General features: G+C 42.3%; 40 protein-coding genes and 1 tRNA gene (1 of these 41 running past the window's edge). 14 read left to right on the top strand and 27 right to left on the bottom strand.

Going from position 1 to position 57671, the window contains the following annotated elements; translation table 11 throughout:
• Positions 1 to 365 precede the first annotated feature (365 nt).
• On the top strand, positions 366 to 1448 hold the full coding sequence (psbA, locus tag M595_RS11755) for a photosystem II reaction center subunit D1 (protein WP_023066514.1): 1083 nt from the start codon (positions 366 to 368) through the stop codon (positions 1446 to 1448).
• 193 nt (positions 1449 to 1641) lie between these two features.
• Here psbA and M595_RS11760 read toward each other — a convergent pair whose 3' ends face one another.
• A complete protein-coding gene (locus M595_RS11760; RefSeq protein ID WP_023066491.1) occupies positions 1642 to 4875 on the bottom strand; it encodes a G8 domain-containing protein in 3234 nt (1077 codons plus the stop codon).
• Between the two features lie 1334 nt (positions 4876 to 6209).
• On the opposite strand from M595_RS11760, the gene M595_RS11765 reads away from it, so the two are divergent.
• Positions 6210 to 8006 carry a glycosyl hydrolase family 28-related protein gene (locus tag M595_RS11765; protein ID WP_238987065.1) on the top strand — a complete coding sequence of 599 codons (1797 nt, stop codon included), beginning with the start codon at positions 6210 to 6212 and terminating at the stop codon, positions 8004 to 8006.
• A 91-nt stretch (positions 8007 to 8097) separates the two neighbouring features.
• Here M595_RS11765 and fba read toward each other — a convergent pair whose 3' ends face one another.
• On the bottom strand, positions 8098 to 9177 hold the full coding sequence (gene fba, locus M595_RS11770; RefSeq protein WP_023066460.1) for a class II fructose-bisphosphate aldolase: 1080 nt from the start codon (positions 9175 to 9177) through the stop codon (positions 8098 to 8100).
• A gap of 588 nt (positions 9178 to 9765) precedes the next feature.
• Between fba and M595_RS11780 the strand changes: the two genes are divergently transcribed.
• The 5 genes from M595_RS11780 (at position 9766) to M595_RS11800 (ending at position 14986) form a co-directional block, all read left to right on the top strand.
• Entirely contained in the window at positions 9766 to 11328 is a 1563-nt protein-coding gene (locus M595_RS11780; RefSeq protein WP_023066467.1) for a HEAT repeat domain-containing protein, read from the top strand.
• A gap of 124 nt (positions 11329 to 11452) precedes the next feature.
• Positions 11453 to 11526: transfer RNA gene (locus tag M595_RS11785), tRNA-Asp, on the top strand.
• A 364-nt stretch (positions 11527 to 11890) separates the two neighbouring features.
• On the top strand, positions 11891 to 13333 hold the full coding sequence (gene gltX / locus M595_RS11790; RefSeq protein WP_023066481.1) for a glutamate--tRNA ligase: 1443 nt from the start codon (positions 11891 to 11893) through the stop codon (positions 13331 to 13333).
• Positions 13334 to 13353: 20 nt separating this feature from the next.
• Positions 13354 to 14220 (top strand): CAAD domain-containing protein, encoded by an 867-nt coding sequence (locus tag M595_RS30130; RefSeq protein ID WP_023066466.1) that lies wholly within the window; start codon positions 13354 to 13356, stop codon positions 14218 to 14220.
• 262 nt (positions 14221 to 14482) lie between these two features.
• On the top strand, positions 14483 to 14986 hold the full coding sequence (locus M595_RS11800) for a hypothetical protein (RefSeq protein WP_023066476.1): 504 nt from the start codon (positions 14483 to 14485) through the stop codon (positions 14984 to 14986).
• Between the two features lie 484 nt (positions 14987 to 15470).
• Here the strand turns inward: M595_RS11800 and M595_RS11805 are convergent, their stop codons facing one another.
• The 7 genes from M595_RS11805 to mgtE form a co-directional block, all read right to left on the bottom strand.
• Entirely contained in the window at positions 15471 to 16145 is a 675-nt protein-coding gene (locus M595_RS11805) for a M48 family metallopeptidase (protein WP_238987066.1), read from the bottom strand.
• Between the two features lie 40 nt (positions 16146 to 16185).
• A complete protein-coding gene (locus M595_RS11810; RefSeq protein ID WP_023066515.1) occupies positions 16186 to 19299 on the bottom strand; it encodes a type I restriction endonuclease subunit R in 3114 nt (1037 codons plus the stop codon).
• 91 nt (positions 19300 to 19390) lie between these two features.
• The gene (locus tag M595_RS11815) at positions 19391 to 20638 is read right to left on the bottom strand and encodes a restriction endonuclease subunit S (RefSeq protein WP_023066468.1); all 1248 of its coding nucleotides are present in this window, start codon (positions 20636 to 20638) and stop codon (positions 19391 to 19393) included.
• Between the two features lie 99 nt (positions 20639 to 20737).
• Positions 20738 to 23161, bottom strand: a complete 2424-nt coding sequence (locus M595_RS11820; RefSeq protein WP_040483989.1) for a type I restriction-modification system subunit M — start codon at positions 23159 to 23161, stop codon at positions 20738 to 20740.
• Between the two features lie 113 nt (positions 23162 to 23274).
• Positions 23275 to 23418, bottom strand: a complete 144-nt coding sequence (locus M595_RS31145) for a hypothetical protein (protein WP_023066503.1) — start codon at positions 23416 to 23418, stop codon at positions 23275 to 23277.
• Positions 23419 to 23716: 298 nt separating this feature from the next.
• Positions 23717 to 24394 (bottom strand): hypothetical protein, encoded by a 678-nt coding sequence (locus M595_RS11825; RefSeq protein ID WP_023066459.1) that lies wholly within the window; start codon positions 24392 to 24394, stop codon positions 23717 to 23719.
• Positions 24395 to 24402: 8 nt separating this feature from the next.
• Positions 24403 to 25767, bottom strand: a complete 1365-nt coding sequence (gene mgtE, locus M595_RS11830) for a magnesium transporter (RefSeq protein ID WP_338041649.1) — start codon at positions 25765 to 25767, stop codon at positions 24403 to 24405.
• A gap of 639 nt (positions 25768 to 26406) precedes the next feature.
• Between mgtE and M595_RS11835 the strand changes: the two genes are divergently transcribed.
• Complete coding sequence (locus M595_RS11835) at positions 26407 to 28281, top strand: sensor domain-containing protein (RefSeq protein ID WP_023066501.1); 1875 nt, start codon at positions 26407 to 26409, stop codon at positions 28279 to 28281.
• A gap of 42 nt (positions 28282 to 28323) precedes the next feature.
• Here the strand turns inward: M595_RS11835 and M595_RS11840 are convergent, their stop codons facing one another.
• The gene (locus M595_RS11840; protein ID WP_023066463.1) at positions 28324 to 29748 is read right to left on the bottom strand and encodes an NADP-dependent isocitrate dehydrogenase; all 1425 of its coding nucleotides are present in this window, start codon (positions 29746 to 29748) and stop codon (positions 28324 to 28326) included.
• A gap of 431 nt (positions 29749 to 30179) precedes the next feature.
• Between M595_RS11840 and M595_RS11845 the strand changes: the two genes are divergently transcribed.
• A complete protein-coding gene (locus M595_RS11845) occupies positions 30180 to 30911 on the top strand; it encodes a hypothetical protein (protein WP_238987067.1) in 732 nt (243 codons plus the stop codon).
• Positions 30912 to 31020: 109 nt separating this feature from the next.
• On the opposite strand, the gene M595_RS11850 is transcribed toward M595_RS11845, so the two are convergent.
• The 7 genes from M595_RS11850 to M595_RS11885 all read right to left on the bottom strand — a co-directional run bounded on the left by M595_RS11850 (position 31021) and on the right by M595_RS11885 (position 38548).
• Positions 31021 to 32865, bottom strand: coding sequence for an alpha-amylase family glycosyl hydrolase (locus tag M595_RS11850; protein WP_023066512.1), 1845 nt, complete (start codon positions 32863 to 32865; stop codon positions 31021 to 31023).
• Between the two features lie 503 nt (positions 32866 to 33368).
• Entirely contained in the window at positions 33369 to 34427 is a 1059-nt protein-coding gene (locus M595_RS11860; protein WP_023066508.1) for a M23 family metallopeptidase, read from the bottom strand.
• 142 nt (positions 34428 to 34569) lie between these two features.
• Positions 34570 to 35220 carry a hypothetical protein gene (locus tag M595_RS11865; protein WP_023066485.1) on the bottom strand — a complete coding sequence of 217 codons (651 nt, stop codon included), beginning with the start codon at positions 35218 to 35220 and terminating at the stop codon, positions 34570 to 34572.
• 319 nt (positions 35221 to 35539) lie between these two features.
• Complete coding sequence (yidD, locus tag M595_RS11870; RefSeq protein WP_375339242.1) at positions 35540 to 35785, bottom strand: membrane protein insertion efficiency factor YidD; 246 nt, start codon at positions 35783 to 35785, stop codon at positions 35540 to 35542.
• Positions 35782 to 37002, bottom strand: a complete 1221-nt coding sequence (locus M595_RS11875; protein WP_023066455.1) for a M20 metallopeptidase family protein — start codon at positions 37000 to 37002, stop codon at positions 35782 to 35784. The genes yidD and M595_RS11875 overlap by 4 nt, the downstream gene beginning before the upstream one ends.
• Before the next feature lie 172 nt (positions 37003 to 37174).
• Complete coding sequence (locus M595_RS11880) at positions 37175 to 37453, bottom strand: DUF5132 domain-containing protein (RefSeq protein WP_023066454.1); 279 nt, start codon at positions 37451 to 37453, stop codon at positions 37175 to 37177.
• Positions 37454 to 37501: 48 nt separating this feature from the next.
• Positions 37502 to 38548 carry an HMA2 domain-containing protein gene (locus M595_RS11885; protein ID WP_023066517.1) on the bottom strand — a complete coding sequence of 349 codons (1047 nt, stop codon included), beginning with the start codon at positions 38546 to 38548 and terminating at the stop codon, positions 37502 to 37504.
• A gap of 546 nt (positions 38549 to 39094) precedes the next feature.
• Between M595_RS11885 and M595_RS11890 the strand changes: the two genes are divergently transcribed.
• From M595_RS11890 to M595_RS11900, 3 genes are all read left to right on the top strand, one after another.
• Positions 39095 to 39469: a hypothetical protein gene (locus M595_RS11890; protein ID WP_023066474.1), complete on the top strand. Its 375-nt coding sequence runs from the start codon at positions 39095 to 39097 to the stop codon at positions 39467 to 39469.
• A 126-nt stretch (positions 39470 to 39595) separates the two neighbouring features.
• Positions 39596 to 40321: an acyl carrier protein gene (locus M595_RS11895; protein ID WP_023066522.1), complete on the top strand. Its 726-nt coding sequence runs from the start codon at positions 39596 to 39598 to the stop codon at positions 40319 to 40321.
• 531 nt (positions 40322 to 40852) lie between these two features.
• Positions 40853 to 41176 (top strand): DUF5132 domain-containing protein, encoded by a 324-nt coding sequence (locus M595_RS11900; RefSeq protein ID WP_023066457.1) that lies wholly within the window; start codon positions 40853 to 40855, stop codon positions 41174 to 41176.
• Here the strand turns inward: M595_RS11900 and M595_RS11905 are convergent.
• Genes M595_RS11905 through M595_RS11915 form a run of 3 tightly spaced genes read right to left on the bottom strand, consistent with a single transcriptional unit; the run spans position 41173 to position 44350 of the window.
• Positions 41173 to 41457: a hypothetical protein gene (locus tag M595_RS11905; RefSeq protein ID WP_023066498.1), complete on the bottom strand. Its 285-nt coding sequence runs from the start codon at positions 41455 to 41457 to the stop codon at positions 41173 to 41175. The two genes, M595_RS11900 and M595_RS11905, sit on opposite strands and share 4 nt — an antisense overlap.
• A 51-nt stretch (positions 41458 to 41508) precedes the next feature.
• The gene (locus M595_RS11910) at positions 41509 to 43764 is read right to left on the bottom strand and encodes a heavy metal translocating P-type ATPase (protein ID WP_023066493.1); all 2256 of its coding nucleotides are present in this window, start codon (positions 43762 to 43764) and stop codon (positions 41509 to 41511) included.
• The gene (locus M595_RS11915) at positions 43745 to 44350 is read right to left on the bottom strand and encodes an HMA2 domain-containing protein (protein WP_023066520.1); all 606 of its coding nucleotides are present in this window, start codon (positions 44348 to 44350) and stop codon (positions 43745 to 43747) included. Before M595_RS11915 ends, M595_RS11910 begins: the two co-directional genes overlap by 20 nt.
• A 768-nt stretch (positions 44351 to 45118) precedes the next feature.
• On the opposite strand from M595_RS11915, the gene M595_RS11920 reads away from it, so the two are divergent.
• Positions 45119 to 47833 (top strand): ABC transporter substrate-binding protein, encoded by a 2715-nt coding sequence (locus M595_RS11920; protein ID WP_023066507.1) that lies wholly within the window; start codon positions 45119 to 45121, stop codon positions 47831 to 47833.
• Positions 47834 to 47993: 160 nt separating this feature from the next.
• On the opposite strand, the gene feoB is transcribed toward M595_RS11920, so the two are convergent.
• Together feoB and M595_RS11930 are read right to left on the bottom strand one after the other, a co-directional pair.
• On the bottom strand, positions 47994 to 49832 hold the full coding sequence (gene feoB, locus M595_RS11925; protein WP_040484004.1) for a ferrous iron transport protein B: 1839 nt from the start codon (positions 49830 to 49832) through the stop codon (positions 47994 to 47996).
• Positions 49833 to 49919: 87 nt separating this feature from the next.
• Positions 49920 to 50156 carry a FeoA family protein gene (locus M595_RS11930; protein WP_023066479.1) on the bottom strand — a complete coding sequence of 79 codons (237 nt, stop codon included), beginning with the start codon at positions 50154 to 50156 and terminating at the stop codon, positions 49920 to 49922.
• 739 nt (positions 50157 to 50895) lie between these two features.
• Between M595_RS11930 and M595_RS11935 the strand changes: the two genes are divergently transcribed.
• The gene (locus M595_RS11935; RefSeq protein WP_023066504.1) at positions 50896 to 51909 is read left to right on the top strand and encodes a glycosyltransferase; all 1014 of its coding nucleotides are present in this window, start codon (positions 50896 to 50898) and stop codon (positions 51907 to 51909) included.
• Between the two features lie 161 nt (positions 51910 to 52070).
• Here M595_RS11935 and M595_RS31830 read toward each other — a convergent pair whose 3' ends face one another.
• The 5 genes from M595_RS31830 to M595_RS30630 all read right to left on the bottom strand — a co-directional run.
• The gene (locus M595_RS31830) at positions 52071 to 52811 is read right to left on the bottom strand and encodes an efflux RND transporter permease subunit (protein ID WP_023066482.1); all 741 of its coding nucleotides are present in this window, start codon (positions 52809 to 52811) and stop codon (positions 52071 to 52073) included.
• A 58-nt stretch (positions 52812 to 52869) separates the two neighbouring features.
• A complete protein-coding gene (locus tag M595_RS31835; protein WP_023066477.1) occupies positions 52870 to 53043 on the bottom strand; it encodes a hypothetical protein in 174 nt (57 codons plus the stop codon).
• A 42-nt stretch (positions 53044 to 53085) separates the two neighbouring features.
• Positions 53086 to 54249, bottom strand: a complete 1164-nt coding sequence (locus M595_RS31840; RefSeq protein WP_023066480.1) for an HlyD family secretion protein — start codon at positions 54247 to 54249, stop codon at positions 53086 to 53088.
• Positions 54250 to 54616: 367 nt separating this feature from the next.
• Complete coding sequence (locus tag M595_RS30625; RefSeq protein ID WP_023066462.1) at positions 54617 to 55975, bottom strand: thioester reductase domain-containing protein; 1359 nt, start codon at positions 55973 to 55975, stop codon at positions 54617 to 54619.
• Positions 55976 to 55978: 3 nt separating this feature from the next.
• A protein-coding gene (locus M595_RS30630) for an AMP-binding protein (protein ID WP_238987069.1) crosses the window boundary here: on the bottom strand, positions 55979 to 57671 show its 3' portion. 44 nt of this gene lie beyond the right edge of the window; 1693 of the gene's 1737 nt are visible here — the last part of the coding sequence; its start codon lies off the right edge, out of view — the gene reads right to left on this strand; it ends in the stop codon at positions 55979 to 55981.

Here is a 57671-nt window from a genome sequence, read left to right on the forward strand (position 1 = left end):
TATGGGGAGATGGGGAGATGGGGAGGTAGGGAGATGGGGAGGTAGGGAGGTAGGGAGATGGGGAGATGGGGAGGTAGGGAGATGGGGATATGGGGAGGTAGGGAGGTGGGGAGACAGGAGTTCGGGAGTTTAGAATTACCTTTTGCCTCTTGCCTCTTGCCTATTCCGGTGTTCCCTTTTGCCTACCTAAAACGCTATACTTTTAATAAGCGTGACTTATGTGAAGGTAAACTAAGTTTTATCAAAAATGCTTTACAAAACTACAATTTGTGTGCTTGTCTGGTAAAATCGGGTTCAAGGTAGCTGATTGGCTATCAAACAGGCTAAACAAGCCTTGAAAACTGAAATTTAGCAATTATTTGAGCATGACCACAACACTACAACAGCGCGAAGGCGCTAACCCGTGGGAAAGGTTCTGCAACTGGATCACTTCTACCGACAACCGCATCTATATCGGTTGGTTTGGTGTTTTGATGATCCCGACCTTGCTGACCGCAACGATTTGCTACATTATCGCATTTGTAGCTGCACCTCCGGTGGACATTGACGGTATTCGCGAACCTGTGGCGGGTTCTCTGTTATACGGTAACAATATCATCTCGGGTGCTGTTGTTCCGTCTTCTAATGCGATTGGTTTGCACTTCTACCCCATTTGGGAAGCTGCATCTCTTGATGAGTGGCTCTATAACGGTGGCCCTTACCAGTTGATTATTTTCCACTTCTTTATCGGTATCTGCTGCTACATGGGTCGTCAGTGGGAGTTATCCTACCGTCTGGGGATGCGTCCTTGGATTTGTGTCGCTTACTCCGCCCCTCTGTCTGCTGCAACCGCAGTATTCCTGATTTATCCCATTGGACAAGGTAGCTTCTCTGATGGTATGCCTTTGGGGATTTCTGGAACGTTCAACTTTATGATTGTTTTCCAGGCTGAACACAATATTCTCATGCACCCCTTCCATATGTTAGGTGTTGCAGGTGTGTTCGGAGGCGCTTTATTTAGCGCGATGCACGGAAGTTTGGTAACATCTTCTTTGGTTCGGGAAACCACTGAAACCGAATCTCAAAACTACGGTTATAAATTCGGTCAAGAAGAAGAAACCTACAATATTGTAGCCGCTCACGGTTACTTTGGGAGGCTTATCTTCCAATATGCTTCCTTTAACAATTCTCGCGCACTGCATTTCTTCTTAGGTGCATGGCCTGTAGTTGGGATTTGGTTTACCGCTTTAGGGGTTTCCACTATGGCGTTTAACCTCAACGGTTTCAACTTCAATCAGTCCGTCCTCGACTCTAGCGGTCGTGTGATCAATACTTGGGCTGATGTGATCAACCGTGCCAACTTGGGTATGGAAGTTATGCACGAGCGCAATGCTCATAATTTCCCATTAGACTTAGCCTCTGGTGAGTCTGAGCCTGTTGCACTCGTGGCTCCTTCCATCAATGGCTAATGCCAGTGTTCCATCCGAATAGCTAGTTAATCGGCGCTCTCCCCAGGGAGGGCGTTTTTATTATTGCACAACTTTACAGAACTTTGCAAATGGTGAGATGGGTTAGTTTGAGCGTAATCCATCTGTGCAATAAATTAATAGTACACCCCTTTCGACTTTGCTCTGAGACTAAATTAGAGCTTGCAGATTGAAGTTATACTGCAAAATCCTGACTATCGAGAGAACTTGCAGATACCCCTTCAAGAGTGGCTAAAAGTTGATCGGTTTGCGCCATTTGAATCAAGGTATTGTCACCCGACTGCACAAACTCCAAATGTTCAAAAGTCAGATTTTCAGTTAACTTAATGATGTCTTGACCGTCTACAAAATCTGACACTAACAAACTATCAGAATTGCGATTGAGAATCAATTCATCAGAAGCATCGACATCTGATGTCATAGAACTGTTAGTGGCTTCATCAAAAACTTCACCCGTTAACGGATCAGTTGCAACATCAGAAGGAACAAATTCCAGATAATCTACCCGAGCAAATTCTCCGGCTTGTTTTGTTCCTGTAATTTCAACGACTTCTCCCGGTTCAATAGATATACCTTCAGCAACCGTGCGGGTTAAAAAGTTGTTCTCACTGATGTAATTACTTCCTAACTTTTGGTCGAGCGTCCAACTCTCTAAAGATACGCCATCTAGGTTCACTTCTAGTTGGGCTTTACCATCATTTTCATCAAAATAGCCTACCACAACATCATACTTCCCTGAAGGCCCTTCAAAACGGGTAACGGCTTTACCTGTGTCATTCTGCGAACCTCCTGGCAAACGAATCAGAGAATCATTAGATGCAACTTCGCTAGACTCCAGACGATAAGTATCTAGTTCCATATCTTCTGCTTCTATCCGAATGGCATCTAGGTTGTCTGTTACTCCGTCATCGGGTTCAGAAGTTTCAGAATCATCGGTAGAATCATCTGTAGTTTCCTCAGAAGTGTCAGACTCATCATCATCAGAATCATCTGTAGTTTCATCAAAAGTGTCAGACTCATCATCATCAGAATCATCTGTAGTTTCATCAGAAGTGTCAGACTCATCAGTAGAATCATCTGTGATTTCATCAGAATCAGTATCAGAATCTGAAGTCGTGTCAGTATTGCTAGGTGTTGAATTGAGAAATTGTTGTAAATCATCGTCAACAAAACCCGGTTCAACATTCCCCTCATAAACTCCCAATAACGGCGAATCTCCTAAAATACCACCCAATGTAAACTCATTCCAACTGTCATCGAGAGTTACAACAAAATTGAGTTTTATAAGTTCGCCTGTGACTCGATCTGCAATCAGTTCTTCAACCGTAATAAACTTCGTACCTAAAGCATCCTCATAATGCCCTTCTAAGAGGCGATTTTTGAGACTTCCAAGCTTGAATTTAGCAGAATCATTTCCACTTGGATACTCAATTTCACCAATACTATCTATTTTTGTCCCCAGAATTACTGATTGGCGATCGCTAGCATCCGGCTTAAATACAAAGTCAGCTTGAGGAGAGAGTTCAAGTTTGAGAGTTCCGGGTTTGAGGTCAGCTTGAGTCAGAAGTTGATCTTTTTGTGGGTCAAAATTCTCAAAATCCTCATCATTATTAACTAGCTCTGGATCAATCACCACAAAATTCCAAGGAGCGTTACTGTCAAAAGTGCGGTTTTTGGCGAATGTTATCCCCGTATCAAAACCTTCAGCATAGGCATTGTTAATCACCATATCTTCAGCATTATTCCCAATGCTAATTCCATCCCTGGGCTTAAACTCTGTAGCAATAACGCTAAAGTCATTTAGGGTGTATTTACTGGTGTATTCCAGATGAGTTCCTGTGCGAACTTCCCAAGCCTTGAACCCGTCTAAAACACTGCGAACATCATGTTCTTGTCGAGGGTTGGCTTTGATCACTTCCAGTCCCATTCCCGAAGCAAAGACTTCTCCATTTTTGAAGCCATTAATTTCGGGTTTATCGGGGTCAAGACTAGACTGATAACGAGCAATTTCTGGGTGCGTGAGATTGTCAGCGAGGACATCCATCTGATCGACTCCCCGCAGCATATAAGTCATCCCTCCATGACGCTGACCTGCGGCGATATTATTCTCGTTTTCAACCAACCTTCCCTGAAGCCAGAACGCGGTACCATTGGCAGCAATATCATGGTTTCGGGTACCCCCTTTAGAAATACCGATCCTTCCTTCCGACTTGATCGCAATATTATTCACCCAAGATCCGGTTTCATTCCCCGTTTCGGTGACAAAAGCCGCACCGAAGACATTATAAGCAGCGTTGTCTTCAAGAACAACATGGCTATCGTGGTGAACGTAACCCCAACCCGGAGATCCCCAAACGGCGTTACCGACTGCGATCGCAGGTGGACTGTCGGGTTGATCAACTCCAGTCTTATGAAAGTGAACCGCATAACGACCCCGAACATTTGTGCGAGCGCCATCTTTTGGCTCACCGTTTGCATCTATTATCCGACTGCCGTTATTATCGAGTGCAAAATCATCGAGTAGTTCAGATTTATCAGTACGACCCAATTCGTGAAATTCTGCATAGCGAACATCGACGTTATCGGAGTGCATGAACATCACATGACCCCGTTGGTTTGCGGGTAGTGACTCGGCGTTTTCCGTTTCGATGACAACATTACGAGTGTAGTTAGCGACGGAGGCTTTTAAACTGTCTTGGGGTGTATCATGGTCGTATTCTAAGGGGCGATCAAGAATAATTCGATTCCCTTCTATTCCGGCAATTTTAACTTCTTCATCTTCGGTTCCTTTCCAATCCGTTCGTGTACTCGGAACATAGTTTGTACCTGTTAAAACGAGGGTATCTCCGACTGTCCAATTCAGCGGTTGCTCTGCTAAAACCAGTTCTTGATCACCTGTCATCGCATCTTGAGCGAGTTTCAAGTGAGAGTCTTTTTCTTGGCCGTGAATTGAAATTTTACCGTGAGAAATAATCCCTCGACTCAATTGTTCGGGGTCCCATGTGGTATCAATCGCACCATTATCGGCAATGATAATCCGAGCCGTTTTATTAGCTTGAATGGGATTTGTTTCTGTTCCAATGGTGAGTGTACCTTCTGGTGAAACGACGAAAGTATCAACCTCCATTTTTGTATTTTTATCAGGAGCAAAGTCAAGCTGACCATCTACTCGTAAGGTTTGTAAACTGGCTTCACTTTCTCCGTCATAAGTGACTTGAACTCCATCTGTAATAACGACGTTGGCTTGATTATCAGGAATTTGACCATTTTTCCAAGTGTTTGCATCGAACCATGAACCGTTATTAACGGCGACATGAGTGGCTTTAGAATCTGGAACTAAATCTAATAAAGCCATATGTTCTTTCTGCTTACTGGGATCGTTAGGATGAAATTGATGTTGTTCAGTCATTGTGGAACCTCTACTTGATTTCTGTGAGTAATTAATTTCTGATGTGGTCTCAAAAATTGGTAGAAACTTCCCTGATATTTGAATTGCCAAATCTTTCTAAACATTGCGAGTCTACACAAGTTGTTAAAACAGTGCAAAGTTCGGTCAGTTTTTAGAGGATTGGATAATTTTTGTTTGCTCAATTTCAAACAATTGAGTCAATTGCAGTGCATCGAATTCAAGATTTGTGACTTGAGGCTCGGGCTTCAAGTGTTTCTTTGGTTGTCAAGGCTATCTTGAGTTAAATCGATCAAGATTACACCTTGTATAGCCAGAGAATTACCGTTCCACTCACTCACTAAAACTTTGTCCATCAATCAATTTATCCTGTAGAGACAATATCTCTATATATCAAACGTTTGAAACAGGAAAGATTCGATTTGTTTTTTAAGAACACGCTCATTCTAACCTAATATTTACAGTTTTTACTACTCTTTGTTGTGCCACTTATTCGGCTGTCATATTCGGTTTTTTTGACACAAAAATAGCTGTGACCCCTTAAAAAAAGTCACATTATTTGCTGTTAGTACCTCCATAGGAAATACTTTAAAAAATAACAAAAATCCTAACGAGTGAGTATTAAAGTTTGTTTTCACTCGTGATATGTTTAGATTAATTGTTCATGTTTTTGTAAGCCACAGTGTTTTAGTCGTTCTTCTAGCGAGAAAAACAACAGAGTCTTATTAACAGATTGGACAAATCAAAAAATACTGTACTTTTTCAGAACATAGAGAATAAAACCCCTATAGAGTTTCAGTAGCGACATAGATGGCTTTTACAGAATTCATTCATTAAATTCTGATTTTTTCTCTATTCAAAAAACAGTAAAGTATTCTCGGACTCCAATTAAAGCTTGACAGTCATTAAATCGATTAATGACAAATTTAACAATGTTGAAGCCAAATCGCATAAAAAATTGGTTGTTGGTTTTCATCTTTTAAATCACCTTCTGTGATTGTTAACGACAAATTTTCAGCAACCCCCAACAAGAATTAGTCAGATACCGACTCACTCTCCTGTTGAAACGTTTCTCAGACTTCCTGAAGTCAAGCGATAAACCCGACTCTGAAAGTTCTACCTTCCAACACCCAACCCTAACTACAGACAATTTTATTAACTTCCGGAGAACTAAAATTATCGTGTGACAGTTTGTTATCCGTCACATTTGTCAAAAGTCCCAATTTCCCTAGATTCTGCGTCTTCTCGTCTGATGCTTCCAGCGTTGAGGGAACACTTACAAAAGCGTCATCCGAATCTAAAATATAATTAGGCTGAGTTACAATACCTCAATCTCAATGAATAAACGAAGAACAATTCACTCTCGATGGAAAAAGTTCTGGATAGTTTTTCTGGGAACTGTTGCGATGATTGGATTTGCAGTTTCTAGTTATGCTTTGATTGGAATTTTTACGGTTAAAACCCCTGAATCTACTATTCATTCTCCCTCGATTCAAAATTCGGTTGAAACCGTTGTCTCCTCTAAATCTTCTGAGTCAATCTCTCAAAATCAACCTAAACAAAATAAATCTACACAAAATCAACCTAAACAAAATCAACCCACTCTATTTTCTCAGGCTAATCGTTCGTCAGGTTGTAGCGCTTCCCAGGGTGAACCTATCGATAATGTGATTGCGTCTTTTTACGGAAAAGAAGCTTATCCTTGGAGTAATCAAATTCGTTGGGATTGTGTTTATAATATTAATAACTTTTCGGGTTCAAATTTAATCGATAAATTCAATCAAGCTAGAGATACCGCCGCAGCCAATGGAGGCGGAGTTGTTTACTTCCCGGCTGGAACTTATACATTTACAGATAATATTAAACTCAAAGACGGCGTAATCTTACGGGGTGAAACTCCTTCTGTAAAAGATGCAAAATCGGCTAATTATTCTCCAGCTTCTAAGTTAGTCTTTCCTAAATATGAACCAAAACTATCAGGAAATGGAACACCGAACGAAACGGCTTTTAAAAAAATCTCAACAGAAAATCCTCTAGAAGACAGTAATATTGGGCTGGTTAATTTGGATATTAACCGGGCGGCTATTTCGATTTTAGCAGAGATGAATAACCAGAAAAATAAAAATATTGTGGTGTTTGGAATTCGCAGTAATAATGTCGCCCAACCCGATCCAAACGTTCCCGATCTTTCCTTTCAAGAACCCTGGCAAAGATACAGTTATCGCTTCGCAGCCAATATTGAACTTACGGCTTCTGAGAATATTTTAGCCGCTAATAATCGCGTTAATGATCAAATTACCGATAATTTTGAACAGCCTGGATATAAACTAAAAACCTCGGATAAAAAATCAGTTTTAACTTATTCAGATGGCAAAAAAGCAGTCTTTCACTATGGGAATCATTATGGCATTGTTGTTAACCGTTTTGGTAAAGATGGAGAAGGATTTCAATTAGCTGGAACTCCCCAAACCGAACCCGGATTATTTCGCCCTGGAGTGGTTATTCGAGATAATTGGGTTTATCATACGATGAGAGTTGCGATTCATGCTTCAGGTCAAGGTTTAATGATTAAAGATAATCAAATTAAAGACCAAGCAAATAAAAAGTGGTGGATATATCCGACCGGAACAAGAGAAGCAACGGGGGCTGTAACCCTTGAAAATAGGGGAATTGATTGGTCAGGATGGGATGTTTTAGTCGAAGGGAATAATTATGAAGTTTATCGTCATATTGTCGGAGAGACAGGGTATTTAAGCGTAGATGGCGAAGGAATCTTAATTCAAGAATGTTGTGGCGGAACGATCGTCAAGGGGGCGACAATTCGCAATAATCAAGGTAATGCTTATATTGGCTTTTATAAAGTTCAAGAGATGCAAAATGTCACCATTGAAAATAATCAGTTAAGTAACAACGCAGATATTTTAGTTCTCGCCGATACGAATAACAGTCCCTACGCGATGAAAGCCGTGAAAGTTTTGAATAATCAAGTGGGTGGTAATATTATTGCGAAAGCAAGTGCAGGGGGAAATGAAAATCTCATTCAAGGAAATGTGGGGAATGGTGGAAAAATCGAACATACTTGTTCGGTTGAGGTGAATAATAATCGGGGTTTTGACGTGAAACCTTGTCAATAAAAAGCCCAGTTTCATCGAGAAACCAGGCTTTTTGCTATAGGTTGGGTTGGGCTATCGCTTCACCCAACAAAGGCGATTTTTACTTGAGATACTAAACTGCAACCGCAGACTTAGTGGAAGCATCGAGTTCGCCTTTAGCGTACTTAGCTGCAAAGTCATCAAGAGTAATCGCTTTGATCTTGCTTGCATTTCCAGCCGCCCAGAATTGCTGATAACGATCAGCACACACTGCTTTCATCTTCGCAATGGAAGGCTTCAGGAAGTGGCGAGGGTCAAAGTTAGCGGGATCTTTAGCTGCGGCTTCACGGAAAGCAGCCGTAATTGCTAAACGGTTATCGGTATCAATATTGACCTTACGAACACCACTCTTAATTCCTTTTTGGATTTCTTCGACGGGTACCCCGTAGGTTTCAGGGATCTTACCGCCATATTGGTTGATAATTGCAATCAGATCTTCAGGAACAGAAGAAGAACCGTGCATCACTAAGTGAGTATTGGGTAAGCGGCGGTGAATTTCTTCAATACGGCTGATTGCCAAAACTTCGCCAGTCGGTTTGCGAGTGAATTTGTAAGCGCCGTGACTGGTTCCAATTGCAACGGCTAAAGCGTCAACTTGAGTTTTCTCAACGAACTCAACCGCTTCATCAGGATCAGTCAACAATTGATCATGGGAAAGCTTTCCTTCTGCACCATGACCATCTTCTGCTTCACCCATTCCAGTTTCCAGAGAACCTAAGCAACCGAGTTCTCCTTCAACACTGACACCAATGGAATGAGCGACTTTAACAACTTCACCAGTGACATCAACGTTGTACTCAAAGCTAGCGGGAGTCTTTGCATCTGCTTCGAGAGACCCATCCATCATTACGCTAGTGAAGCCATTACGCATGGCGGAGTAGCAAGTTGCCGGAGAGTTACCATGATCTTGGTGCATGGCAATGGGAATGTGGGGATAGGTTTCGATAGCCGCCAAAATTAAGTGGCGCAGGAAATTTTCACCCGCGTACTTGCGAGCGCCGCGAGAAGCTTGTAAAATCACGGGGCTATTGGTTTCATCAGCCGCCTGCATGATCGCAATGATTTGCTCCATGTTGTTGACGTTGTATGCAGGGATGCCGTAATTATTTTCTGCCGCGTGATCGAGCAGCAACCGCATGGGTACGAGCGCCATATATAGTCTCCTCCTAAACTGTTTTGTCGGTGAGTTTTCTCTTAGACCGTCTTTCTTGAGATAATCTTAAGACAAAATCTTAAGTTATTGTGAATTGTATCAGAATTTGGGTGCAGAGATGACACAGGAAGTCAGCGATCCCTGAAATTTGAGTTTTTTTCCCTCTATAAGCCTTTCTGGAGACATCTACTCTCAAATCTCCAGGGCTGTTTCAAAGTCGGACGAAATTTTGATTTGTAGGGAGGTTGGGAGGTTGGGAGGTTGGGAGATAGGGAGGTTGGGAGGTTGGGAGATAGGGAGGTTGGGAGGTTGGGAGATAGGGAGGTTGGGAGATAGGGAGATAGGGAGGTTGGGAGGTTGGGAGATAGGGAGGTTGGGAGATAGGGAGGTTGGGAGATAGGGAGGTTGGGAGATGGGGAGGATTTTTATTAATAAAAAGCTATTTTTCATGTTTAAAAAAACCCTCACCCCATTAACCCCGACAATTTTTTGTTGAGAATGAAACAGCCCTGGGGGTCACGGGGACAAACGCGATATCAATAGTAGGAGTTATCATAAGAAGCGAACCCATGCTCAAAATTCTCAACGATGATAGATTGGTTAGCGTTGTGGGGAGTGACTCAGGCGGTTGGCTTTGTATTCAAACCCATTTTAGAATACTTAGCAAAAGATACAGCCAAAGACTACGTTAAAGACTTTTTCAAAAGTTGTCTGTCAAACGTCTTACCCTTACCCAATAGTCAGCAAACAGAAAAACAGCAAGAAACACTAAAGATCGTCACCGGAAAGGCGATTACCGAATTTCTCAAACTGATTCAACAAGAACTCGAAGACGCAGATTTAGAATACATACAAATTCAACAATACAACTTATCGTTAGAAGAATTCATCAAAGATCAGCAGGTTGCAGAAGCATTAGGACAAGTCTTTATTGATCAAAATTCCCTGAATACAAAACTACTCAAAGAACGTTGGCAAAAGTTAGAAGTCGGAAAAACATTTTTACCCAATGCGTTTAACTGGGAACAAGTCGCCAAGCGATATCAGAAAAAGGTTAAAGCAATTATTCAAGAAACACCCGAACTTAGAGAAATTCTGAATTCTCAGAACTTGGAAAAATTAGCCGAGGCTGTTCCCGTTCAGCCAGAATTTGATCTAATAAAATATCAAGAAGGTATTCTAGAACAATATGGAAACCTCAAGTTAGAAAGCCTCGATACAACGGGCTGTGCTTACAAAATCCTCAAATCTCGCGCTGAGAACGATGAAAATCCGTCCGTGCGACGTGCGACGGTGCAGGAACTCGTCCAAGTTTACACCGATCACCCCGATACTCTGAGCATCCTCAAATTTCGGCTTGAGAATGACGAACATCTGGATGTGCGGCGGGCGGCGGTGCGGGAAATCGCTCGGGGCTACAAAGATCACCCCGATACTCTGAGTATCCTCAAATCCCGTGCCGAGAATGATGAAAGTTCGTCTGTGCGACAAACGGCGGTGCGGGAACTCGCCCGAGGCTTCAAGGATCACCCCGAGACTCTGAGTATCCTCAAAACCTGGGCTTACAATCATGATAAAAATCCGTCCGTGCGATGTGCGGCGGTGGAGGAACTCGGCCAAGGTTACACCGATCACCCCGAGACTCTGAACATCCTCAAATCCTGCGCTGAGAATGATGAAAGTTCGTCTGTGCGATATGTGGCGGTGGAGGAACTCGGCCAAGGTTACACCGATCACCCCGAGACTCTAAACATCCTCAAATCCTGCGCTGAGAATGATGAAAGTTCGTCTGTGCGATATGTGGCGGTGGAGGAACTCGGCCAAGGTTACACCGATCACCCCGAGACTCTAAACATCCTCAAATCCTGCGCTGAGAATGATGAAAGTTCGTCTGTGCGATATGCGGCGGTGCAGGAATTAGCCCAAGGCTGGAAAGATGAACCCTCGATGTTTGAATTTCTACAAGATCGCGCTCTCCATGATCCCTTTAAACATGGACATGGATTCCAAAATAGCCCCAGAGAATTCGCGCTGAAAACTATTGTTAAAAACTATCCCAATCATCCTCAAACGTTGCCGCTGTTGCGCGATAGAGCCGAGAATGACCCCGATGAACAGTTAAGAACATGGGCAAACAAGCAGTTAGAGTAGTTCGAGAATAGATCGAGTCCTCAACCATAGACTTTCTAACTTCAGAGTCGGGCTGCAAAAAAATTCGCTCAACCTCTTGACATCTTCAGAGATATTGTGCATAATAGAACTTGGTCAAAAAATTGGGACTGTAGTTCAATTGGTTAGAGCACCGCCCTGTCACGGCGGAAGTTGCGGGTTCGAGCCCCGTCAGTCCCGTAAACAAAAGAGTCTTTTGAAAGATCAATAACGCCTTCTGTTGTGTAAGCAGAGGTTAGGTTTTGTGTGGCAGAATTGCCCTTCAATTTTCTGCTGTCGTCGAACTACAAATTAGATCACAGAGTTACAGAGCAGATTCAGGTTAAATCTACCGTTAGACAGGTTTTGTCGAAATTGACCTCAACTCAACAATCTTCAGCCAGAACTCGCCCCCTGAGTTGGTAAAATGAGATGGAGATCGAAGCGATCACTCCAGTCGCACCCAAGCAGGACGGTTGCTCCCCAATCGGCTTAGTCTCCGTCATTTTTGCCGTTTTATCGATTGAATTGCGCCTAAATCTAGAATTTACGTCATTAAATTAGTATGAGTGTCAGAGTTCGTCTTGCCCCCAGTCCAACCGGAAATCTTCATATTGGTACAGCGAGAACGGCTGTATTTAATTGGCTGTTTGCTCGCAACCAGGGCGGTAAGTTTATCTTGCGAATAGAAGACACCGATATCGAGCGATCGCGTCGGGAATACACCCAAAACATCCTCGATGGACTCCAGTGGTTAGGACTAGACTGGGATGAAGGCCCGTTTTTTCAGTCTAAACGTCTGGAACTCTACGCCGAAACGATTCAAACTTTACTCGATAAAGGATTAGCTTATCGCTGCTACTGCACATCAGAAGAACTAGAACAAATGCGAGAGGCTCAAAAAGCCAAAAACCAAGCCCCTCGTTATGATAACCGTCATCGGAACCTCACCCCCGAACAACAAGCTGCATTTGAAGCAGAAGGGCGCCAAGCGGTGATTCGTTTCAAAATAGACGATGAGCGCGAAATTGCTTGGAATGACTTAGTTCGAGGTCGAGTGGTCTGGAAAGGGAACGATCTCGGGGGTGATATGGTCGTCGCCAGAGCATCGGGTACGAGTAAAATCGGTCAACCCCTTTATAACTTGGCGGTTGTCGCGGATGATATTGATATGGGAATTACTCATGTGATTCGCGGAGAAGACCACATTGCTAATACAGCTAAACAAATTCTGCTCTATGAAGCGTTTGAGGCTAAAATCCCGGAATTTTCCCATACACCGCTGATTTTAAATCAAGACGGGCGTAAACTCTCAAAACGAGACGGTGTAACTTCTATTTCTGATTTTCAACAGATGGGTTTCACCGCCCCTGCGTTAGCGAACTATATGAGTTTATTGGGTTGGACTCCACCCGACTCGACTCAAGAAATTTTCTCCCTCAGTGAAGCGGCTCAACAGTTTGGTTTTGATCGGGTGAACAAAGCCGGCGCCAAATTTGACTGGGATAAGTTGGATTGGTTGAATAGCCAATATATCCATCAAATGCCTGTGGGAGAACTCACAGATTTGCTGATTCCCCAATGGCTTGAGGCGGGATATGAGTTTGATCCTAAAACGGATCGCCCTTGGTTAGAACAACTGACGACTTTGATTGGCCCGAGTTTGACTCGTCTTAAAGATGCGATCAAAGAAGGAAAATTGTTCTTTTCTCCCACTGTAGAACCAGACGAAGACGCTCAAGCTCAAATCCAACAAGAGGGAGCTTTAACAGTTCTGCAAGCGATTTATGACAAAGTAGATTTTGATCAACCCCTGACGACTGATGGCATCAAAGAAGTGATTAAAGTAGTCACCAAAGAAACAAAGTTGAAGAAAGGGCTAATTATGCGATCGCTAAGAGCTGCTTTAACGGGAGCAGTTCATGGCCCGGATTTAATTGAGTCGTGGATACTTCTTCATCAAAAAGGAGTTGATCGGGTTCGCTTTGAAAACATCTTGAATGGTTAATTTTTTCAGAGGCTAATATTATGACAGATTCTTCCAAATCCAAAAAACCTGATTCAAAAACATCTGGTGTCGGATTCCAAAAATCGGATAATGAGGCAGATTCAAAAACATCTGAGTCCTCTAATTCAGAAAAGTCCGCAGAACCGACGGATGCGAATAAAAAGCCGGAACCAGAAGTTCCCACTGAGTCGATTTCAATCTCTCCCGTCACTTCCGAGGAACCTGCAAAGGCGGAAACAAAACCGGAAGTGGCACCAACACCCAAGCCGCCTGCACCCCAGTCGGAACCTGTGAGTGCAACTCAGCCTGCTGTTGAACCCAAGCCGGAACCTGTTAATGTGGTGAAGCCTCCGGCAGAAACCAAAGCTGAACCTATTAGTGCTTCGATGCATCCTCCTGAAGTTAAACCCGAACAAATGAGTGCGCCCATGAATCCTCCCGAAGTTAAACCCGAACCGATTAATGTTGTCAAGCCTCCGGCAGAAACTAAAGCCGAACCTCCAACGACAGCACCGACTGTACCTGTGATTTCAGAAGCCCCTGAAACCGTAGAAACTTCTCAACTTGATGTCCAAGCCGTTAAAGAGAAAGTTCTCCATTTTATTTCGGATTTACCTGAAACGTTCAGTAATTTCTTTGGAGAGTATCAACGTCCTCTCTGGACAGTGGTTGGACTTGTTCTGATTATTGTTACGATCAAAGCATTAGTCGGTGTATTGGATTCGATCAATGATGTTCCTTTGGTTGAGTCTACCCTAGAAATTGTCGGGATGGGATACTCAGGATGGTTTGTTTATCGCTATCTATTGCGTTCAGAAAATCGTCAAGAATTGCTAGCTAAGTTTCAATCTTGGAAAGCAGAATTTTTGGGTCGAGAAGATTCTTAAACGGGTTTTCAGTCTCCAAAAAAATTGAAAATTTTTCAGTTGACGTTTCTAATTTCAATAGAGACAATGGAGACAATCAAGATGGATCTCCAGATGGCTCTGACTAAAAAGTGAGAACCCATCGACTCGAAGTAAGAATTGATTCCCCTAGCTTTGGTTAGGGGAGTTTGGACTCTCAGGAATCAGGGTTTAGCTGAAATAGATTTAGGTCAAATTCTACTTCGTTAAAATTCTCCTCAAACTTACCCTCAACTGCTGATCAATGACAAAAGATCAAAAATTAAATTTACTAGCGTTTGGAGCGATTTTTACGGTAACAGGGTTGTTACTTCCGGCACCCACACAGGCGCAACCCCTGCAATATAAAACGACACCGATGTTTGAAAATGTCAAGCTGACTCCTGATTTTGCACCCGATCCGTTAACGGTTAGAGGTTTAAGTGGAGGGCCTATTTCTGCTCAAAATACCGCAGGGCGAGAAGAAACTCCGACAGGGGCTTGTATGGGTTTTGTGGATGAAAAACCGGATCACAAAATTGTGTTAACGGATTTTTTTAAGTATCTCAGTTTGCGAGTTCAAAGTAGTGAAGATACGGTGTTAGTTGTTCGAGGGCCAGGAGGAAGTTGGTGTAATGATGATTATCTAGATATGAACCCCGGAATTGAGGGTCAGTGGCTTTCGGGAACTTATGAAATTTGGGTCGGTTCCTATGATCCCGATAGTTATCATCCTTATGTCCTAGAAATTACACATCAACAACAATAAGGGATAAAAGGTTATTGATTTTTTTTATTAGATAAAAACTGTACATTAACTAATTATCTGTCGTCTTAACAAATTAGTGTGATCGAAAAATCAAAACGCTGTAGTCAAACTATAATAGTGATTATAGCGTTTTTTTAATAGGTTTTATGCGATCGCAGGCGATTATCGTGATTTAACAAATTAGATGTCATTATCGGTGAAAGTCCTATTTTTCAGGTTGTCATCTCCCGTTAACACATTAACTGTCATTGTCACTATAATAAACGTGTGTGTTTTAATTAAACATTTTTTTAAATAGGAGAAAAACGCCAGGGAGTTGAGCTTAAATTCTGCTATTCAAACCGATTATTAAGTCACTGTGTCGTTTGTTCAAGACTGAATAATTACTTTTTGGCAGTCCTTTCACAATATCTTTGACAATTTTGGGAAATGAATTTTTAATCACTATTAAAACCAAAGACTTTAATCATTCGCCCAAACTATTTTACAACTCCCCCAACGGTTCACTATTCAAAATATCGCGACATTTTTGCCACTGGGGTAAGTATCTATCCATGTATGCTATAAAACGTTGGTTATGATATCGTTCTAACAGATGTACTAACTCATGCACTAACACATATTCCAGGCATTCAATGGGTTTCTTTGCAAGTTCTAGGTTAAGCCAAATACGACGCTTGGTTATATTGCAGCTTCCCCACTTGGTTTTCATTTTCTTAATACCCCAATCATTAACTTCTTCGCCGATAATTTCTTGCCATTTGTTTAATAATTCTGGTACTCTAGATTTGAGTTGGTGGCGATACCATTCATTTAACACTTTGGCGCGTTTTTCGGTAGATGTGCCTGGCTTAATAAATAGCTGTAGAATGTGATTATTTGTGAGCATAATTTCATCACTACCACAACGTTCGATAACTTCTAACTGATACGGACGACCAAATATATAATGAGTTTCACCGGAAACCATTTCTCGTTTTGACTGGCGGGGTTGGGCTTGAAATTTGGCTTGTTGTTTTTTTATCCAAGATAGTTTGGATACTACTGCCAGACGAATATTATCGGCTGTGAAATGTAGGGGGGCAGCAACACGAACGCGACCGTCAGGAGGGTAAACTCCCAGGTTTAAGTGTTTGATAGATTTCTGTACTACTAGCACCGGAATGTCACTAACTATTATATTGGTTTCGGTTGTTTGGTTATTTGTATTCGTCATGGTTTTTGATTAACTCCAGAAGATCCTTGACATCAATATCGCAATTACCTATAATTTTCTTAATAGCGTTCTTAATTTCCCGTTCCTTAAAGCGGTTGCCGATCCAGCTTTCTTTTTTAGTCGAGAGTATAGTTTTATCTACTCTAATTGCTAAATCTTCATCTTTTCCTAAGTTATCGTAGAGCGATCGCTTACCGGGAGTATTTAAGTCAGGAGGATAGTTAGATTCTGAGGCGGTTTCGGGACTGACTATCTGTGTCGCTAATCGTTGAATTTTTGCTAAATACTCTTGATAGTTACTGGCTGCTTGTCGTCGTTCTTGAATCAGAGCGTCTAATAGTTCTGACATTTCTTCGTAATATTTAGGGTTGACTGGAGTTTCGTCTATAATAATTTTCCGCATATTATTTTCTATGGTTTCAGCCATTGCCTCTTGGTCTGTTTTCATGTTATCGGGCAGTTGTTCTAATATTCCCAGTCCGTTTTTTACTATCAGTTGGATGAGACCTAAGTCTGCAAAGTTAGAGACTACTTCGCTATGTTCGGCGCGGATGTAGGTATCTAATAAATGTCGCATTGCTGGCTCGTAGGCTTTCATGTCCACACTATCCCCACTTGCCAGTTTGATTTCATCTCGCATATATTGATAATGTTTTACTTCTGCTTTAATATCATTAGCTTCGGCAGCAGTATAGCCAATTTTGATCGTGTCGTTGGCAATATTAGCATAAGCACGAACTAGAGCATTAACAGACTGATAGAGATGAACCCGTTTCCCTGCATTATTAGCTAGGGCAGTTTTATCCCCGGTGTCTTCTGCACAAAAATAACGCTGATATTCTCTAAAGTCGCGGGGCGGTGATACGGGTTCGCATAACGCTCTTACTATTTCTAAAGTTTCCTCTAGACGTTCCCTTCCTTTTTCCAGGCGATCGCTCAATAACCCTTGGACGTCAGCAGCATCATAACCATCTAAAGCTTCATTTGTATAGTCCGTAACGGCCCCTTGTAATTGTTTGAACAGGTCTTTATAATCCACAATATAGCCATATTCTTTGTCTTCTCCATCTAAACGGTTAACTCGACAAACAGCTTGAAATAAATTATGGTCCCGCATCTTTTTGTCAATATAGAGATAGGTAGCGGAGGGAGCGTCAAAACCAGTCAGTAATTTATCTACTACTATCAACAAACGCATTTGACCGGGTTCCTTGACAAAACGTTCCCTTACCTGTTCCTCAAATTTATCCGCCCGCTTAATAGCCTCATCTTCCGACACATTAAAATAGTTAGCCAGCATTTGACGGTAAATGCGATACTGATGTAATTTTTCTGTGTCTCCTGCTCCCGTTGCCTCCCCTTTAATACTTTGAACCGATGGCTGATAGCTAGTAATAATGGCACATTTGCCAGCCAAGTCAGTAACAGCAAATAGTTCATAAACCTTACAAGCTTGGTATATACTAGAGCAAACTAACATGGCATTCCCACGCCCATCCATTAGACGGGGTTTAATTTCCATATCTAGGAGAATATCACTAACTATTTGCTCCAGGCGCGACTTGCTAGACAATACATTTTGCATGGTGCCCCATTTCTTTTTAATTTGAGTTTTAGCTGACTCGGACAACCCCCGCGTTTTGGCTTCAAACCATTGGTCTACTTTCTCCTGGGATGTCAAATATTGGTCAATATCCCGCGCTTCATAACGGAGGTCTAACACTACGCCGTCGGTTATGGCTTCATCAAATTTGTAGGTATGGATATATTGACCAAAGACTTCGACGCTTTTTTGTTTGTCTTGCTTTAACAACGGGGTGCCAGTAAAACCAATAAATACCGCATCGGGTAATATTTTCTTCATCGCACCGTGTAGTTTCCCCGACTGGGTGCGGTGACATTCATCCACAAATACAAAAATGTTGCCTTTGGGGGTGAAGTGCTGGCTTTGCAAGTCTCGGATGAATTGGTCTGTGGCTTTTTTTATTTCCTTTTCTTCCCGACTACCGAATTTATGAATGAGGGAGCATATTAACCAGGGTGCGCTTTGGTTGAGGGTAGTTATTAGATCGTCTCCGTTTTGGGTTTTGTAAATATTCTCCTCTACTCCTAAAAATATGCCCTCTATCTGTTCGTCTAATTCAATGCGGTCTGTAATAATTAAAACCCGCGCCCCTGTAATATTTTCCCTAAGCCATTTTGCCAGCCATACCATTGTCAGACTTTTACCGGAGCCTTGGGTATGCCAAATAATGCCCCCTTCTCGCCTTTGTAGAAATTCTTGAGCTTTTTTAATCCCAAAATATTGGTTATGGCGACAAATCTTTTTAGTTCCTTTGTCAAATATGGTAAAGTTATGAATAATCTCTAAAAATCTGCTTTTATTGCACAGCAGACTAAGATGCCAATCCAACTTACTAACTTCCGACTCCAAACTTCTAACTTCTGACTTCTGGCTTCTGACTTCCTCTGCTTCTTTCCATTCCAGATAATATTTTTCTGGAGTCTCAATAGTACCGTAACGGAGTCCCTCGGAATTGTTGCCCGCCATTAATAATTGTTGGGTGGTAAAAAAGGGGCGGATAAACTCTTTTGTTTGGTTGTCTAAATTTTGACGGATACCTTGACTCACGGAGACGCTAGACCGTTTCAGTTCTAAAACACCAAGAGCAATACCGTTAACATAGATCACAATATCCGGGCGTTTCTTGTTTTTGCCTTGGACAGTCACCTCTTCAGCAATGGCAAAATGATTATTTTCCGGGTGTTTCCAGTCAATGAGCCAGACGGTCTCTGTTTGTTTGTCCTTTCCCTCTTTTACTTTCACGCCGTAACGCAGCAGACTATAAACTGCTTTATTCGCATCATATAGATTTTGGATATCTCCCAGGGCAGCAGCTTGGCCAAGTTCCCGGAGAGTTTTATTAATTAGGGTTTGATTAATACCTTGTTTTGTTAGCCATTGGGTTAATAATTCCGTTTCAATATTACGGTTATTTTCCCGATATTGCCAGTTACCAAGGTAGGTATAGCCGAGTTGGTTTTGAAAGAGTTGGATGATTCGGTTTTGAGTGACAATTTCTTTTTCTCCAATCATTTTTTTCAGTTATCAGTTATCAGTTATCAGTTTTTTCAGTTAGCCTCCTACGGAGGAGCTACGCTATCAGTTATTAATTATCCATTATTAATTATCCATTATTAATTAGTCTTGTTTTTCCTGTTAGTAATTCTTGCATCATTCCCTGTTTAATGGCTTTTGTTTTGGCTAGGCGTTTTTCTAAGGCTGTTATTTCTTCGTCTTGGTTGGAGAGGATGGTGGCGATCGCTTTTTGTTCGGGAAAAGGAGGAATTGAAAGCTCAAGCGCAGTAACATTTGATTTTGATATTTCTAAAAATGTCGAACCAAATGCTCTCTCAATCATCTGCTGCTTCATGGTTAGCAATTTATAATAAATAAACTCGTTATCTATTGTGTCAGAACAGACAATAGACTTAAACCCTTGATTTGTGGAAATTTCACAACCTGCAATTTTGACTTCTCCTATAGTGGCTCGACTACACAATAGTAATGTGCCAGCAGGAAGTAGCTGCGCTCCACTATTCTTTAGTCCTAAATATGAAATCTTGCGCTCTGTTTCAAATAGGTACTTATTGTGGCATCTTGTAATATCAGTAGGAATACACCATTTAATACTCCCATTCCAATAGGATAAGTTTGTGGTTGTTGGTGTTCCTCCGCTAATAATTTCTGCTATATCTCCTAAATTAATTTGTTTCCACTCCTCACCAAACCCAGGCAGGCGTTTCTTACCCGTCAATAATTGCTGCATTGTTGCCGTTTTAATATCTCGCTTTTTGCCTATGAGTTTATCCAGTGCTGTTATTAGGTTGTCTATGTTGGAGAGGGTAGTGGCGATCGCTTTTTGTTCGGGAAGGGGTGGGAAAGGTATTTTAAAATCTTTAAAATAAGGAAATCCAATAGTTTTTATTGTGTTACCAATAGCAATGCGTTCAAATTCAGATTTTTTTATTTGTAACCAGTAGTAAAGGAAATGATTGTCTAGTTCAAGACTACATTGCCAGGCTATAAAGTGCTGACTAACAGCCATCTCACTACTCAGAATAGAGCTTTTACCGACTCCAGCATCACGAGATAAAATAACTGTTCCGGCTGGATGAATTACAGCAGATGAGTTTGCAATTCCTAAAGGAGTAGTTTTGTCAGTAGTATCATCAATATAGAGAGCATCAAGTAGGTCTGAATCCTTTAATGATATCCATTTAATATTCCCATTCCAATATTCTGGGTATTTTTTATCTGGTGTGTGACCGCTTCCACGTTTGGCAACTGAATCTAACAAAACAACCTCCCAATCTTCAGGAATAACCCCAACCTCAGTATTTTTATACCCCTTCGGCACCCTCTCATCACTCATAAAATTCACCAATTATTACTAGCTTTTATCATTGCATCAGAAATAATCAAACTCATTTTTTTTAACTTCCTTAAATTATTAATTATTAATTATTAATTATTAATTATCAATTATCAATTGTAAATCCTCCTCAACCTTATTCGCCCAATTTTCCACTTCCATCTCCAACTCTGGCAAAGTTTCAGCATAACGTTCGTCTAAAACCTTCACCCTACCAGCCAACTGTTGCCTCACCCGTTCAATTTCTGTCTTAATATTACCCTCCAAAGTAGCCTGCCATTTATCATCAACCACCAGAATTTTTATCTCCTTCTCTGTCAACTCAGGATATTTAGCAAATACCATTTTATCTAATACCACTTGAGCATCTGCCACCTTTTTCTTCATCTTAGTCTGCATATCAAACAATTTCAGACATTGCTGCAACACCACTAACTCATCCTCTGCATCCTTGTCTCCTTTTATTTCCTTAATACGAGCAGTAACGCTAGTTTTTGTCAGATTACCTTTATCGTTAAAAGCATCAGTTAACATTCCCTCATCCCCACTATTTTCCTCAATAAATTCCTCCAACTCCTGAGTAATAGTATCTAAGTCTGTTTGCAACTTATTAATATGTGTTTGTTTGTCAGGAAAATACCGAGCAATAATCAACCCAGGGGGTATTAATTCCGTCTTAAATTTCTGCTTACCTATTATCAAATCTGGAGTTTCCTTCAACTTTTCCCCTTTTTTCACCACCAACTCCCGCCAAACTTTCCCCGCTTCCCAACCATCCTGCACCAATAGATAAACATCATCCTGCATTACCTCCGCCCAATAATCCATTAATATTTGATAAATGTCATATTTATCTATCAATTCGGCTTTAATAAACCGCTTGAGTAAATCCTCGGATATCTCAGTAATTAAATCTTTCGGCTTTTCACCCCTAGCAATACCCTTTAACCGTTGCTCGTGACTTTTACGCCATTTACGATAAATTGCTAAAGTCCGCTCTGCAAAATCATTAAATTCGGAATTATTTTTAATTGATAACTGATAATTAACATTGGCTAATTTTGAGTAACCTTTTCTAACTGGAGCAAATAAGTCTGTTTTGAGAGAAAGGAAGACTTGCCAATAGTTATCTAAAGCTGCAATATCCGCGTTAGGGATGCCTCCATTCAGGTGCGCGTTTAAGTCGTGAATATCTTCCGGCAAACTAGAATCTATATAGCGGGGAATATTCAGGTTATAATCATTCTGAGCAATTTCCCCCAAACTAACCATGCGACTGTAGCGGGGTAATTCAATTTGATTGTTAAATACATCCACAATTTTATGAATATCTTGACTGCGGAGGCGGTTTTTATTACCATCCTTGATAAACGCCTTACTCCCATCCACCATAAATAAGCCTTGACGTTTAGCAGCAGTAGCTTTGTCAATGACAATAATGCAGGCAGGGATACCAGTACCATAAAATAAATTAGCAGGTAAGCCAATAATACCCTTAATGTAACCCCGGCGCACCAACTCCTGACGGATAATTGCCTCAGCATTACCGCGAAACAGTACCCCGTGGGGCAAAATAATCGCAGCTTTACCCTTACTTTTGAGAGATTTGAGAATGTGCAACAAAAAAGCATAGTCCCCATTTTTGGCAGGGGGTGCCCCGTACTCAAAACGGTTAAATTCGTCCATACTTGGATTAATGCCATTACTCCAAGACTTATAAGAAAAGGGAGGGTTAGCAACGGCAAAGTCAAAAGTTTTCAGACCGCCATCATCATTTTTCCAATAAGGAGAAGAGAGAGTATTATCTTGCCAAATTTCTGCCGTCGGATAATTGTGCATAAACATATTCATCCGGGCGAGGGCAACCGTAGAGTTATCCATTTCTTGCCCGTAAATTGTCAAACCATGAGGAGATTCATCTACAACTTTCAACAACAGGGAGCCAGAGCCACAAGTGGGGTCGTACACCGTTGCATCTTGAGAAGTATTTGGAGGAATACCCAACACCTTCGCCACCACCCGCGACACCTCCGCCGGAGTGTAAAATTGCCCCTTACTTTTACCAGACTCCGTAGCAAAATGACGCATCAAATATTCATAAGCATCCCCTAATAGATCGTCCCCTTCCGCCCGGTTAGCACTCAAATCTATATCATTAAAAATAGCCACCAAACGAGAGAGACGGTCAACCATTTCCTTACCCTTGCCGAGCTTATCCTCATTATTAAAATCGGCAACATCTATTACTCCCTTAAGGTCATTTTCTTCTGCCAGGTTGCTAATAACTTTATTAATTTTATCCCCTATTTCTTTATCCCCCTTCAGAGCCACCAAATCGTCAAAAGTAGCCCCCTCCGGCACAACAATTATACTATCCTCATCCCCTGCATATTTATCAGACACATATTTCATAAACAACAGAGTCAGAACATAATCCTTATATTGGGATGCGTCCATGCCACCCCGTAATTCATCACATCCCGCCCATAATGAGCTATATATTTCTGTTTTTTTTACTGCCATCGGAGATTATCGTTAACTTACAATTATGTTGTGTCATTCCCGGATGATTGTCTTTTACTATAACTCATAAAGGTTATTTTATAGCTTAGAAAAGTAATCAAAATTAAATTAAATTAACTTTTGAGTTCGTGAACTCGTTGCCACTGTTGCGGCCCTGAAAGTTCGTGCTGTTGGGTACGCAAATAACCAGCATCATCTCGAATCGCGTTGGTGACTCGATCATACTTGAGATTACTCTGAAGTAACCAGTATACCATTATCCAATCCTCTGATCAGCTTCCAGTGCATTTAGAAATATGGGATTTAATGGTTTATTGACAACAAAAACCCCGACTTCTGGGGCCGGGGAGAGAAAACGAGCTTCACATCTACCAAGACTATAATATCGAGAACCTACCCCTGTTGAAAATGTTGATTATACTGATCTTTTGGGAGCCGTTCATTTTGACACTCCGTGAAAATACGGAGAACGACCGACAACTTTATCTTCAAACCTAAGCTGTGTCGGAGTTATAGATATCTTAACTCTATATAATTTTTTGAATCTCCAGATAGTCAAGAATCGCGATCGCGCAAGTTTGGCTCTGGATGTGGGCGTACCCGTTCTACCTGTTGGGGAATTTCGGCCTTTTCCTGGGACAACTCATTTAACGCCGACTCGACGCGATCGCGAAGTTCCGTCAACTGCTGCTGTTGTAATCGACCCCATTGAGGCAATTGATTGATAAACTGTTGTAAATCAACAATCACGCTCGTGAGATGCTCAATTTGTTCTAATTCAGGTCGGCGTTGAAAGTTAACCACAACCATCTCAATCTCTTGTTGTACCTTTTGAACCGTTTGTTCTAGAAGCACTTGTCGTTCGAGCAAACTGGGAAATAGGGAATGATTAGTCTCAGTTTCAACACCCGGTTGAGTCATTTCGGGTGAATGATTGGGATGCCATTGCTCTAAAACCCAGGATGGGGAAGAAGACTGAAGCGTTTTTAACTGTTCAATCAATTCCGTTAATATTACCCGATCATGATCAAACAATTTTTTCAAGTGAGCGGTACTTTTGTGCTGCTGTTGGGCGAAATGATATCGATTAATTTGATTAAATATCAAAGAAAAAGTCAAAGGAATAATTGCAGCTAGAAGGGAAACGCCCCCCATCATCGCCGCTACAATCGCGATCATAGCAAGGGCAAGAAAAGCTGACTCAACAATTTCTAGCCCATTATAAATTTTCATAACCTTAGTTAGAGTTGCAAAATCAATCGAGCTAAATTGAAGTAAATCAAAACACCGAGAACATCAACGACCGTTGTAATAAACGGAGCCGACATTAACGCCGGATCTAACCCCAAAGTGCGAAATAAAAACGGCAAAGCTGAACCCGCTACCGATGCCAAAATCGAAATCGCCACTAAGCTAATTCCCACAGACAAAGCAATAGATACATTCCCCTCAACAATAAATACAGTTGCCCAAACGGTTGCTAAAACCCCTAAAATTGTCCCAAGTAAAGCACCTGCTAAACCTTCGCGCCAAATCACTTGTAATGGCCCCATCGCCCGAATTTCATCGGTATTCATCCCGCGAATCACCACAGTAGAAGACTGAGCGCCGACATTTCCTCCTGTTCCGGTTAATAACGGAATAAAGAACGACAACGCCACCACTTGTTGCAGGAGATCTTGCTGCATTTTGAGAATGGCGCCCGTGACACTATTAGTTAGCAGCAAAATCAATAACCAAATCACCCGTCGGCGAGCCACCGTTAACAAACTGGCTTGGAAATAATTATCTCCCTCAGACTGCACCCCACTGAGTGCATAAATATCTTCAGTGGTTTCTTCTTGCAAAATATCTAGCACATCATCCACGGTGATAATTCCCACCAGTCGCTGTTCACTATCAACCACCGGAATTGCTAGAAAATCATACCGTTGGATAATGCGAACGACTTCCTCTTGATCGGTATCAGTTTGCACACAAACCAAATCCCGGTTGAGAATTTCACCAATGGTTTGATCCAGTTGAGCCGTCACTAAGTCTCGCAAGGAGAGAATTCCGGTTAATTGTCGATCCGAGTCCGTCACATAAAGCGAATAAATTGTTTCAGTAACATTGGCTAAACTGCGAATTCGCTCCAAACTTTGACCAACCGTGTAATGCTCCTTCAAAGAGATATACTCTGGGGTCATAATTCGCCCGGCGGTACCGGCTTCATACCCCAGTAACAACGCTGTGGTTTGACGTTCAGTGGGGCTGAGTTGAGACACCAACCGACGAACAACCGCCGCAGGTAGCTCCTCAAATAGTCTAGCGCGATCATCGGGCGACATTTTATCAACAATGTCAATCACTTCCTGGCGTTTGAATTTTTCACACAAAGACTGCTGAACACTAGAGTCAAGTTGTTCGTAGACTTCAATCGCCTCGTCTTTGGATAATAGACGAAAAGCAATCACCTGCATCGTTTCGGGTAAACCTTCAATGGCTTCAGCAATATCAGCAGGTTGTACGGGAACTAAAATCGTTTTAGCCGCTTGCAAATCTCCTCGTTCTAATAAAACTTGCAGTTGCGAGCGGACTAACTCCCGTAATTCTTTACGCGACATCGTTGTCAGAGTTGATTTATTCTCCTCAGTCAATGACAGCCCTCCTAATCACGAGTTCTGCATCCAGTCTAGAAGCAAAGTGACATCTCTAATGTACACCTTCACAATTGACAGGTCGGTTCAGAACTTCAAATTGCCAGTTCAATCGCCTGATGCTGGATACAGCGGATCAAAAATCTAGAGATGGTCAGAACCTTTAATGGCATTGTGCAATTAAACTGCGACTCATCGCCTGTGGTGCAATATTTAGCTACAGGATCTTCTGTAGTATCGCACAAACTTTCGATTGCCCAGAAGATTCTGTAGCTTGTTTGAGGAGAAATTGTATTTTCCTGGGGTCGAATTGGGGGTTCTCTTTTCCCTAAAGATACGTCACAATTTCAACAAAAGGGTAAGGATCTGGCAATCAAGGGGTACAACCCTTCGTTGCTGGAGGTTGCCGTTTGGGAATGCACATTAGTATTATTTGCCCAGAACGTTTAACATTATTTCTATAAATTTTGCCGAAATCATTCAGCCCAGTCACTCAATCGAGTGTATGTCTGTCATGTCATCGGTTTGGCTCGGCTTGCATCGGTTGAGCTATTATCCCAACTCCTGATATCAACACAGAAGATCTAAAGTAGCGGAAAGTTCCTTATGGGTGTAAATAACTTTAATCAGTTTGCTGCTCGAATTGAAAAAGAGGAAATATGTTGCTGCTATCCCACAGAACCCAGACAACACAACTATTCGTTTTTTTATCCAGAAGACAATCTGGAAATAGAACCCTCAAACTGTAACGAACTTTCATCTCTAGCCTCCAGAGACCTGTGTCAGCATCACATCTTTGCCAAAGCCTTACAAATCACGACAGATGCAGTGATGATCACCACGAGTCATCTTCATGGTCGCGAACCCGAAATTGTTTATATCAACGCAGCTTTTACAAAGCTTACCGGTTACTCATCGGCAGAAATTGTCGGTCAAACTCCTCAAATTCTCCAAGGCCCTAACACAGATCATCGTGTCCTCAAACGCCTCAAGCAAGCTTTAGCCCGAGGACAAGTATTTGAGGGAGAAGCGATCAATTATCGTCAAGATGGTAGCGAATTTCAGAACCACTGTTACGTTGAACCGATTTTTAACAACCAGGGACAAATTATTTATTATTTATCGATTCACCGAGAAATTATCCCTCAAAACCCGATTCCAACTCAATTTTCAACGAAAAACAATCTCGATCCACTAACGGGTTTAGCCAATCGCAGTCTATTCCTGCAAAGGCTACAACAATCAATTGATCGCTCCGGGCAGCATCCCGATTATTTATTTGCTGTTTTGTTGTTGGATTTAGACCGATTTAAACTGATTAATGATAGTTTAGGTCATCAAGCGGGTGATCAACTTCTCACGACGATTGGTCAACGTCTAGAAAGCTGTATTCGTCCCACAGATATGGTGGCGCGACTCGGAGGCGATCAGTTTGTCATTTTGCTCGATCAAGTTCGAGATTTGCTGAAAGTTTCTCAGGTGGCCGAACGTATTCAACAATATCTCAACAAACCGCTAAATCTGAAAAATCAAGAGGTATTTATCAGCGCTAGTCTGGGAGTGGTCCTCAGTAGTCCGAGCTATGATCACCCGGAAGATATGATCCGAGATGCCGATACGGCTCTACATCAGGCAAAAGCGGGCGGTAAGGCTTGTTATATGGTTTTTGATCAAACGATGCACCGTCATGCTCTTGAACGGCTTCAGCTTGAAAATGACTTACGACGAGCGATTGATGATCACCAACTGCAAGTTTATTATCAACCGATTATCGCTACGGATACAGGGCGAATTACGGGGTTTGAAGCCTTGTTGCGTTGGCAACATCCTGAACGGGGGATGATTCCGCCTAATTATTTTATTCCGATTGCTGAAGAAACAGGACTGATTCAAGTTATTGGTCAATGGGTGCTTAGAGAAGCTTGTCAGAGGGCGAAACTTTGGCAGTTGACGTTTCCTCAATCTCCGTCTTTATTTATGAGTGTGAATCTTTCTATTCACCAACTGACCTATCCCAATTTAGTAGAAATAATTGCTGATATTTTAACAGAAACTGGCTGTGATCCGCGTTATTTGAAGTTGGAAATTACTGAAAGTGCGATCGCTCAAAAAGCTGAGACTGTGATTCCCATTTTAGAACAACTCACTGCATTAGGGATTCAGTTATGTATTGATGATTTTGGCACGGGTTATTCTTCCTTAAGTCGGTTATATTATTTTCCGATTACAACTTTAAAAGTAGATCGGTCTTTTGTCGCGGCGATTACTCAGTCGAATGGAACCGCAAAAATTGCCTCTGCGATTATTAACTTAGCTCATAGTTTAGGACTGGAAGTGATTGCAGAAGGCGTAGAAACAGAACAACAGTTGGCAATATTGCGGAGTTGGGGCTGTCAACTGGCTCAAGGTTATCATTGGGCTAAACCTGAGAATAGTCAAGATACTGAAGCATTATTAGCTTCCTCTCCTTGTTGGCAATAGAGTCGGATGGGCAATGCCCACCCTACCCTTGATTCTTAAGCTTTAATCCTGGAAATGTTTGATAATGGCTTCAGCAAATTCAGAACACTTCAACTCTGGGGCGGGAGGTTCCATTAACCGAGCTAAATCATAGGTGACTTCCTGATTAGAAATAGCAGCACCTAATCCTTTTTTAATCAAGTCTGCTGCTTCTTGCCATCCCATATATTCTAACATCATCACGCCGGAAAGAATTAACGATCCAGGGTTAACTCGATCTAAACCTGCGTGTTTGGGAGCGGTGCCGTGAGTCGCTTCAAAAATCGCACATTGATCGCCAATATTTGCACCTGGCCCCATTCCTAAACCGCCGACCATCGCCGCCGCCGCATCGGATAAATAATCGCCGTTCAAGTTCATCGTCGCCAGGATAGAATATTCCGCAGGTCGAGTTTGAATTTGTTGGAAAATACTATCTGCAATTCGGTCATTGACCATGACTTTTTCTTTCCATTTACCATTGCCATGAGTTTCCCAAATTGCCTCTAAAACTTGCGCCACTTCCTGCACAATTTCCTGGCGTTTTTCGGGCGTTAACCCATCATATCCGGGTTCAACTTTTCGAGCATTATCTTCGTTAGAAATATTAGGATTATCTTCTTTATTACCCAAAATCCAAGATTCTCGCTCGGTAATACAGTCGTTACGAAACTCACTCGTTGCCAGTTCATAACCCCAATCTCTAAATGCACCTTCGGTATATTTCATAATATTCCCTTTATGCACTAAAGTCACCATTTGTTTAGCCTTGGGCAACCTTAAAGCGTGTTGCATCGCCCGACGCACTAACCGTTGAGAACCTGTTTTACTAATCGGTTTGATGCCAATCCCGGAGTCAAGGCGAATTTGTTTTTTACCATGTTCGGGTGTCGCTGGAATTAAGTCACTATTGAGGATATGAATCAGTTTTTGAGCAATTTCACTCCCTTCTTTCCATTCAATTCCTAAGTAAATATCTTCTGTATTTTCCCGGTAGATAATCACATCTAATTTTTCCGGGGTTTTGTGAGGGGAGGGCGTACCCATATAATATTTACACGGACGAACACAGGCGTAAAGATCGTTAATTTGACGGAGTGCTACGTTTAACGAACGAATTCCGCCACCAATAGGGGTTGTTAGAGGGCCTTTAATGGCAACTCCGTATTCTTGGATGGCGGTGAGGGTATCTTGGGGGAGATACTGATAGGTGCCATACTGTTCACACGCTTCATCTCCGGCGTAAACCTTGAACCAGCTAATTTGCCGTTGACTTCCGTAAGCGGCTTCGACTGCGGCATCTAGCACCCGTTGACTGGCCGGCCAGAGGTCAATTCCCGTACCGTCTCCGCGAATAAAGGGGATAATCGGATTATCGGGGACTACGGGTTCACCATTGTTGAAGGTAACTTTTTCGCCTGTGCTTGGAGGGGTAATTTTTTCGTACATTGAGTTATCCTATCACATCAAATTTAGCGGGCAAAACGGATTCTGTAATTTTGATCCGGCTTTACCTTTTTCACGATTTTTGACGACGACTGCAACGAATCGGCAAGAAATCTACAATTTCTTTAGAATTGTTGAGCGCATCCCGTTAAAATCAAGACATATAATCGGATGGGTTTACCGAATCTTGTTATACAAAATTCACTAATTTTAAGATTATTTTCAATAAACTCTAGATGGGTTAATCAATCTTTCTAAAAAATTAATCGACATTTGCGAAATGGTATACGGATGAATTGAAGAAGAAGGAGAGTCAAACAGACAATGCTTACTGTAGAGATTAGTAAAATTTTTTTCAAACTGTACTGAACTCTTAGTGAGGTGTTTGTAAAGGAAAGGGAGACTTCTTATAGATGTCTTTACCAGGGAAGCAAATGATGAAAAATTTTAAATTAAAAGCACTCAGTTTATTATCTGTAGCTGCCGGCTTTTTATTGATGTCTAGTCCGGCTTTAGCTTCGACTTACAAAAGCACCAGTGGAACAACGACTCTAGTGGTTAAACCGGATGCTAGCCGCCCATTTTCGGGTAATTATTCGACAACGGTTAAGAGTCGTAGAATTGTCGGAGATATCCGCATTATCACAGGGGAAGGTGTTCCCGGTTCTTACATTTATCAAGGGACTTTTTCTGATCGCGGTTTAGATGGCAAAGGAGAATGTATTGGTGATATTACCATCCTTCGTCGTCAGATTGGCCGTTCTGCGAAAATGGGTGCAAAAGTCACCTGGAAAGTTAAGGGTGGGCAGAATTGTACTTCGGTGGGTAAAACCTATACATTAAACTTAGTTGAAGCTTTACCTTCTGCCGATGCAAAAGGAGATTTTAACTGGAAGAATTCCGGGACTTGGCTTTCTGAACCCTTGCGGTATTCTACATGGCCGAAATGGAAAGTAACCTCTAGTGATGGTGAACTCAATTGTCGAGATAAACCCAATGGTAAAATTCAACAGGTTTATCGGGTGAATGTTGATCAAATTGAAGTCAATAAAGACCGGGCTAATGCTTTTGAGTTGAGTCGTGGAAAGAGTCCTTGGTTATTAACAAATAAAGGTTGTTATGTTCGGGCAAATCAGCAGTTTATTCAACCCATTTCCATGCCTTAACCCGATTAGATTTAATTAAAAAAAGATCCCCCTCGTCTAGAATATGAGGGGGTTCATCTTTTACAAGGCTAATAAAATAACTTTACTTTTAATCCTGAAAACTGGGAGATTAATCATTAACATCTTCAGGATTTTGAGATAAAATTAACGCACTGTAGGGGCCGATCGCAATATTTCCATTATACTCTAATCCATCTTTTTCACCTTCTTCAGCAATCATATCACACCCTCCAGAATTGCCAAAGTCGGAACTATAATGTTGGGAGTCACTATTAAAGCGTACCCGCCAAGTTCCCTTCTTAGGAAAGCCTAAATTATAACTATCATAGCTACGATCAGCAAGATTCAGAATAATCACAACATCACCTTTTGCACCGCCCGTTTCCCAACGATGAAAAGCGATAAGTTTATCATTATTATTGAGGTGATAAACATTCACATTTTGACCAAGTAATCCTCGAGTATTACCCTCTAAATTTCGGCGTAAACGAATTAAATCTCGATACAGTGCAAATATTCCCTCAAAAGTTTCTCGCTGAGTTAGATCTAAGGGATCGGTATCTTCAAAGTCGTTATATTCAAGTAATTCTTGACCTTGAAAAATCATCGGAATACCGGGAGAGGTGAGAATTAAAACCGTGCCTAATGTTGAGCGTTTGCGAGCAAACCAACTCTGAGCATTCCCAGGCCAAATTTCTTTGGGAAGTCGGGGTTCGTCGTGGGCTTCTAGGAAAATAACCCGCTCAAATACATCAAAATTATACTGATGAACAATTGCATCTCGAAGGGTATTCAAATCCCGTGAAGCATCATCAGGAGCCTTAATTACCCCTCGAACGGGATGAATAAAATTTGGGTCCCATTGAGCATCAAATCCCGCTCCACCTGCACCCGTTTCTTTGGTGATCCAGGGGTTATTTCTGAGGTCTTCTGCAATATTAATCTTATTCGGAAAACGACTCTTAATTTCCTCATTAATCCACTGCATCAAACTCCAACCTTCGGGAATTTCTGTTCCATCTTCTTCCATCGAGCGGATATTTAAAGTTGAATCCCACCGCAGTCCATCAATGTGATATTCTGTTAGCCACATTAACGCATTATCGCGCAAAAATTGACGCACTTCTGGACGACCATAATCAGGACGAGTATTTCCCCATGCAGTTTTAGCTCGTCGATCATTATAGAAGTAAATCCCTCCTTTATCATTTTCACTCCAACCATCAAATTGCCACAAATCTAAATCACTAGGACCAAAGTGATTATAAACTACATCTAAAATCACTATCATGCCATTTTGATGAGCAGCATTCACAAATTCTTTAAAAGCTTGGGAACCCCCATAAGCCGTTTCAACGGCAAAAATATCAGAGGGATTATAACCCCAAGAAAAATCGGCTGCAAATTCAGCACTGGGCATAATTTCAATCGCATTAATACCCAACTCTTTGAGATAGGGTAATGCTCGAATTGCACTTTTAAAAGTTCCGGGTTTTCCACCGGGTTTATCGGCGAAAGTACCGATGTGCATTTCATAAATAACTAATTCATTCCAATTGGGAGGAGAAAAGTCTTGATCTTCCCATGAAAAATCAGGAGAAACAACCACTGAATTTCCATTGGAATTCGTAACTTCTCTAGAATAGGGATCTTTGCGTTTGTAGGTTTCGTCTGTGTCTTTATTAACGATAATGTAGCGATACTCATCACCCACTTTGGCTTCGGGTAAATCCCCATACCAATATCCATTTTCTTCACTGTCTAAGGGATTGGCCGTCTCTGACCAATTGTTAAAACTACCCATAACATAAACCTTTGAGGCGTTGGGCGCCCAGACCCGAAATGCGACCCCTTGGGAATGAACAATAGCACCCATTCCTGAATAAATCTGAGCCTTTCTAGGAGAATCCAGCAACATAGCTTTCAAGCCTTTAAAAAAACGGTTAATATTCATCTCTGTCAGCTAGAAGAAGTTTAAAGTTCTAGCTGTAATATAAGAAATATGCTCCGAACTGCCAAGTTAAGTTCCCCAGTGCCAAGGAGGGCCGCTTCGTTCTAGCCCTAAAACTTGATTTGTGGGGGGGTGGGGAGGTAGGGAGGTAGGGAGGTAGGGAGGATTTTTATTAATAAAAAGCTATTTTTCCTCGGAAAAAACTCCTCTCCCCATCACCCTTTCACCCTTTCACCCCCAACGGGATAGCCACTCCCCTCAACGCGCTTGTTCCCGCGCACGGGGGTGGACTCACCATCAACCCCGGCAATTTTTAACTGAGAATGAAACAGCCCCGCCAGTGCCAAGGGTGTTTGGGTAATGAAATGATCTGGGATCGGATCATTGAAGACCATAATTTTTAAAAATCAAGTCAGTTCGTTGATTTCCTTATAAAAGTTAATATTAGAAGATACAAATATGATTTGTTAACTCACCTTAAGATAGATTTTGCTCCAAAAAACGGATTATTGTAATTGAACGTCTCGGTTCACATCAATGAGGATTTTTCCATCCCGAATTAAACGGTATTCTCCACGCCAAGTTCCAGGAATCAAAGGCTGTTGAGGATTGTTTCTCTTGCCAATATAACCTAGCCAAGTCCGACTGGGTGAGTCAAGCCGTTCTTGGTGTTCAACCACAGTTCGACCTCGCGGATCATAAAGCTGATATTCGACGCGATCGCCGGAGAGTGTACCATAAGCTTGTATCCAAAATAAAATAGCCGGATCGTCAGTATAAAAGAGAGTTTCAGTAAATTCTCCATCCCAGAGTTTATCTAAGTTCGGTGGTTCTGTCGCAAACCCAGCCCGAATTAACCCAGTTGGGGTGTAGGGAAGGGGTCGATCCCAAAGGGAATTTTGTCTGACATTACAACCGGATGACGCATTTGGCCCCACAAATGGATCAACCACTTGACCTTGATAACGTACACTCAGATGAACGTGGGGAAATGAAGCCAAACCGGAAGCCCCGACCAGTCCCAAAACATTGCCCGTGTCTACGATATCTCCGGGCTGCACTTCAATACTCCCCTGGCGGAGATGACAATATTGAGTTTCCCAGCCAACACCATTGGAAATGATACTGTGATCAATCACAACGCCGTTCCCACATTCACTTCCTTCTACAGCATATCGGTCAAATTCATCTTGAACCCGACGATCTTCGACTCCATCTCGCACACGCAAAACCTTTCCAGGGGCAGAGGCTAAAACGGGTACACCGTAGGCCATTATTCCTGCATCTGATATGGCAAAATCAGTTCCTTTATGACCATCATAGGTTTGCCGTCCGCACCCAAAATCAACAGCCGCGGTCGAGGGATCGCGATCGGGATAAAGTAAGATAAAACAATCTTCACCAATGTTACAGAGAATTGGGGGAGAAAAGCGAGGACTCGGTATGGTTTGGGCGATCCAGGTTTCGACTGTTAAACCGAGTTTGGGGTTGAGAACGTTAATGATAACTGTTAAGCTTAGAATTAGACTAAATAAAGCGAGATATTTTTTAAACCGTAAAATCATAGGAATTTTGTTAAATGTTTTTAGAGGTTGAAGTTTGCACCCTCTATTTTATTTTGAAATTAACCGTTTTTGACCTCACCCCCAACCCCTCTCCTACGAGGAAAGGGGTGTCTAGTCAATTTACCCTACCCCCTAGCTTAAATTAACGAAAAACGAGATCTGATTGTAATCTTAAATCTAGGTCTTCTTCGGGACGAATCACTAGAACTTCGACTTTCTCCCGTCCTAAGAATACACCCGCGATCGCACCGAGTCCGGCACCCCCTAAGACTTCTTCGGTGGCGATCGCTTTATCTCCGACAATTCCTGCAATGGCTGTTGCTGCGGCTGCCCCAATTGCAGCCCCTTTGAGAATATCACCCGCAGAAGCCCCTTTACGAATGGTTTCGGTACGAGTCACGACTTGAGAATTGGCGTTGAGGCGATAGCGCCGACCATTTCCCAGGATGACTTCATCGGCGATAAACTGAGAACCCCCAGAGGCAGGGCGCAATTCTCCGTTAATTTCTGACCCCTGGGGAAGCCAAACTTGTCCGTAGGTTGTCCGAACCTCTTTTGAGACTTTGAGGGTTACAGGGACGGTTTCCTCGGGGGTAAGGACGATTTTCTCGGCGGTTTCGTATTCAATGGGAATCAGGGTTCCGGCGGTAATTCCATCGCGTCGGAGAGAACCGGGGAAACGTTGGGCGACGGCGGGGTTGGGGTTAAAAATTACGGGGGTCGCCACACTAACGGTTAACCCCAATGCAATTAATAGAGATGTTCCGGAACGGTTTAATTTGGAGGTGAACATGATCGGAGCGTCCTTCATGCGAGTCGATTTGTTTAATTCTCAAGACGTAGAGTTGTTCAAATTGGTTCACTTTTCCAGGTGTTAGCATAACATTCTTGATTGTTAACACCTGATTTTTCTGTGGGGAAATCCTGTAGGGTCAGTTTTGAGGGAACACCGGATCGGGGAACAGGGAAAATTGATCATTCATAATTCATAATTGAATTCATCATTTATTAATCCATAAACTTTTAAACTGGTAAAACGTAGGGGCGCTCTTGCTTGCACCCCCAAACTAACAAACCGAATTAACCCCAACTTTAGCCTCAAAATCTAACAACTACTTCTTACATTTTGGGGAATGTTTATGTTTGTGAGGAACGGGGTCATATCCGCCCGGATGAAAGGGATGACAGCGGAGAATTCTTTTAATTGCCAACCATCCCCCTTGAATCACGCCAAAACGTTCAACCGCTTGTATTGCGTAGGTTGAACAGGTGGGTTGATATCGACAACTGGGGGGTAATAAGGGAGAAATAAACATTTTATATCCCTTAATTAATATTACCACAATTTTCTTGATCATTGCTGTTTTGAACAATATTTTTCAACGCAACGCACGAACATTTCTACGCCCATTCCCAACGCTGTTTCATCGAAATCAAACCGGGGATGATGATGGGGATAGGCTAAATCTTTTTCCGCATTTGCCGAACCCAAAAAGAAATAACAACCGGGAACTTCTTGTAGGAAATAGGACATATCTTCGCCGCCCATTGTTTGACATTCGGGGACAATTCCGACGGGGGTTTCTACTACCGTTTCCGCGACACTTCTGACTAACTCTGCTATGCGACTATCGTTAATAACTGGGGGATAAAACGAATAATAATTCAAATCGTAACTCGCCCCCTGACCCTGACAAATTCCAGCGATAATATCTTCGGTACGTTTACCAAAAAATCCCGCATATTTGGGGTTAAAATATCGCACAGTTCCGGTCATTTTGGCTGAGTCTGCAATCACATTATTGGCGTGTCCGGCGTGAAGGGAACCGACTGTTACCACCGCAGATTCTAACGGGTCAACATTACGAGCAACAATGGTTTGTAGAGCATTAACAATTTGGGCTGCAACCACAATAGAATCAACTGTTTGATTGGGCATCGCCCCATGTCCGCCCTTGCCTTGAATCGTGCATTCAAACAACTCGACCGCCGCCATTAATGCTCCACTTCTCACCCCAACTGTTCCTAATTTTAAATTATTCCATAAATGTAGTCCGATCATCGCATCAACATCAGGATTTTTTAACACTCCTGCTTCAATCATCGGTTTAGCACCGCCTGGGCCTTCTTCTGCGGGTTGAAAGATGATTTTAACTATTCCTTGAAAATCTTGACGATGATTGGCTAAATAATAAGCGGTACCCAATGCAATAGTCGTATGTCCGTCATGTCCGCAAGCGTGCATTATCCCGTCATGTTGGGACTTATAAGAGACTTGATTTTCTTCTTGTATGGGTAAAGCATCCATGTCCGCCCGAATTCCTAAAACTGGCCCGGGCTGATGACCTTCTATGGTGGCGACTATTCCGGTTTTGGCAATTTCGGTTTGATGTTCAATTCCCCAAGCTTTTAATTTCTCTGTAATAAATTCTGCGGTTAACTGTTCTTTAAACCCCAATTCAGGACGTTGATGAAGTCGGCGACGCCATTCGACTAATTGGGGTTGTAAATTGCGAATTTCTAGTCGCAGTTGAGAGAGGTTATCGGTGTTGAGGGCAGGAACAGTTGAAACCATAGAGTTTTAGGGATTAGGAATTTTGCAGCTAATTACATGATCTCTTATTATAACTGTTCTCACACCCCAAATAAAAGCCGGGGGGTTGTATTGTTGTCAAATTGTTGAATCTTTCCCCCAACTCCCTCTGCGGAAATGAAAGGGGGAATTCATACAATCACTAATGAGTAAATTAGTTGGCAGCAATTTGAACATCTACGGTTTGTTTACCGGGATTTTCTGCGGCTAATTCGGCTTCGGCTTCGGCGATGGTATCTTCCCAAAGTTCTCCCACTTCGGCGAGCGCTTTTTGTCCGTTATGATAAAGTTTAACGCCGCTTTTTATACTGGCTTTGGCGACAGTTTTGGCAACGGGAACGAGTAGGGGAACTAAGACTAATGCACCGACTCCGACCGCTGCGGTTGTCACTGATGTTTGTTTGAAGGTTCTCAATAGATGAAGGTGTGCCATGATAAATTTCCTCGCTTTATTCAAAGGGTGAAAAGGTTTTGCGTTGAACTAGCCGACCGTCTGAGGTGCGGGACGACCTGCCATAAAGTTTAAAAACATTGACAGCATGGAAGACTTAAATTCTGAAAATTTTCCTTTTTTCTCCGGAATGTTTGGGGTTGAATTGACGGCGGTTTCTGAAACGGTTTCTACTTTTGGTTTAACCGAATTTTCAACAATATTTTCGACTATTGTTTCGGGTTTTGCTTCTTCAATGGATGGGGCGACTTGTATTTCGGAAGTTGTTACCGGAGTGGTTAATATTTCAGAAAGATTGGGTTGGCTTTCTGCAACTTTCTCAAACAAACGGTTTAACTCACTCTCCAGTTTGACAACACTATTAAATTGATGAATGATTGTCACCGAAGCGGTTGTGGGATTAATATTAATGGTTTTAATCCCAGAAATTTGTTCGGCGAATCTTTCTAGGCGTTTGGCGTAACGGGAATCTTCTCTGACTTGCGGAACTCTCAGCCGAATTCGTCCGGGTGTTGAATGAATGACGCTGATTTCTAAGTTTTTGTCTTGAAGATTGCTAGAATTTTTGGGATTCAAATTGGCGGTTAATAATGCAGCGTTCTTCAGTTGGGGTTTGACGCCGTTGATGACTTTTGCTGTGGCTTGACTGGTTGCGTAGGAAACCGGAAGCGATACCCAACCGCTAAGTCCTAAATGTCGGTTTAATAGCATCGCTGCAATCATCCGAATTAAGGTTTCAATCACTTCTGTTGAGGGTTCGGATGTTGAGGTCAATTTAACCGCTTCATCGGGAGAAAGGTGCTGACTTTCTGATTGATTTTTGAATTGATTTTCTAATGCACAGTGAGAAACGGTTAACTGTGCTAAAAGTTGAGATAGCGAGAGTTTTCGCGTGTCAAATTTTAACACCAAACTCTCGGTGTTGGGATGTAAAATAACGCTGTAGACTCCTTCTATTTGTCGCAGGTTTTGGGCGACTGTTTCTTTGTGACTCCTGACTTTTATTCGCACACGTCCCGGCGTTGCATGAACCACTTCAATTGCTGTATTAATCGGTTGCGGGGTCGTGTTGGTCATATTCCACCTCCTTTGGGGGAATCTAGAGTAGATGCTGAACTTAATCCCTTGGTGCCAGAGTCGGTTAAACGAAGGTTAAGTTACTTTCTAATTCTAGATTAATCCTTTTTGCTTCTAATGACAAGTAGAACTCTTTTTTTTTTACAAATTTTATTGTTCAAAAGTTCGTATAAAACTTGCGCTGAGTCGATTTCAGGTCTTTTGTCTCGGTTCATTTGGGAAATTTTTAAATGATTCTAAAAAGTTAATTGACAACAATATTCAATTGTTTAAATCCCGCTTTTTTTACTAAGATTTAGGCAATAATTTGGTTACGGCTTAAGGATAATTTTGTTAGGGTTTCCAGACAATCAAAATTTATTGACAATAACCTTCAACTGTTGTCGGGGTTGTTGGGATGCACGCCCCCTCTCCGCGCAACATAACCCAAAGTCTATATTTCCGTCACAAAATCTATACCTTCTTCTATAAAAGTGTTTTAGATATTGTCACAAAATTAAAACCGGTCTAAGATAGAGACATCGCAACGCAAGGAGTTGAACGAATATGCACAGAAGAGGAGGATGTCGTCACGGTGCCGGACGTCCGGGGGCTTGGAGACACGGGCAAACCCAAACCATTCGCGTACCGATGGCGCTGAAAGAACAGTTGCTCGAAATTACCCGACAGTTGGATAATGGGGAGACGGTGGGCTTCGCAGAGAACGACCTACAAGCGTTGATGAATCGTTGGCAACAAGAATGTAATGCAGCTTCGCCCGATGCGGTAGAATGGCAAAAAGTCCGTCAACTTTTGGCCGAACTTCAGCAGGTTTTATTGACATCAAGCCTTGAGTCGGGATGCGGAAACCGCAAGGGTCACAGAGGTCAAGGTCACTGTGGCGGACACCATCACGAAGTCGTTGAAACGCCGATTATTTAGTCGCAATTTGTTGATCCCCCCTGCTGTTTTGAAAGGGGGGTTGGGAGAGGGAAGGGGTTAGTTTTTAGTTGCTCTTAAAATTAAAATTCTGTTTGCCGTCCTCATTTTTGGAGTTGCTATCCGATTATGAATGAATCCGAAAACGAATATCAATTAAAGATACTGGATATGGCGACTCATCTTTGTCTGGATAAAATCGCCACTCCCACGGATGAAAATCTAATATTTATGGAATCTAATGTTGATAAAATTATTTGGGATGTAGCGACCGAAATCTATCAACAGAGTGGTTTTAAAGCTGATTTGGCTAGGGTCAGAAATATCGTTATTTCTCGTATTGAAAATATCAGGTATCAAGTTCAGCTTAAAGCCGAACCAAAAGCCGCAGAACAGGCTAAATGTGAAGCCGAGTTACGAGAACAAGCCGAACCAAAAGCGGCAGAAGAAGCCCAACGTTTAGACGAGTTGCAAGAACAAGCCGAACAAAAAGCAGCAGAAGAAGCCAAACGTGAACCCGAGTTGCAGAAACAAGCTGAACAAAAAGCGGCAGAAGAAGCTAAACGTGAAGCCGAGTTGAAAGCCGAAATTTTTCTCCAACTACGAAGGGTATTGGCCGAAGAATTAAGAGTCGATGAAGAAAAGGTAAATTTTGACAGCAATATTACAGACTATTTGCGTGTACATTGGGCGGATAGGCTACTCATTTCTGTGGCTATAGAGCAGGAATTTGAAATTGAGATACCAGACGATGAAGCAAAAAAAATTGGTCTTTATGGCTTCAATTCTTGCACAGTTAGAGAATTATTCGATTATATTTATCAGAAGATTAACAACACTACAAAAACAAAATAGAATCTGTTCTGCGTTCTGGTCATCCTCCAACTACAGCAATGGTGTCCCACAAACGAGCAACTTGTCAACCCGTGCGATGGCTAGTTCGCAGTGGGTGGGCGTCGAGAGGGGTTGGGGGAGAGGTCATACCCCCCTTTTTAAGGCAGGGCTGTTTCATTTTCTGTCAGAAATTGTAGAACCTAACCCCCCAACCCCCTTCCCTACGAGGGAATGGGGAGTTATTAAGAGTTGTAGATACTTAATAATCTTAAAAATCCTCCCCTCGCAATTTATCAACATTCCCGAATGGGACACCTTTTCCCTCTCCTCGTAGGAGAGGGTTAGGGAGAGGTCGAGACGGAATGGGGGGAAGGGGGGATAAAATCTTAAGAGAATGCTGAGATTTGCAACACCCTTGAGTTTTGCTCGCCGCTTGTGCTTAAATGAGAATCTGGGGAACATCTGATCTGGCGATCGCAATTCGGTAAAAATAAAATTGTACAAGCGAGAAGTTCTCCAGATTTGACGCAGGTACTTGGCGGAGGATAATAAATGTTAACTCAAAATCAGGCTAGATTGGCAATTGTTGAGCGCATCAGAACCGCTTACCAAAATAATCCCACCCGAACAATTGCGATAGGAGTCGGAGTTGTGGTCTTAACTCCTGCGGTAATTCCGTTACTCAAACCCGTTGCGAAAGCAGCGATAAAAGGCGGGGTTTCGATGTACGAAAAAACCAAGGCGGCGATGGCAGAAACGGGCGAAGTGTTCGGAGATATCGTTGCCGAAGCCCAAGCAGAAGTCGCCGCAGAAGCCCAACAAAAAGCTGAACAAACAGCGGCTTTATTATCCAACCACAGCAACCCGAAGAACTAAATAATTTTCTCGGCAGATGTCGTCGAATTGTTGTTAGGATTAAACCCATTTTGTTCGATGTCTATTCGGGTTTGTTTGGTTTCGTGATAAACGGATAACCCTTGTTTAATGGCAGCTTTTAGCAAGGGTCGTCCCAATTTCGTTGCCGCCGGAACCACAATGGTTCCCAAAACAATCACCCCAATTCCGGCTAAGGCGAGTTGATGGTTGGGGTTTTCGTCTTCGAGAATTTCTCGCAAATGAAGTGACAAAACAGACCGATCCCAATGAATTAGAGACATAATTGCTCTCCTAATATTTTATCAACAATTCAACCCAAAAATTTGATGATTTTAACGAGAAGTTGAACCTCCACCTTCAAACTGATGTTGAACTAACGGACGCAAACTATTTAAACCCGCAGCAATTGCCGAACCGTTGTGAATAACTGTCGCAATTAATGGGTTTAAACCGATAGCCGAAGCCAACCCCAAAGCAATTAAATTCGGGGCGACAACAAGCAGGGTATTTTGGTCGATTAAATTGCGAGTTTCCTTGGAAATAGCGATCGCCTGTAGTAAACTACTAATATCATTATTCATCAACACAATATCGGCCGTTTCCCTTGCCACATCGGAACCATCTTCAAAAGATACCGAAACATCCGCATAAGCCAACGCTACCGAATCGTTTAACCCATCACCAACAAACGCCACAGTTCGCCCGGAACGGTGCAAATCTCGAACAATTTTCGCCTTTTGTTCGGGGAAAGCTTCCGCGTGAACTCGCTTGGGTGGAATGTTCAATTCTTCTGCAACTAAATCCGCCCGTTGACGGCTATCTCCGGTTAACAAATGAATCTCCATTCCGTAGCGGTTTTGTAATTCTTCAATTAACTCTAAACTTTCAGGACGCAAGGGGTCAGCATATTGTATCGCCCCCTGCAATTGACCGTTACAGGCGACATATATTAACGACATCCAAGCGGAATTTTCGGGCGAATTTTCGGTATCAGGTTGATCTAATCCTTCCAAACTAATCCCCTCTTGGGTGATAAATCTCCCGCTTCCCACCAAGACTTTTTGACCTTCGATTTCCGCCCGAATTCCCAAACCAACTTCATAATTCCAATCCACCCGGGGCGGTATTTCTATGTTTTGTTCTTGAGCGTAACGTACAATTGATTCTGCAACCGGATGAGTAATTCTTTGTTCGCTTGCTGCCGCATATTTGATCACGTCTTTGGCTGACATTCGCCCGGAAATTGTTTTCACCCCAACGACGGAAATATTACCTTGAGTTAGGGTTCCGGTTTTATCAAAAACAATGGTATCGAGTTCGGCTAATTGTTCTAAGGTGCGTCCGCTTCTAACTAAAATACCGTGTCGGGTGGTGTGGTTTAAAGCGCCTAAAAAAGCGGTGGGAATAGACACTCGAATTCCGGTGACAAAATCGAGAGTTAATATTGATGCGGCTCGGGCGGGGTCGCGGGTGGCGGCGAAGACAATTCCTGCTAAAATAAGCGAAGGTACGATCAGGCGATCGGCAAGTTGAGCGGCATAGTTTGCCATGCGGGTATCGTGAACGGGCGCTTTTTCCAACAGTTCTAAACTCGCCGCAGCCCGGGTTTTTTGACCGATGCGTTCGGCTTTGATGTGCAGGCTTCCCGAACGAAGCAGGGTAGAGGCGTAGACAAAGGTGCCGTTTTCTGCAACAATGGGCATGGATTCGCCTGTGAGTTGCTGCTGATCGACGACGGCTTTTCCTTCTATAACAACCCCATCAACGGGTATTTGTTCGCCGGGATAGACGAAAACGATTTCTCCGGGTTCTACTTGGTCGCTCGGAATTGATTGTTTTTCGTCGTTGCGTTCGACCCAAGCGAAGCGTCCAATCGTATCAAGTAGGTCTGCGGTTTGGTGTTCGGTGGAACGGGCGGTTTGTTCGCGGATGACGTCTCCGAGTTCGTGCAGGGTGAGGACGAGGGCGGGTGTAACGAGTTTTCCTTGCGCTCCTCCCAAGCTTAGGGCGAGTAAGTCTAAGCAGTCAATGTTGAGTTTTTGCTTGACAAATAGGCTGTAAAATGCACGTTGGGCGACGGGAAAGGTAACGAGCGCCAGAGAACCCCAGGCAAAAGGACGCAACCACGCCAAGCGAGTTGAACTACTCAGTAAGGCGAGAAGGGTGGCGCCGGTTGGGGCGATGAGGCTTGACCATTCTCCCTCGTCGTCGGCCTCGTTGGGTTCGGAAGGTTTCGCTAAAGAAGAATCGGAAATATCTTCGACGGTAATTGTGGTTCCGGCTTGTTGGATGAGGTTTGATAATCGAGAATAAATCTCAATATCGGTTGAGATGTGAGGTTGATAATGAATCGCAACAGAAGCGGCTGCACGGTTAATTCTAACTTGAATAACGTCCGGTTCCGACTGCAATACTTTCTCTAATATTTCTGCATAATAGTTATCGGAATTGAGCCGATAAACCCGAAATCTCACCCGTCCCGGCACCGCATGAACCAAATAGGGCGCTGATTCTACGATGCGTTCCGATTTGATGATCGCGCCGTTGGTGTCAGAAAGGGAAATTAATTTATGATTCGTTGCTGTCATCGCTAGTTACCCCTGATGGTGTAGTAAGGTGCGAGTTGGCGGGTGTTTCTAGGGAGAGAGCGCTGTCGATAAAGTTCATTAACCGCATTCCCAGTTCCCAATCACTCATGCCTTGAGTCGTATAATTAATTGTAATTGAAGCCGCCGCCCGATTAATCCGAATATTGGTAATTTGTTCTTCTTCAGAGAGGATTTGTTCGAGGCGTTGGCTAAAATCTGCATCGGTGGCTAAACGAGAAATTCTGAGGCGAATTCTTCCGGGGATTGAGTGAACAATGGTATACTCTGAATCGGAATTATTTTCTGTATAATTTGCTGCTGAATGGGTTGTATTTTCCGCTTCAGGTGTTACCAAATGAGACTGTTTTTTCAGGTGCGTCAGAATTTGACGAAACACACTGGCAATGATTAAATTGGCTAACAGGGCTTGGGAGCCTCGCAGTTGAAAGCGGGAAGTGACAACTATCCCGACAACAACAGGTAAAATCGCCTCAATTTCCCCGTGTTCAAGTAGAAAATCTGCGATGCGAGTTTCTGTATTTTGAATGGGAATGGAACTGACTGAATTTGAGGATGTTGTGGTCATATTACGTTAACCCTTCTCGCTCACTGATTATACCATCAAAAAGGAAGTTGTTTCTCTTTTTTTAAGTTTTGTTGTCAAAAGATGATTTTGAGATCCGAGAAGGATTAACGCGCATTTTACAGCAGGTTCACAGAATCGGGATACAGACAAAACCTCTACTCTACTGGGTTGTTAAAATCCGATGGGAATTGTTATTCCCGACTCAAAGAGCGCTCGCGATGAATCTATGGAAATTCTAAAAATTTGGCGATCGCGAATCTTAACTTGCATAGGTTCAAACTGTCCCGGACTAGATGAAAATGGAACGTTGAGGACAATCAACTTTGAATGTCAATCCTAAGAACTCAAGTTTTAAATTTATAAGCCGTTAGTCCTCCCTGGCGATCAGTTTAGTGTTCAGGTAATGCTCAATGATGCGACTGTAACAGAATATTTCATCGTTTAACAGCGATTATAGAATAGTTTAGGGGTTGATTAGCGACATCAGTTAATCAACTTTTTTGGATTTAATATTGGTTTTATTTCATCAAATTTCTACCCGATTTTAGATTAAAAAATCAACTTAATTTTATTTAAAATCAATAACATAGAAAATGTTATATATGATATTATATCTACAAGTTATAAATCCTTTCTAAAGATTCACAATCTTTGAGAAGCTGTAGTTTAGGTATCTGGCCGACTTCAAGCTGAAAACTCATTCAACCTTTCTACAGCCCCGTAATATGCAGCAGCTTTCTACATTCAAACTCAATCCACCCACTAACAATGAAAAAACAAGTTGTTATCAGAATATCAGGGGGCGATTTTGATACAGGTTTTCCTGTTGTTCTAGAGTTTTGGGAAGACGGTACAATCATTGCCATAGATCGCGATTGTCCTAAACTTCCCGCCCAACCAGAAATTGAAGAAAATTATAAAGAATGGCAAGAAAATTATAGGGTTTTGGGAGATAGAACGATTCAATTTCCAGACGCACAAATTACCAACCAATCGACTTGTCAAGATTGTTTTAATGTAACTAAAAAGCTTGAAAAGACTCTAGAAAGTTGGTTTAAAAATCCTATTTTTGGGGATATTCGAGGGCGAATTGTGGGACGTTTAAGGGATGTAACGCCCAACGAATCTGTAAGAGTTGTTTTGGATACGCCTAATCATTATCTACGGAGATTATCTTGGGATAGCTGGGATTTATTTGAAAGAGATTATTTTTTACCCAATGCGGAGTTAGTCCTTTTATCTCGATACAATCGACCTCCAGAAATGCTCAGAATACCCGTTAAAATTCTGGCTATTTTTGGCAGCGATGAAGGAGGTCTGGAACTGACGCAGGATAAAGAACTAATTAAAAAATTAGCCGAACATGGAGGAGAAATTACCTGCATTCCCAAAGAAGGAAATTCTCTCACTCTCCCAGAACTATTTAAGACCCTTTCTCGGGGAAATTGGGATATAATTTTCTATGCCGGACACAGTTCAGGTCAAACCCTTCAAGTTACTAATACTGTAGATTTCAACGTCTCGCTATTAAAAGAAGCCCTGAGAATAGCGGCTCCCCATATTAAGCTTGCGATCTTTAATTCTTGTGATGGATTAGATATTGCGGACTATTTAGCAGAGTTTAATATTCCCCATTTAATCGTCATGCGAGAACCGGTTCCCGATGAAGTAGCCCGAATTTTTTTGAAGTATTTTTTAGCAGAATTTATTCAAGGAAAACCCCTTCATGTTGCGGTTCATCAAGCCAGACAACAATTACATCAATTAGAAGTTCCAACCGCAGACAATGAACCTTATTATCCGGGAGCATCCTGGCTACCGATACTCTTACAAAATCCGACGGCTCCCCAACTGTATTGGCCTCAACCAGAACCAGAACCCTTACCCGAAAAACCCTTAATCCAACCCAAAGTAACGATGATATTTGGGTTAGTATTAATGGGTATTTTTATAGGTGTTTTCTGGGGAAATTCAAGCCGCTTTTTTAAGAAACCTAATGTGTTCGGAGATGCTATCAGTGGGGGCGAGGAAATTGTCATAAAAATGTTTCAGCAACGGCGTAAACAAAGGGGTGTAGAACCTGTTGCCGATTGCCAAAAACCCTTGAAGTATTTTCTACCGATTTGGAAGGGTTATATTAAACAACAGTGGAATGATTGTTTTGTCAGCAAAAAAAGTTATCACGAAGCCATTCAACACCTTCAAAAAAGCTGGGAAGAAGAAAAACACGATCCCGAAACTTTAATCTATCTCAATAACGCCACGTTGGAAGCGACAGGAGCCGATTACTATACCATTGCTATTGTTGTTCCGACGATAAAAAATCAAGCCGGAGAAGTCATTGATGTTGAACTTGCAGAAGACATTCTGCGGGGAATTGCTCAAGCCCAAACTGAAGTTAACTTGAGTTTATTCAACGGGGATGAATCTGCTGAGTATACCTTACCGGGTTCAGATTTTCTTCAGCGTATAGACTTAAATGGAAAAGGTTTAAAAGTGATTATTGCTGATGATTTTAACTTCAAACCTCAAGCCATCAAAAATGCACAGATCCTCGTTAACAACTCAGAATTTTTAGGCGTAATTGGTCATTATTCCAGTGAGATGACCCTCGCTACTTTAGATATTTACAACAAAAACAAAGTAGTTTTAGTGACTCCCGGAACAAGCACCTCTGAACTCAGTGAAAACCCCGAACAGTTTTTCTTCCGAATTCCCGCAGTGAATTATTTGCAGGCTTATGAAATGGTTGACATCTTGACCGAGGAAATCAAGCAAAAAAAAGTCACGATTTTTTATAATCCTGCCAGTCCCTTTTCCAGCGATTACAAACAACACTTTGAAGAAAAATTGTTAGAAAAAGGAGGAGAAGTTATTGCCTCTTTTAACCTTTCTAGCCCTAACTTTAATGCTAAAGAGGCGATGGAAAGAATTAGAAACTTTGAAGAAGAATCCGCGATTATTTTAATACCCGACGGTCAGGTGACAAATTCTGTTAATCAAGCCCTAGAAGTGATTAAAGAAAATCAAGGTGAATATTTGATGTTCGGTAACTCCTCGGTTGACACGCCCAGAACTTTGGCGCTCGGTCAAGAATATCTAGAAAAATTACATTTAGTCATTTACTGGCACCATTTAAACAGTTCTCAGCCCGATTTTTCGCAAATAACTTCGCAGCTTTGGGGTGAATTCGTCAGTCTTCGTACCGCTTTAGCCTACGATGCGGCTCATGTTTTGATTGAAGGAATGAGACAAAATCCCACCCGCAAAGGAATTCAAAAAATACTTTCTAGTGAAAGCTTCAGGGTTGACGGCGTGACGGGGAAAATTGAGTTTAAACCGGGAACAGGCGATCGCAAAGAGCAACCCATTGATATTGTTAAAGTTGCTGCTTGTGCGAATCAAGAGTATGGGGTTATTTTTCTCCCGAAAAACTTTTCAAGACCGGAAGAAGCGGGCTTAAATTGTTCAAATCGTGAATGATCTCATGTCCGATTAATTAATTATAATTTTGTAGGGGCGGGTTCTGAATTAATTGATCATTTCCCACTCTCAACCCATATAAACCCGCCCCGCTATTATTGCCTGTTCCCTAATAACTGTTGACTGGTCACTGTTTAAACCCAGCCCAAATTGACGACAATTATTGAAAGCCCAAAAGCAACGCGCTTTGATAGAAAATAAAGCTACAAACCCAAGCCAAAACCAAAGAAAATACCAGTGAAAACGCCGTAAATTTCCAAGATTTGGCTTCGTTGAGAATGGTCGCAATTGTTGTCAGACAGGGCGTGTACAGCAAACAGAAAATACAAAAACTGTAGCCCTGTGCAAAGGTAATCGTTTCGGCAATATGGGCGCCAACGCTGGCTGATTGTAAGCCGTAAATCACCGCCAACGAACCCAAAACCACCTCTTTAGCAATGAAACCAAAAATTAACGCCAAAGTCAAATAAGGATCAATTCCAATCGGTCGCATAACTGGACTGAGAAACTGACCAATTTGACCGCCAATGGTATCTAAACCCGTAGCGCCGGGAGGTAAACTGGTAATTACCCAAACCGCAATACAACCCACAGTAATAAAGCCGGAAGCGCGAACTAAAAATTCTCGAACTTCTCCCCAACCTCTGAGGGCAACCTGTTTCAATGTCGGCAAACGATAGGGGGGTAATTCTAATACAAACGGGTCTTCATTTTTAAAGGCACCTTGAAACAGAAAGGCGGTTAAAAAGGCAGCTAAGAAGCTAAGAAGGTACAAAGAAAATAGAACAAGCGCCCCGTTTCCGTTCGGAAAAACTGCCGCAATAATAAAGACAAAAACCTGCAATCTTGCCGAACACAACCCAAAGGGAATAATCAACATCGTTAACAGTCGCAACGCCCGGGAACGCATCACCCGGGTTCCCATCAACGCCGGAACATTGCAACCAAATCCCATCATGTGTAAAACAAAACTGCGTCCGTCCAAACCCAGACGCGCCATCAGTGCATCCATCAAATAAGCCGCCCGAGACAGGTAGCCGCTATCTTCTAAAATTGCCATCACGATAAAGAAGATAACAATTAACGGTACAAAGGAAGCAACCGTTGCGACACCCGCCCAAATGCCATTAATAAAAAAGTCTTGAACGACTCCCGGAAACACGCTTAAAACTGGAGAAATTACCGTTTCTTCTAACCATCCGGTGAGGCTATCCATGATGTCTTGAGACGGCAACCCCACATTCCAAACAATCCAAAAAACGGCAAACATCCCCAGGAAAAATAGGGGTAAACCGAAGACGGGATGGAGTAAAACGCTATCGAGTTTTGCGGTTAAGGTTTGTGCCAACTGCGAGGGCATTTCTACCGCATCTTTGAGGATAATTTCGATTTCATCAACCGAGATTTTTCCCCGTTGGGCTAAGACTTGACGAATATCATTAACGATAACTGGAAGTTCGGTTTTTTCTAACTGATGGCAAATGGTTTCGTAGGCTTTCATGTAGCCTTTACCGTATTTTGCACTGATTAGAAAAACGGGCATTTCTAAATGTCGGGATAATTCTTTTGAGTTAATTTCAACGCCATAATGTTTGGCTTCGTCCGACATATTTAACATCACCACCGCAGGCAAACCCAAGGCTTTCACCTGCAACGCCAAGCGAATTTGGCGGTCAATTTGCGCGGCATTTAAAACAACAATCACCAAATCAATGGCATATTTTTCTAAGAAAGTTCGCACCACTTTCTCATCTTCTGAATAACCGTTGAGGTCGTAAATTCCCGGCAAATCTACAAATTCAACGGTTTCGCCATTTATTTTAACGTTCGCTTGCAGCAAATCAACCGTTACACCCGGCCAATTTCCCACGTAAGCAGCAACCCCGGTAATCCGGCTAAAAAAGGTGGATTTTCCCGTGTTGGGCATTCCAATTAATGCCACCCGTTTAACGGCTTTTTCGTCTCTCGGTTGAGTGACGGTTGGAGAATGACAAGTCATCGTATTTTCCCCTAAAATATGGTCAATCACAAAGCTTCAGACTCGCCGAAGACTTTATGAACTTTTAATTAATACTGTAACGAAGTTTTAACAGACTTTCACGCGAATCTGTTGGGCTTCGTGTCGGCGAATGGCGACTTCTGTTGTTGTACCGATGCGGACGTGTAAGGGTCCCCCAAACCACGCGACTCTTAACACTTGTATCGCTCTATCGGGAAGAATTCCCATTGCTTCTAATCTATGTACCAAACCGTCGTTAGAATGATGGGGTTGAATACTCTCGACAAACCCAACCTGTCCGGCTTTCAGTTCGGATAAACCCATAATTTCTCCTCTTAATCTGTAAACCTGACATTATTATTGCATTAAACTCTCAATTAAAATCATTCAGCATAAACACTCAACACATTCTTAACAATTATCTATTTTAAATAATATAGATAGACATTAATCAATACTTAGCTATAAACTTGCTTTCTGGGTGTTGGGGAGACAGTAACCACCTAACCAGTAACCACCAGACCCGCCCTTTGCCAGTGCAATGCGTCAACCCACATTTCTCACAAATTGACAGCATTTAGAAGTCAACCCCCAGTTACTCCTAAAGGGGGAGAGCAGATAAACCCGACCCAAGTAGACTTAGATTTAGAGAAGTTTACTTGTGCTGATCGGCTTAATTGCCTTGTTGAAGGCAAACTTCTATGAAACACCGAAGCTCACTGCAAATATTGTTTGCTGTTGCTGTTAGGTACTTCACTCTTCTAACTTCAGGGTATAATCAAAAAGTATGACACATTTTGGTATTCTTGCTCCATCAGCGATTGGTCATTTGAACCCAATGAGTGTTCTGGGTCGGGAATTAGAACGACGTGGGCATAAAGTTACATTGTTTGTAATTCCTGATTTGGAGTCGAAATAAAAAAAATCAGGTTTAAATCTCTATACAATTGGAGAAACAGAATTCCCCCTCGGCTCTTTAGAGAAATACTACCAAACACTCGGACAAAAGAGCGGTTTAGCTGGAATAAAATTTACGATTGATTGGTTTAAGCTAGAAACTCAAATGCTGTTTAAAAATGTTCCAAATGCTTTTCAATCAGCAGGTGTGGAAGCAGTTCTTGTAGATCAAGTTACTTTTCCTGGAACAACGATAGCCGAGTTTTTGAACCTTCCTTTTATAACGATCTGTAATGCCCTGTTAATTAATACAGAGCCGGGAGTTCCCCCTTACTTTACCTCTTGGAATTATAGCGCCAGTTCGCTGGCTCGACTGCGAAACCAAGTCTGTAATTTCTTTATTAATAAACAAATAGGTCGGCCGATTTGGGACGTTATAAAAAAACAACGCCGCGAGTGGAATTTACCCATTTATAACACCTTAGATGCTTATTTTTCTCAACTCGCTCAAATTTGTCAGCTTCCTCCTGAATATGATTTTCCTCGGGTTAATTTAGCCGATTGTTTTCACTACACGGGACCTTTTAGAGATCCGTCAGGTTTAGAACCAATATCGTTTAGTGAAATTAAATTTCCTTTTGACAAACTAACGGGACAACCGTTAATTTATGCCTCGTTGGGAACCTTGCAAAATCGCAACTTAGAAGTTTTCGATAAAATTGCTTGTGCCTGTCAAGGATTAGATGCACAATTAGTAATTTCTTTAGGGAATCCCAATCATTCAGGAGCAGATGTACAATTTACAGGTTCACCTATAGTTGTGCCTTATGCGCCCCAGCAGCAGTTAATCAAAAAAGCTAACTTAATTATCACCCATGCCGGGATGAACACGACTTTAGAAACTTTAGCCAGTGGCAAAAGGATGATAGCAATTCCGATTACCAATGAACAGCCTGGAATTGCGGCGCGTATGGCAAGAACGGGGGCTGGAAAAATGTTAAATTTGAAACAACTAACGACGGCTAAACTGCGAAAATCAATCAATCGTGTTCTGACCGAAAAATCTTATCAGCAAAATGCTTTAAAAATGCAGGAAGCCATTCAACGGGCTGGAGGAGTGATCCGTGCGGCTGATATTGTAGAACAGGCAATAACAACCGGAAAACCCGTCTTCAGATAATTAAGCTCAATCGAAACTCTTAAAGATGCACTCAACTATAGCGCTTGAAACTAGAGGCTTTAAAGCTTAATTATCAATGACAAATTCTCAATGATTTATAACAGCTTACCCCAGAAAACAGAACTATTTTGGGAATTTGATCGCTTCCGCTTCCCCAACAACTAACCCCCGTTATTCATTCGGTTTCTAGATCCGTTTGTTGTCCTTCCGGGTTGAACAGAAAGAGTCCTTAGTTTGGATTGGCGATCGCCTCGATGGAGAAGCAGATAGATAGCCGGAGCAAAATAGAGTGCCAGAAGAGTTGAACCGCCAATACCACCCGCGATCGCGATCGCCAGGGGCCGCCAGAAAACCCCACCGCTAACCAGCAAAGGAACAAATCCGGCCATTGTAGTGACGGTGGTCGTTAAAACGTGTCGCGTCGCTTTGATCACCACCCTGACTACCGCCCGTGCATCGCCCCGACTCGCCTGGGGATCTTCATTAAAAGCCGACAGAACAATAACGGTATCATTGAGGGCAATTCCCACCAAACCCATCGTGCCGATAATTGCCATGAAGCCCATCACCGAACCCAACGCCCAGAGCGAAAACTGCGCCATCCCAACCGAACCGATCGCAACAGCCGCCACAATTCCCGCCTGTCGAAACGAACCGAGAGACAGCGCCAGCACCGCGATCATCACCAATACCAACAAGGGAACATAAACGAGCAAATTGCCCACAGCTTCATTGCGTTTGGCATATTCGCCGCCAAACTCGTATCGGTAGCCCGGAGGCAGTTCAAAGTTGCTCTTTTCTAACGCTTGTTGAAAGTTACTCAGCACAGTCGAAGGCAAAACCCCAGGCGTGATAAATGCTTGCACCGTATTCACCCGAGTCTCGTTGCGGCGGGCAATCATTGCCAACTCGGGTACGAGGTTAAACTCGCCCAGGGCAGAAGTCGGGCGGAAATTCCGGTCATTCCCCCCAAACGGCACTCAAATCCAACGAGGCAATCTGGCTCAAATCGGCCCGATCAGTATCAGTCAACCGCACGCGCACGGGTAGATTTTCGGTAGACTCCAAAATAGAACCGCCAACCGCACCCTCCAAGTAAGCTTCAAGCTGCTGCGCGATCGCCGTATTATTCAAACCCGCCTGTTGTGCCTGTTCGTCATCTATACTTAAACCGAGCTAGGGCAACGCTTCCGTCAAATCATCAATCTGTCGCGTTGCCACAATCCCCGCAAATGGGGCGCGAATATTTGTATTTTTTAATTGCGTTTCGTAGTAACGAACTTGCGCCTGGGCTTCTCGAACATCGGCTTGTGCTGCTGCAATTTTTTCCGGCCGAGTTCCATTGATTAATTTATTCAAATTACTGCGAATTTCGGCAACTTCGGCTTGCGCCGCCACGATGTCTTCCGAGCGGGGACCGTTTTGCAACTGTCGCAAGGCTTGACGCTTCTGTTCTACTGTGGCTTCGAGTTGATCGACTTGACTTCGCTGACTTTGTTTAAGCTGTTGAATGCGTGTTTGGGCTTGATCAACTAAGGCCTCAAGTCGGCGTTCCTCTTGCAAATATTCCTCGAAACTATCTTCAGAAATCGCTCCCTGCTCTCTCAAAGAGAGATAACGGCTTACCCGTGTACTGGCAAGTTGGAGAGCGGCTTGATTGGCTCTGACGTTGGCCTCCGCCTGAGCAATTTCATCCCGCACGCTTCCCGATCGCGCATTTAATAACTGTGCTGTCGCCCCATCGAGTTCGGCTCGCGCGATGGCAATATCTTCGGGTCGGCTTCCGGCTTCGAGTTCGGCTAAGTTGGCCTGGGCGCGATTTAACTGAGCTTGAACTGCGGCAATTTCTTCCGGGCGGCTTCCGGCTTCGAGTTCGGCTAAATTAGCTTGAGAGCGATCGAGGGCGGCTTCGGCTTGTGAGAGTTGGGCTTCTATTTCTTCGCTTTCTAAACGAGCGATCATCTCACCTGCTTGGACGCGATCGCCTTCAGAGACTAACACTTGAATCAGTTTACCACCGCGTTTAAAACCCAAATTACTGGCTCTCAGTGCCGCAATTTCCCCGGTATAGCTGCGCGACACTTCATAACTCTCGACGGGTTGAACTGTCAGGGTTTCGACGGGTAAAATCTTCGACTCGCTGGATTCTTCTACAGGGGAGGATACTTGATTATTATTTGACACCCAAATGACGGCCGATATACCCGCAAGTAATAATGCTCCCGTTGCTGTCAATAGAATTGGCAGACGAAAGCGCTGATTTGGGTTTTTTTTCCGCAGTTTTGATGAATTCTCAGAATCGGCAACAGAAGTCTCGGGCGGCGGTAAGTTTAAGGTCATCAGATTTAACGTGATTTATGAGTTAAAATGTAGATTTTCTAATTGACTTTTAGGTGCCAAAACCATTCGCGGTTCTCATTTATAGCAGTACGTTCTTTGTGTTTATTTCCGAGAAATACCTTTTTAAATCAAGTGCAAATAGGGAGTTTTATAAAAGTAATTATCCGAATTATTTTTATCACGTTTGTTTCAATTACATCGATTTAAAAATATCAAAGTTTGCAAGAAAGGGACTCCCGAACCCTTGAGAGGATTGCATTGCTTTTTCCTATTTGCTGTCTCATCAATAATCACCGCAATCCTCTGTTCTTTTAATGCTTTCCGGGTTCGGGTTAATCTTCTTTCTGTTAATTCCATCATCAACCCATCATTTTTCAATGTGAGACTTTGGCTGATTCAAGAAACCTGTATCCATTAAATAGGCAAAATAATTATTGAGTAAATTGCCATTCATTGGCGGACAATCAATTGAACTATCTGCCAAAGCTTCCTTGGTGAATTCACAGCTAACTTTGGGTTTCCTTTGTTCCTCATACAATTCCAAAATCGTCAGTTTTTCCGGCAAATACTCTTTTGTAAAAAAGGGCAAGAGCGGATAAAGAGAATGTTCCTTAGACTTCGCATTATTTTGAACGCCCGCGAGCCAATCTTTGCAGGTTTTTTTCTCGATCCCATAACCCATGTTGGAGAGGAACTCATGCAAATGACTTAGGTGGATGGGGTAAGGATTATTCAGGTGGAAAATAGACCCCAAAGACATCTCTTTTCTCGATAAAGATACAATGGCTTGGCTGATATAATCTACAGGAGACGTATTTAATACATAGTCCAAATCTGGCATAGTTTTCATGGTAATACAGCCTTTGATCATGCGGCAAATAATATCATCTGTATTCCAAACTCCGGTGAGACTGTGACCCGAAATAAATGGGAGTCTGTAAACCGCAACTGGAAGTCCGCGCTCACGAGCCGACAAAACAAGCTTTTCTGCAACCCATTTACTCTGAGAGTAACCCAGATACATCTGACCAACGTTCATTAAATCGTCCGATTCTGTTATTACCATTTCACGGTATAAATCCGACTCAAAAACAGCGATACTAGACATATAATGAACGGACTTTACTTTAGTTGTACTCGCCAGCTTGAGGACTTCGTAAGTTCCGTCTACATTAATAGGTTTCAGCTTTTCATAGGGATACACATAGTTTAATGATGCGCCACTATGATAGATTGCGTCAATTTCATTGGCAAGTCTTTCAAACTGCTTTTCCGAAAGTCCTAATAGGGGGTGAGATAGATCTCCCAGAACCGGAATAATTCGGCGATTAAATTCGGGTTGCCAAAGTCCGTATAATTCCAATTTCTTTTGTATTTTCTGTTGTCCTAAATCTTGACTAGAGGCTCGAACCAAGCAATAAATCTGTGAGTGGGTTTTTTGCAGAAGTTCGTCAAGTAAAAAACTCCCTAAAAACCCTGTTCCACCTGTTAAGAATATATTGGATAAATTGCCTGAACTTTTGCCCAGTATATTTTCAACAGAAATGGTAGGATATTGATTGACTTCAGATTTTAAATCAATTTTTTGCCGTGTTGAGATAGGAACATCTGAAGAATCTTCCCGGGCTAGATATTCGGTCAGTTTTTCGATGGTAGGACATTCCCAAATTAAAGAAGGATTAATTTTGCGCCCTATAAATGTCTCTAATTCCCCGAGTAAGTTCATTGATTATAAAGAATCTAAGCCATAATCGCCAAAAGGCTTTCTCAGATCAATTTGTTGAGGATCTAGCTTTAAACGTTGCCCCAATTGAGAAGTTAACCAACTTTGAATCGTTTCTAGCTGAGTTGAAGGTTGCCTTTGTTTTTGTGTAGGCTCAACAACAGATTTATGATTACAGACTATTTGGTTTAGGCGTTCGATTTCTTGATTGATCATCCAAAGTTTATGGCTATCTTTATAATTAATAGTCCATTCAGCCATTACATTCAAAGACTTTTCTATAAACTTCTTTCGACAACCGTGACGTTTGATTTTTCCGCTAGGAGTTCTCGGAATACTGCTTGGTTTGAGCAGCATGATAGCATAAGGTTGTAAATCATGTTCTTGGGTTATGGCTTGGCGTATCGCGGCGATCGCTTCGTTAGTATTAAGCTTTCGCCAACCCGAACGTTCTATTTCTTGAACGATCACCAGTTTTTCTTTTCCTGCGAGTTCCACAGAAAAAGCCGCTCCGGGTGCTTTTTTAAGGGAAGGATGACTTTTACTTACTGTTGACTCAATATCTTGAGGATAATGATTGCGTCCGTGAATGATAATTAGATCTTTTAGTCGTCCGGTAACAAACAACTCCCCATTTTGTAGAAATCCTAAGTCTCCCGTTCGTAAAAAAGGCTTTTCACCTTCGTCTGGGATATAATTAACAAAAGTTTCTTGACTTTGCTGAGGTCGATTCCAATACCCCAAAGTAACACTCGCACCGGATACTAAAATTTCCCCGACTTGTCCTTCCGAACACTTGGTTAATGATGTGGGATCAACAATAGAAATTGTGTGGTTTAACTTGGGTTTGCCAATACTTGTTAGTTTTCGATGGGGTTTCTCAGCATTATTAGTCAAAACAACCCGGTTTTGTTCTAAAGCCTCTGCATCTACTTGGCAAATTGCAGGAGGTCGAGTTTTTAATCCTCCAGAAACGATTAATGTAGTTTCTGCCATTCCATAACAGGGGTAAAAGGCAATTGATTCAAACCCACAGGTTTTAAACTTATTGGTAAAATTCTCGATTGTTTCCGCTCGCACGGGTTCAGCCCCAACGAAAGCTAATTTCCAGCTACTTAAATCAAGCTCCTCAAGTTCAGAGGGTTTAATTTTGCTGGCACACCAATCGTAGGCGAAATTAGGACCGCCACTGGTGGTGGCTTTGTAGCGAGAAATCGCTTGTAACCATCGGATAGGTTTTTTCTGAAAATCAAAAGGTGACATCAGAATCATCGGTCTACCCAGATAAATGGGTTGTAAGATACCACCAATTAAACCCATATCGTGATAGTGTGGCAGCCAAGACACTCCGATGTCTTCTGGTGTATTTTGGAAAAGTTCTTTAATTAGAGTACAGTTATGAATAATGTTTCCATGACTGACCATTACTCCTTTTGGCTGTCCGGTAGAACCCGAAGTGTATTGGAGAAAAGCTAAGGTGTCTTCGCTCAATTTTGTTGTTTGCCAATCAGAAGCTAAAGAAGGATTAATGTTGTCACTTGAAATCAATCTGTACTTAACTAACTGATTGGTGTTATTTAGATGACGTTCCAGGTCGGCTAAGAGTGTTGTTGTGGTTAAAATTGTTTTGGTTTGAGCATCTGTGGCGATTCCTTGTAAGCGAGAAATTTTTCGTTTTCCTTGAGGAAGATTTACGGGA

Origin of the sequence: Lyngbya aestuarii BL J, assembly GCF_000478195.2 — a bacterium.
Classification (GTDB): Bacteria; Cyanobacteriota; Cyanobacteriia; order Cyanobacteriales; family Microcoleaceae; genus Capilliphycus; species Capilliphycus aestuarii.

Excerpts from the sequence above, each read along its gene's own strand:
- M595_RS11845 (WP_238987067.1), top strand. The coding sequence starts at position 30,180 with ATGATGAAAAATTTTAAATTAAAAGCACTCAGTTTATTATCTGTAGCT.
- M595_RS11895 (WP_023066522.1), top strand. The coding sequence starts at position 39,596 with ATGAATGAATCCGAAAACGAATATCAATTAAAGATACTGGATATGGCG.
- M595_RS11910 (WP_023066493.1), bottom strand. The coding sequence starts at position 43,764 with ATGACAGCAACGAATCATAAATTAATTTCCCTTTCTGACACCAACGGC.
- M595_RS11835 (WP_023066501.1), top strand. The coding sequence starts at position 26,407 with ATGGGTGTAAATAACTTTAATCAGTTTGCTGCTCGAATTGAAAAAGAG.
- M595_RS11820 (WP_040483989.1), bottom strand. The coding sequence starts at position 23,161 with ATGGCAGTAAAAAAAACAGAAATATATAGCTCATTATGGGCGGGATGT.
- M595_RS11800 (WP_023066476.1), top strand. The coding sequence starts at position 14,483 with ATGACAAAAGATCAAAAATTAAATTTACTAGCGTTTGGAGCGATTTTT.
- M595_RS11780 (WP_023066467.1), top strand. The coding sequence starts at position 9,766 with ATGATAGATTGGTTAGCGTTGTGGGGAGTGACTCAGGCGGTTGGCTTT.
- M595_RS11875 (WP_023066455.1), bottom strand. The coding sequence starts at position 37,002 with ATGGTTTCAACTGTTCCTGCCCTCAACACCGATAACCTCTCTCAACTG.
- M595_RS11885 (WP_023066517.1), bottom strand. The coding sequence starts at position 38,548 with ATGACCAACACGACCCCGCAACCGATTAATACAGCAATTGAAGTGGTT.
- feoB (WP_040484004.1), bottom strand. The coding sequence starts at position 49,832 with ATGACTTGTCATTCTCCAACCGTCACTCAACCGAGAGACGAAAAAGCC.
- M595_RS11765 (WP_238987065.1), top strand. The coding sequence starts at position 6,210 with ATGAATAAACGAAGAACAATTCACTCTCGATGGAAAAAGTTCTGGATA.
- M595_RS11935 (WP_023066504.1), top strand. The coding sequence starts at position 50,896 with ATGCTGTTTAAAAATGTTCCAAATGCTTTTCAATCAGCAGGTGTGGAA.
- yidD (WP_375339242.1), bottom strand. The coding sequence starts at position 35,785 with ATGATCAAGAAAATTGTGGTAATATTAATTAAGGGATATAAAATGTTT.
- M595_RS11810 (WP_023066515.1), bottom strand. The coding sequence starts at position 19,299 with ATGATTGGAGAAAAAGAAATTGTCACTCAAAACCGAATCATCCAACTC.
- M595_RS31145 (WP_023066503.1), bottom strand. The coding sequence starts at position 23,418 with ATGGTATACTGGTTACTTCAGAGTAATCTCAAGTATGATCGAGTCACC.
- M595_RS11850 (WP_023066512.1), bottom strand. The coding sequence starts at position 32,865 with ATGAATATTAACCGTTTTTTTAAAGGCTTGAAAGCTATGTTGCTGGAT.
- gltX (WP_023066481.1), top strand. The coding sequence starts at position 11,891 with ATGAGTGTCAGAGTTCGTCTTGCCCCCAGTCCAACCGGAAATCTTCAT.
- fba (WP_023066460.1), bottom strand. The coding sequence starts at position 9,177 with ATGGCGCTCGTACCCATGCGGTTGCTGCTCGATCACGCGGCAGAAAAT.
- M595_RS11860 (WP_023066508.1), bottom strand. The coding sequence starts at position 34,427 with ATGATTTTACGGTTTAAAAAATATCTCGCTTTATTTAGTCTAATTCTA.
- mgtE (WP_338041649.1), bottom strand. The coding sequence starts at position 25,767 with ATGTCGCGTAAAGAATTACGGGAGTTAGTCCGCTCGCAACTGCAAGTT.
- M595_RS11825 (WP_023066459.1), bottom strand. The coding sequence starts at position 24,394 with ATGAAAATTTATAATGGGCTAGAAATTGTTGAGTCAGCTTTTCTTGCC.
- M595_RS11920 (WP_023066507.1), top strand. The coding sequence starts at position 45,119 with ATGAAAAAACAAGTTGTTATCAGAATATCAGGGGGCGATTTTGATACA.
- M595_RS11900 (WP_023066457.1), top strand. The coding sequence starts at position 40,853 with ATGTTAACTCAAAATCAGGCTAGATTGGCAATTGTTGAGCGCATCAGA.
- M595_RS11890 (WP_023066474.1), top strand. The coding sequence starts at position 39,095 with ATGCACAGAAGAGGAGGATGTCGTCACGGTGCCGGACGTCCGGGGGCT.
- M595_RS11930 (WP_023066479.1), bottom strand. The coding sequence starts at position 50,156 with ATGGGTTTATCCGAACTGAAAGCCGGACAGGTTGGGTTTGTCGAGAGT.
- M595_RS11915 (WP_023066520.1), bottom strand. The coding sequence starts at position 44,350 with ATGACCACAACATCCTCAAATTCAGTCAGTTCCATTCCCATTCAAAAT.
- M595_RS11815 (WP_023066468.1), bottom strand. The coding sequence starts at position 20,638 with ATGAGTGATGAGAGGGTGCCGAAGGGGTATAAAAATACTGAGGTTGGG.
- M595_RS31840 (WP_023066480.1), bottom strand. The coding sequence starts at position 54,249 with ATGACCTTAAACTTACCGCCGCCCGAGACTTCTGTTGCCGATTCTGAG.
- M595_RS11840 (WP_023066463.1), bottom strand. The coding sequence starts at position 29,748 with ATGTACGAAAAAATTACCCCTCCAAGCACAGGCGAAAAAGTTACCTTC.
- M595_RS30130 (WP_023066466.1), top strand. The coding sequence starts at position 13,354 with ATGACAGATTCTTCCAAATCCAAAAAACCTGATTCAAAAACATCTGGT.
- M595_RS11760 (WP_023066491.1), bottom strand. The coding sequence starts at position 4,875 with ATGACTGAACAACATCAATTTCATCCTAACGATCCCAGTAAGCAGAAA.
- M595_RS11865 (WP_023066485.1), bottom strand. The coding sequence starts at position 35,220 with ATGTTCACCTCCAAATTAAACCGTTCCGGAACATCTCTATTAATTGCA.
- psbA (WP_023066514.1), top strand. The coding sequence starts at position 366 with ATGACCACAACACTACAACAGCGCGAAGGCGCTAACCCGTGGGAAAGG.
- M595_RS11905 (WP_023066498.1), bottom strand. The coding sequence starts at position 41,457 with ATGTCTCTAATTCATTGGGATCGGTCTGTTTTGTCACTTCATTTGCGA.
- M595_RS30625 (WP_023066462.1), bottom strand. The coding sequence starts at position 55,975 with ATGAACTTACTCGGGGAATTAGAGACATTTATAGGGCGCAAAATTAAT.
- M595_RS31830 (WP_023066482.1), bottom strand. The coding sequence starts at position 52,811 with ATGATTGCCCGCCGCAACGAGACTCGGGTGAATACGGTGCAAGCATTT.
- M595_RS11880 (WP_023066454.1), bottom strand. The coding sequence starts at position 37,453 with ATGGCACACCTTCATCTATTGAGAACCTTCAAACAAACATCAGTGACA.